Source organism: Pseudonocardia sp. D17, assembly GCF_036984265.1.
Lineage (GTDB): Bacteria > Actinomycetota > Actinomycetes > Mycobacteriales > Pseudonocardiaceae > Pseudonocardia > Pseudonocardia benzenivorans.
Map to the genome: position 1 here is coordinate 1 of NZ_BPRG01000004.1, position 48,087 is coordinate 48,087.

General features: G+C 74.4%; 46 protein-coding genes. 11 read left to right on the forward strand and 35 right to left on the reverse strand.

The features are described 5' to 3' along the window. Positions 1–58: 58 nt before the first annotated feature. From PSD17_RS00045 to thyX, 8 genes are all read right to left on the reverse strand, one after another. Entirely contained in the window at positions 59–1,090 is a 1,032-nt protein-coding gene (locus PSD17_RS00045; RefSeq protein ID WP_013676707.1) for an ABC transporter ATP-binding protein, read from the reverse strand. Beyond that, positions 1,087–1,980, reverse strand: a complete 894-nt coding sequence (locus PSD17_RS00050; protein WP_013676708.1) for an ABC transporter permease — start codon at positions 1,978–1,980, stop codon at positions 1,087–1,089. Before PSD17_RS00050 ends, PSD17_RS00045 begins: the two co-directional genes overlap by 4 nt. Positions 1,981–2,031: 51 nt before the next feature. Then, positions 2,032–2,976 (reverse strand): ABC transporter permease, encoded by a 945-nt coding sequence (locus tag PSD17_RS00055; RefSeq protein ID WP_013676709.1) that lies wholly within the window; start codon positions 2,974–2,976, stop codon positions 2,032–2,034. Further along, positions 2,976–3,782 carry a GntR family transcriptional regulator gene (locus PSD17_RS00060; RefSeq protein WP_143770588.1) on the reverse strand — a complete coding sequence of 269 codons (807 nt, stop codon included), beginning with the start codon at positions 3,780–3,782 and terminating at the stop codon, positions 2,976–2,978. The genes PSD17_RS00055 and PSD17_RS00060 overlap by 1 nt, the downstream gene beginning before the upstream one ends. A 178-nt stretch (positions 3,783–3,960) precedes the next feature. Beyond that, positions 3,961–5,628 (reverse strand): ribonuclease J, encoded by a 1,668-nt coding sequence (locus PSD17_RS00065; RefSeq protein WP_041759976.1) that lies wholly within the window; start codon positions 5,626–5,628, stop codon positions 3,961–3,963. Positions 5,629–5,741: 113 nt separating this feature from the next. Continuing rightward, complete coding sequence (gene dapA, locus PSD17_RS00070) at positions 5,742–6,746, reverse strand: 4-hydroxy-tetrahydrodipicolinate synthase (protein WP_083845264.1); 1,005 nt, start codon at positions 6,744–6,746, stop codon at positions 5,742–5,744. 167 nt (positions 6,747–6,913) lie between these two features. Beyond that, positions 6,914–7,540, reverse strand: a complete 627-nt coding sequence (locus PSD17_RS00075) for a TIGR03085 family metal-binding protein (RefSeq protein WP_103383518.1) — start codon at positions 7,538–7,540, stop codon at positions 6,914–6,916. A gap of 180 nt (positions 7,541–7,720) precedes the next feature. Then, a complete protein-coding gene (gene thyX / locus PSD17_RS00080) occupies positions 7,721–8,473 on the reverse strand; it encodes an FAD-dependent thymidylate synthase (protein WP_013676714.1) in 753 nt (250 codons plus the stop codon). 159 nt (positions 8,474–8,632) lie between these two features. Here thyX and PSD17_RS00085 point away from each other — a divergent pair, with 159 nt between their 5' ends. Both PSD17_RS00085 and PSD17_RS00090 read left to right on the forward strand, forming a co-directional pair. Next, positions 8,633–9,199, forward strand: a complete 567-nt coding sequence (locus PSD17_RS00085) for a toxin-antitoxin system HicB family antitoxin (protein ID WP_103383517.1) — start codon at positions 8,633–8,635, stop codon at positions 9,197–9,199. A 5-nt stretch (positions 9,200–9,204) separates the two neighbouring features. Next, positions 9,205–10,257: a DUF4097 family beta strand repeat-containing protein gene (locus PSD17_RS00090; RefSeq protein WP_013676716.1), complete on the forward strand. Its 1,053-nt coding sequence runs from the start codon at positions 9,205–9,207 to the stop codon at positions 10,255–10,257. Positions 10,258–10,495: 238 nt separating this feature from the next. On the opposite strand, the gene PSD17_RS00095 is transcribed toward PSD17_RS00090, so the two are convergent. Both PSD17_RS00095 and PSD17_RS00100 read right to left on the reverse strand, forming a co-directional pair. Next, complete coding sequence (locus tag PSD17_RS00095) at positions 10,496–11,722, reverse strand: winged helix-turn-helix domain-containing protein (protein ID WP_339120799.1); 1,227 nt, start codon at positions 11,720–11,722, stop codon at positions 10,496–10,498. Beyond that, complete coding sequence (locus PSD17_RS00100) at positions 11,719–12,732, reverse strand: EamA family transporter (protein ID WP_339120800.1); 1,014 nt, start codon at positions 12,730–12,732, stop codon at positions 11,719–11,721. Before PSD17_RS00100 ends, PSD17_RS00095 begins: the two co-directional genes overlap by 4 nt. Before the next feature lie 84 nt (positions 12,733–12,816). Between PSD17_RS00100 and PSD17_RS00105 the strand changes: the two genes are divergently transcribed. Beyond that, entirely contained in the window at positions 12,817–13,368 is a 552-nt protein-coding gene (locus tag PSD17_RS00105) for a GNAT family N-acetyltransferase (RefSeq protein WP_339120802.1), read from the forward strand. Positions 13,369–13,372: 4 nt separating this feature from the next. Here PSD17_RS00105 and dapB read toward each other — a convergent pair whose 3' ends face one another. The 17 genes from dapB to rimP all read right to left on the reverse strand — a co-directional run bounded on the left by dapB (position 13,373) and on the right by rimP (position 31,007). After that, complete coding sequence (dapB, locus tag PSD17_RS00110) at positions 13,373–14,146, reverse strand: 4-hydroxy-tetrahydrodipicolinate reductase (RefSeq protein WP_379653096.1); 774 nt, start codon at positions 14,144–14,146, stop codon at positions 13,373–13,375. Continuing rightward, a complete protein-coding gene (locus PSD17_RS00115; protein WP_339120805.1) occupies positions 14,143–14,616 on the reverse strand; it encodes a DUF456 domain-containing protein in 474 nt (157 codons plus the stop codon). Before PSD17_RS00115 ends, dapB begins: the two co-directional genes overlap by 4 nt. A gap of 35 nt (positions 14,617–14,651) precedes the next feature. Then, a complete protein-coding gene (locus PSD17_RS00120) occupies positions 14,652–15,992 on the reverse strand; it encodes a M16 family metallopeptidase (RefSeq protein WP_339120806.1) in 1,341 nt (446 codons plus the stop codon). Then, complete coding sequence (locus PSD17_RS00125) at positions 15,989–18,241, reverse strand: polyribonucleotide nucleotidyltransferase (RefSeq protein ID WP_339120807.1); 2,253 nt, start codon at positions 18,239–18,241, stop codon at positions 15,989–15,991. The genes PSD17_RS00120 and PSD17_RS00125 overlap by 4 nt, the downstream gene beginning before the upstream one ends. Positions 18,242–18,523: 282 nt before the next feature. Further along, a complete protein-coding gene (gene rpsO / locus PSD17_RS00130) occupies positions 18,524–18,793 on the reverse strand; it encodes a 30S ribosomal protein S15 (RefSeq protein WP_013676724.1) in 270 nt (89 codons plus the stop codon). Positions 18,794–18,992: 199 nt separating this feature from the next. Beyond that, positions 18,993–19,694 (reverse strand): helix-turn-helix transcriptional regulator, encoded by a 702-nt coding sequence (locus tag PSD17_RS00135; protein ID WP_339120810.1) that lies wholly within the window; start codon positions 19,692–19,694, stop codon positions 18,993–18,995. Positions 19,695–19,790: 96 nt separating this feature from the next. Next, the gene (locus tag PSD17_RS00140; RefSeq protein ID WP_013676726.1) at positions 19,791–20,717 is read right to left on the reverse strand and encodes a bifunctional riboflavin kinase/FAD synthetase; all 927 of its coding nucleotides are present in this window, start codon (positions 20,715–20,717) and stop codon (positions 19,791–19,793) included. Positions 20,718–20,727: 10 nt separating this feature from the next. Further along, positions 20,728–21,624 (reverse strand): tRNA pseudouridine(55) synthase TruB, encoded by an 897-nt coding sequence (gene truB / locus PSD17_RS00145; protein WP_339120811.1) that lies wholly within the window; start codon positions 21,622–21,624, stop codon positions 20,728–20,730. A 367-nt stretch (positions 21,625–21,991) separates the two neighbouring features. Further along, entirely contained in the window at positions 21,992–23,356 is a 1,365-nt protein-coding gene (locus PSD17_RS00150) for an MATE family efflux transporter (RefSeq protein WP_339120812.1), read from the reverse strand. After that, a complete protein-coding gene (locus tag PSD17_RS00155) occupies positions 23,353–24,012 on the reverse strand; it encodes a class I SAM-dependent methyltransferase (protein ID WP_339120813.1) in 660 nt (219 codons plus the stop codon). The genes PSD17_RS00150 and PSD17_RS00155 overlap by 4 nt, the downstream gene beginning before the upstream one ends. A gap of 35 nt (positions 24,013–24,047) precedes the next feature. Further along, the gene (locus tag PSD17_RS00160) at positions 24,048–25,040 is read right to left on the reverse strand and encodes a DHH family phosphoesterase (RefSeq protein ID WP_339120814.1); all 993 of its coding nucleotides are present in this window, start codon (positions 25,038–25,040) and stop codon (positions 24,048–24,050) included. Then, the gene (gene rbfA / locus PSD17_RS00165; RefSeq protein ID WP_103383506.1) at positions 25,040–25,489 is read right to left on the reverse strand and encodes a 30S ribosome-binding factor RbfA; all 450 of its coding nucleotides are present in this window, start codon (positions 25,487–25,489) and stop codon (positions 25,040–25,042) included. Before rbfA ends, PSD17_RS00160 begins: the two co-directional genes overlap by 1 nt. Before the next feature lie 58 nt (positions 25,490–25,547). Beyond that, on the reverse strand, positions 25,548–25,844 hold the full coding sequence (locus PSD17_RS00170; RefSeq protein WP_013676732.1) for a DUF503 domain-containing protein: 297 nt from the start codon (positions 25,842–25,844) through the stop codon (positions 25,548–25,550). A gap of 55 nt (positions 25,845–25,899) precedes the next feature. Further along, positions 25,900–28,950, reverse strand: coding sequence for a translation initiation factor IF-2 (gene infB, locus PSD17_RS00175; RefSeq protein ID WP_339120816.1), 3,051 nt, complete (start codon positions 28,948–28,950; stop codon positions 25,900–25,902). Between the two features lie 94 nt (positions 28,951–29,044). Continuing rightward, positions 29,045–29,533, reverse strand: coding sequence for a YlxR family protein (locus tag PSD17_RS00180; RefSeq protein WP_325051364.1), 489 nt, complete (start codon positions 29,531–29,533; stop codon positions 29,045–29,047). Continuing rightward, positions 29,434–30,480, reverse strand: a complete 1,047-nt coding sequence (gene nusA / locus PSD17_RS00185; RefSeq protein ID WP_013676734.1) for a transcription termination factor NusA — start codon at positions 30,478–30,480, stop codon at positions 29,434–29,436. Before nusA ends, PSD17_RS00180 begins: the two co-directional genes overlap by 100 nt. Continuing rightward, a complete protein-coding gene (rimP, locus tag PSD17_RS00190; RefSeq protein WP_013676735.1) occupies positions 30,477–31,007 on the reverse strand; it encodes a ribosome maturation factor RimP in 531 nt (176 codons plus the stop codon). Before rimP ends, nusA begins: the two co-directional genes overlap by 4 nt. A gap of 144 nt (positions 31,008–31,151) precedes the next feature. Between rimP and PSD17_RS00195 the strand changes: the two genes are divergently transcribed. Both PSD17_RS00195 and PSD17_RS00200 read left to right on the forward strand, forming a co-directional pair. After that, the gene (locus PSD17_RS00195) at positions 31,152–31,661 is read left to right on the forward strand and encodes a hypothetical protein (protein ID WP_339120819.1); all 510 of its coding nucleotides are present in this window, start codon (positions 31,152–31,154) and stop codon (positions 31,659–31,661) included. Beyond that, complete coding sequence (locus tag PSD17_RS00200; RefSeq protein ID WP_013676737.1) at positions 31,658–32,128, forward strand: ferritin-like domain-containing protein; 471 nt, start codon at positions 31,658–31,660, stop codon at positions 32,126–32,128. The genes PSD17_RS00195 and PSD17_RS00200 overlap by 4 nt, the downstream gene beginning before the upstream one ends. Positions 32,129–32,153: 25 nt before the next feature. Here the strand turns inward: PSD17_RS00200 and PSD17_RS00205 are convergent, their stop codons facing one another. Next, positions 32,154–33,185 (reverse strand): aminotransferase class V-fold PLP-dependent enzyme, encoded by a 1,032-nt coding sequence (locus PSD17_RS00205; RefSeq protein ID WP_103381109.1) that lies wholly within the window; start codon positions 33,183–33,185, stop codon positions 32,154–32,156. Positions 33,186–33,224: 39 nt separating this feature from the next. On the opposite strand from PSD17_RS00205, the gene PSD17_RS00210 reads away from it, so the two are divergent. Continuing rightward, a complete protein-coding gene (locus PSD17_RS00210) occupies positions 33,225–33,635 on the forward strand; it encodes a secondary thiamine-phosphate synthase enzyme YjbQ (protein ID WP_013676739.1) in 411 nt (136 codons plus the stop codon). Between the two features lie 2 nt (positions 33,636–33,637). On the opposite strand, the gene PSD17_RS00215 is transcribed toward PSD17_RS00210, so the two are convergent. Further along, on the reverse strand, positions 33,638–33,841 hold the full coding sequence (locus PSD17_RS00215; protein ID WP_339120824.1) for a hypothetical protein: 204 nt from the start codon (positions 33,839–33,841) through the stop codon (positions 33,638–33,640). A 708-nt stretch (positions 33,842–34,549) separates the two neighbouring features. Then, a complete protein-coding gene (locus tag PSD17_RS00220; RefSeq protein ID WP_041759978.1) occupies positions 34,550–36,295 on the reverse strand; it encodes a proline--tRNA ligase in 1,746 nt (581 codons plus the stop codon). Positions 36,296–36,533: 238 nt separating this feature from the next. On the opposite strand from PSD17_RS00220, the gene PSD17_RS00225 reads away from it, so the two are divergent. Beyond that, positions 36,534–37,481, forward strand: a complete 948-nt coding sequence (locus PSD17_RS00225) for a cold-shock protein (protein WP_339120828.1) — start codon at positions 36,534–36,536, stop codon at positions 37,479–37,481. 111 nt (positions 37,482–37,592) lie between these two features. Here the strand turns inward: PSD17_RS00225 and PSD17_RS00230 are convergent, their stop codons facing one another. From PSD17_RS00230 to PSD17_RS00240, 3 genes are read right to left on the reverse strand one after another with little or no spacing between them, the layout of a single operon-like run. Beyond that, positions 37,593–38,210, reverse strand: a complete 618-nt coding sequence (locus tag PSD17_RS00230) for an MSMEG_1061 family FMN-dependent PPOX-type flavoprotein (protein WP_013676743.1) — start codon at positions 38,208–38,210, stop codon at positions 37,593–37,595. A gap of 16 nt (positions 38,211–38,226) precedes the next feature. Then, positions 38,227–39,381: a homoserine O-acetyltransferase MetX gene (metX, locus tag PSD17_RS00235; RefSeq protein WP_013676744.1), complete on the reverse strand. Its 1,155-nt coding sequence runs from the start codon at positions 39,379–39,381 to the stop codon at positions 38,227–38,229. Further along, the gene (locus tag PSD17_RS00240) at positions 39,378–40,691 is read right to left on the reverse strand and encodes a bifunctional o-acetylhomoserine/o-acetylserine sulfhydrylase (protein ID WP_013676745.1); all 1,314 of its coding nucleotides are present in this window, start codon (positions 40,689–40,691) and stop codon (positions 39,378–39,380) included. Before PSD17_RS00240 ends, metX begins: the two co-directional genes overlap by 4 nt. A 307-nt stretch (positions 40,692–40,998) precedes the next feature. Here PSD17_RS00240 and yaaA point away from each other — a divergent pair, with 307 nt between their 5' ends. The 4 genes from yaaA (at position 40,999) to PSD17_RS00260 (ending at position 46,114) form a co-directional block, all read left to right on the forward strand. After that, positions 40,999–41,745 (forward strand): peroxide stress protein YaaA, encoded by a 747-nt coding sequence (yaaA, locus tag PSD17_RS00245; protein ID WP_339120831.1) that lies wholly within the window; start codon positions 40,999–41,001, stop codon positions 41,743–41,745. Between the two features lie 157 nt (positions 41,746–41,902). Then, a complete protein-coding gene (locus tag PSD17_RS00250; RefSeq protein ID WP_103381093.1) occupies positions 41,903–43,021 on the forward strand; it encodes a polysaccharide deacetylase in 1,119 nt (372 codons plus the stop codon). 410 nt (positions 43,022–43,431) lie between these two features. Beyond that, positions 43,432–44,388 (forward strand): serine protein kinase RIO, encoded by a 957-nt coding sequence (locus PSD17_RS00255; RefSeq protein WP_339120833.1) that lies wholly within the window; start codon positions 43,432–43,434, stop codon positions 44,386–44,388. Between the two features lie 352 nt (positions 44,389–44,740). Further along, positions 44,741–46,114, forward strand: coding sequence for a DEAD/DEAH box helicase (locus PSD17_RS00260; protein ID WP_339120835.1), 1,374 nt, complete (start codon positions 44,741–44,743; stop codon positions 46,112–46,114). Between the two features lie 175 nt (positions 46,115–46,289). Here the strand turns inward: PSD17_RS00260 and PSD17_RS00265 are convergent, their stop codons facing one another. Further along, the gene (locus tag PSD17_RS00265; RefSeq protein ID WP_013676750.1) at positions 46,290–47,387 is read right to left on the reverse strand and encodes a class I tRNA ligase family protein; all 1,098 of its coding nucleotides are present in this window, start codon (positions 47,385–47,387) and stop codon (positions 46,290–46,292) included. Position 47,388: 1 nt separating this feature from the next. Continuing rightward, the gene (locus tag PSD17_RS00270; protein WP_013676751.1) at positions 47,389–47,898 is read right to left on the reverse strand and encodes a lipopolysaccharide assembly protein LapA domain-containing protein; all 510 of its coding nucleotides are present in this window, start codon (positions 47,896–47,898) and stop codon (positions 47,389–47,391) included. Positions 47,899–48,087 lie beyond the last annotated feature (189 nt).

Consider the following 48,087-nt stretch of genomic DNA (forward strand, 5'->3'; position numbering starts at 1 on the left):
ACGCCCTTCAACGCGTCCTCAACCAAGATCAACCAGCGGCGGCTTGACACAGGGCAACTCACGCCGCACGCTCCTGGGCCGGGCCGGGGTTGGCGACCGGGCAGGCGGCCGCCCGGTCGGGGGCGACCGTCACCAGCGGCGGGTCCTGCTCGTGGCACGACGGGCGGGCCTGCGGGCAGCGCGGGGCGAACGCGCAGCCCGCCGGGAAGGCGCCGACGGGCGGTGGCGACCCGACGATCGAGCGCAGCGCTCCCCTGGCGACGCCCGGTGTCGGCAGGGCGGCCAGCAGACCCGACGTGTACGGGTGCCGCGGCTCGCCGAGCACCTGCGCGGCCGGACCCTCCTCGACGAGCCTGCCCGCGTACATGACCCCGATGCGGCCACCGAAGTCGCGGGCGACGCCGACGTCGTGCGTGACCATCAGGACGGCCGTGCCCGACCGCTGCTGCAGCTCGACGATCAGCTCCAGGATCTGGGCCTGCACCGTGACGTCCAGCGCGGTCGTCGGCTCGTCGGCGATGAGCACCTGCGGGTCGCAGCTGACGGCGATCGCGATGACCGCCCGCTGCCGCATGCCGCCCGAGAGCTGGTGCGGGTAGCTGTCGGCGACGCGCTTCGGGTCGGGGATGCCGACCATCGCCAGCAGCTCCTCCGCCCGCCTGCGCGCGGCCTGCTTCGTCGTGGCGACGCCGTGCACACCCAGGACCTCGACGAGCTGCGAGCCGATGCGCCGCAACGGGTCCAGCGCACCCGTCGGGTCCTGCGGGATGAGCGCGACCTGACCGCCGCGCAAGCTGCGCAGCTCCGGCGCGGGCAGGCCCAGCAGCTCGCGGCCGTTCATCGTCACGCTGCCGCCGATCTTCGCCGCCGACCCGTAGAGCTGCATGATCGACCGGGCGGTGACCGACTTGCCGCTGCCGCTCTCGCCCAGCAGCATCATCGTCTCGCCGCGGCGCAGGGTGAACGAGACGCCGCGCACGACGTCGACGCTGCGGTGCCGGGACACGAACGTCGTCGTGAGGTCGGTGACCTGCAGCGGGGCGACGGTGGTGTCGGTCGCCGCCGGGTCCTTCTCCAGCGAGGTGGTCACGCGCGGGCCTCCGATCGGACGTCGAGCAGGTCGCGCAGCCCGTCGCCGAGGACGTTGAACGCCACCGACGCGACGAGGATCGCGAGCGCGGGGATCGCCGCGAGGAACGGCGCCGTGTAGATGTACTGCGTGTGGTCGCTGACCATGAGCCCCCACTCGGCCGTGGGCGGTGACACCCCGAGTCCCAGGAAGCTCAGACCCGCGGCGTAGACGATCGAGAGCCCGATCAGTGCCGTGCAGTAGACGACGACGGGCGGGGCCACGTTGGGCAGTACCTGCCGCGTCGCGATGGCGAGCCGCGACGCCCCGCTCGCCCGGGCGGCGTCCATGTAGTCGAGGTCGGCCAGCCGGCGCGTCTCCGTCTCCGCGACCCGGGCGACGGGCGGCACCAGGATCACGGCGAGCGCGATGATCGAGTTGGAGATGCCCGAGCCGAGCGCGGCCGCGATGGCGATGGCCAGCAGCACCGCGGGGAAGGCGTAGAAGACGTCGAGGGTGCGCATGATCGCCCGGTGCCCCCACTTGCCCGAGAGCCCGGCCGTCACCCCCAACGTGGTGCCGACGACGGCGGCGAACAGCACCGGGACCAGTCCCGCGAGCAGCGAGAGCCGGGTACCGTCGATCAGCCGGGCGAAGACGTCGCGGCCCTGGCCGTCGGTGCCGAGGATGTGCCCGGCGCTGCCGGCGGGCAGCAGCCGGCGCGCCGCGTCGCCCGCGTTCGGGTCGCCGACGAGCAGCGGCCCGACGATCGCGACGAGCACGATCAGCGCGACGACGCCCGCCGCGATCCGGGCGGACACGGTCATGCGGCGCCTGCGGCGCGGGGCGGTGGTGGGGGCGGCGCCGCTGCCGGGAACGGCGTTCGGCGACGCTTCGATGGTGGCGGTCACGAGGCTCCTCGAACGGGATTCGGCGGGTCGGGCGCGAACTCGGGGTCGGGGTCAGGCGCGGATTCGGGGGTCGACGAGCCCGTGCAGGGCGTCGACGACGAGGTTCAGCACGACGAACGCGAGCGCGGAGACGAGCACCCCCGCCTGGATGACCGGCAGGTCCCGCTGGGTGATCGACTGGTAGACCAGCAGCCCGATCCCCGGCCAGGCGAACACCGCCTCGACGAAGATGACGCCACCGAGCAGGTAGCCGATCTGCAGGCCCGCGACCGTCAGCAACGACGGCACGGTGTTGTGGAACGCGTGCACCATCACCCGGCGGTGCGAGAGCCCGCGCGAGGTCAGGGCCTCGACGAAGTCCATGCTCATCACGTCGAGCACCGACGAGCGGAACATCCGGGCGATGATCCCGGCGGGGACGAGCGCGGCGGTGACCGCGGGCAGGATCAGGTGGTTGAACAGGTCGACGAACCCGCCGTCGCCGTTCGGGTTGTACATGCCGCTCACCGGGAACAACCCGGCTCCCGCCGCCAGGTAGATGATGAGCAGCAGACCGATCGAGTACTGCGGCACCGAGATCGAGAACAGCGCGAGCGCATTGCCCAGCCGGGCCAGGATGCCGGTGCGGCGCAGCGCCGTCAGCGCGCCGACCGCGACGCCGAGCACGATCGCGATGACCGCCGCGGCGGCGCTGAGGATCAGGGTGTTCATCAGCGCGTCCAGCACCATCGGCGCGACGTCGCTGCGCCGGGCGATGCTCGTCCCGAGGTCCCCGGTCAGGGTGTGCCCCAGCCAGGTCACGTACTGGACCGGCCACGGCTCGTTCAGGCCGAGCCGTTCGGTGAGCGCGGCGCGGGCCTCCGGCGACCCCGTCGGACCGAGCAGGGAGGCGACCGGATCACCCGGAATGATCTTGATGGTGATGAAGATGACGATCGAGACCCCGAACAGGATCGGGATCGCCATCAGCAGCCGGCGGCCGACGTACCCCAGCATCAGACCTCCCCGACCACGGGATCGACGGACACCGGAGCGGTCCGGTGCGCGGGACCGACCCGGCCGAACGCCCGCAGCATCCCGTGCCGGGGCAGCTGCGCCATCAGCGTCAACCGGTCGCCACGGACCCGGGAGATCGCGTACTCCAACGGCCGCCCGTAGCTGTCGCGCAGCAGGCGCTCGAACAACATCAGGGGGGCGCCGGGCGCGACGTCGAGCAGGTCGGCGACCAGCTCGTCGGCCAGGATCGCCTCGACGGCCTGGTCGGCGACCCCGAACTCGAACCCCGCCATCTCGTAGAGCGCGTACCACTCGTCGACGGCCCGGGCGCGCTCCACCACCGCGAGCAGCTCCGTCGGCACGTAGGCCGTCGCGCAGTAGTAGGGCTCGTCGCCCAGCACCGTCAGGTACTCGACGACACCGACCTGCCCGCCCCGCTCGATCCCGAGCCGCTCCGCGACCCGCGGCGCCGCGAGCTCGCGGCTCGCCGAGAGGATGCGGTGCGAGACCCGTTCGTGCTCGGGCTCCGGGCCGTGCAGGTGGGTGAAGCTGTGCCGGACCTTCGAGGCCACCGAGAACGTCCCGGTGCCCTGGACCCGCTTGACGAGCCCCTCGTCGCGCAGCATCGCGAGCGCGTCGCGGACGACCTGCCGGCTCGCGGAGAACGACAGCATGAGCTCGGTCTCGCCCGGCAACGCGCCCGCCGGGAACTCCTCGTGGACGATCGCCACGCGGAGCAGGTCCCGGACGCGACGCGCGGCACTCGAGCGGCGAACCGTTCGGGGGTGCATCCTGGCCTCGGTCATGCATACAACGGTGAGCAGTGTGCGTGTCACCCGACAGTGGGATCCGGTAACGCGGCGGTTAAGCCGGTTGCCCGCTTCGCGCATGCCGTCCGACCTGCGAGAACGGTGTACACAATGCCGGTTACGCGGGTTGCCTCCGCGAACCGCCGGTTCCCCCGGGCGGGTCCGGCGGCGCCCGTCACACTGCGATGACCGTCGGCACGATCATCGGGCGGCGGCGGTAGGTCTCCCCCACCCATTTGCCGACGACCCGGCGCACCGCCTGCGCGATCCGGTACGGGTCGGTGATGCCCTCGTTCTCGGTCCGCGACAGCTCGTCCTCGATCAACGGCAGCACGACGTCGAGCGCCTTGGGGTCGTCGGAGAACCCGCGCCCGGCCAGGGTCGGCGGCGCCACCGCCCGGCCCGTGCGGGCGTCGACCGCGACGGTGATCTGGATGAACCCGCCCTCGCCGAGCGTGAGCCGGTCGGACAGCGTCGTCTCGCCGATGTCGCCGACCGCCAGCCCGTCGACGTAGACGCGGCCGACCTCGACGCGGCCCGAGATCGCCGCGATGCCGTCGACGAGGTCGACGACGACCCCGTTCTCCGCCAGCACCACGCGGTCCTCCTGCACCCCGGTCTGCACGGCGAGCCGGCCGTTGGCACGCAGGTGCCGCCACTCCCCGTGTACCGGGACGACGTTCGACGGCCGGACCGCGTTGTAGAGGAACAGCAGCTCACCCGCAGGCGCATGCCCGGAGACGTGCACCTTGGCGTTGCCCTGGTGGATCACCGACGCGCCCAGCCGGGTCAGGCCGTTGATGACGCCGAAGACGGCCGTCTCGTTGCCCGGGATCAGCGAGCTGGCCAGGATGATCGTGTCCTCGGGCCGGATGCGCACCGAGCGGTGGTCGCCGCGGGCCATCCGCGACAGCGCCGACAGCGGCTCCCCCTGCGACCCCGTCGAGACCAGGACGAGCTGGTCGTCGGGCAGCGTCATCGCCTCGTCGAGGTCGACGAGCAGTCCGTCGGGGATCTGCAGCAGGCCCAGCTCGCCCGCGATACCCATGTTGCGCACCATCGACCGGCCCACCAGGCAGACCCGGCGGCCGTGCTTGGCCGCGGCGTCGAGGACCTGCTGGACGCGGTGCACGTGGCTGGCGAAGCACGCCACGATGATCCGCGACGACGCCCGGTGGAACACCCCCTCGATGACGGGGCCGATCTCGCGCTCGGGCGTCACGAAGCCGGGGATGTCGGCGTTCGTGGAGTCGACGAGGAAGAGGTCGACCCCCTCGTCGCCCAACCGGGAGAAGCCCGCCAGGTCGGTGAGCCGGTTGTCGAGCGGGAGCTGGTCGAGCTTGATGTCGCCGGTGTGCAGCACCAGCCCCGCGGGCGTGCGGACCGCGAGGGCCAGCGCGTCGGGGATCGAGTGGTTGACCGCGAAGTACTCGCAGTCCCAGGGCCCGTGCGTGAGCCGGGCACCCTCGGCGACCTCGAGCAGGTGCGGGGTGAGCCGGTGCTCCCTGCACTTGGCCGCGACCAGCGCGAGCGTGAACCGGGAGCCCACGACCAGCAGGTCCGGCTTCTGCCGCAGCAGGAACGGGACCGCGCCGATGTGGTCCTCGTGGCCGTGGGTGAGCACGAGCGCGTCGACGTCGTCGAGGCGGTCCTCGATCGCCCGGAAGTCGGGCAGGATCAGGTCCACGCCCGGCGAGTCCTCGGACGGGAACAGCACCCCGCAGTCGACGACGAGCAGCCGCCCGTCGTACTCGAAGACCGTCATGTTGCGGCCGACCTCGCCGATGCCGCCCAGCGCGAAGACGCGCAGGCCGCCCGGGGCGAGCGCCGGTGGCGGGTGCATGGGCAGCTCGGCGGCGTTCTCCGCGTCCGGCGGCGGCGGGGGCGCCGGGCGGTCGCGACGGGGCCCACGGGAACGGCGGTCGGGCCTGCGGTCCGACCGTGCGGGAGGGCGGGTCACCGGTACGCGACCTCCGCCCCGATGTCGAGGGTCGCCCGGGCACCGAGCGCTCCGTAGCCGCGGTCGCGCCGGACGCCCACCGCCTCGGGGTCGAGCGCGATCCCCGCCGCCGCGAGGTCGCCGACGATCGCCGCGACCTGCTCGTCGGTCGCCGGGGGCAGCGGGAGCCGCGGGTCGCCCACGTCGATGCCCCGCAGCCGCAGCGCCGTCTTCGCGAACACCACCCCGCCGACGCGGCCCATGGCCCGGATGACCGGCAGCGTCGCGTAGTGCAGCGCGCGGGCCCGGTCGTGCTCGCCCGCCTCGTACGCGTCGATCAGCGCGCGCAGCCGGTCGGCCACGACGTGCCCGATGACGCTCACGAAGCCCACTGCGCCCACCGCGAGCCACGGCAGGTTCACGGGGTCGTCGCCGGAGTAGTAGGTCAGCGTCGTCGTCGCCAGGACCTCGGTGCCGACGCGCAGGTCGTTGCGCGCGTCCTTCACCGCGACGATGCGCGGGTGCTCGGCCAGCTTCTGCAGCGTCTCCAGCTCGATCGGGATGACGCTGCGCGGCGGGATGTCGTAGAGCATCATCGGCAGCTCGGTGGCGTCCGCGACCGCCGTGAAGTGCGCGACCAGCCCCGACTGCGGCGGCCGTGAGTAGTACGGCGTGACCACCAGCAGCCCGTGCGCACCCGCCTTCTCCGCCTCGCGGGCCAGCCGGATGCTGTGGGCCGTGTCGTAGGTGCCCGCACCCGCGACGACGACGGCCCGGTCGCCCACCGCGCTCACGACCGCCCGGACCAGCTCCGCCTTCTCGGCGTCCGACGTCGTCGGGCCCTCACCCGTCGTCCCGTTGACGACCAGCCCGTCGTTGCCCAGCTCGACGAGGTGGGCCGCCAGCTCCTCGGCTTTCCCCAGGTCGAGGCCGCCGTCGGAGTCGAAGGGGGTGACCATTGCGGTCAGCACCTGGCCGAACGGGCGGCCAGGCGGCCGGGATGGAGCAGGGGTCGGGCTCATGGGTGATGACCGTACCGCCGCATCTCCCGATCCGGCGTTCCGACCGGCGCGCGTGCGCCGTGCCTCACAGCGGCTCGCGCGCGGTCCCCGGCCCGCCGGCCCGTCCGGCGGGACGAGCTCGGCGGCGCCCGGCCGGATTCGAGGCCGCGGGACGCCCGGCCGGGCGGTCACAGGCCGCGGGACGCCCGGCCGTAGGTCTCGAGGTCGGCGGCGGCGCCCTCCAGCGACACCCGCGCCGCGTCGCGCCCGAACGCGTGCAGCACGATCTCGGCAGGCTCGCCGACGATCGTCACCAGCCCCGGGCCGGTCCGCACCACCTGCACGGCTCCCTCGGGGCGGCGCACCACCACGCCCACGGGGCTGCGCCGCCACAGCACCCGGCCCATCCGGCCGAGCAACGCCCAGAGCGCACCGTCGCGCTCCGTGTCCGGTGGGCGGGGCTCCCAGCCCGGCTCGCCGCGGCGCACGTCCTCGTGGTGGACGAAGAACTCGGCGCCGTTCGCGAACTCGTCGACCTTGCCGACGCGGTAGGGCGACCACGCCGGAGGACCGTCACGCAGCTCGGCGATCATCTCCGACCACGGCGTGTCGGCGTACCCCGACATCGCCCGCTCGGTGATCGGGGCCAGGGCCGGCACGACGATCCCCGACGCCGCCCACGGCTGGCGCTCGCGCACCAGCAGATGGGCCAGCAGGTCGCGGCTCGTCCAGCCCGCGCACAACGTCGGGCGGTCCGGCCCGGACCGCTCCATCTCGTCGCACAGGGCCGCTCGTTCGGTCGTCGCGAGGCTCACGATCGCGAACCTAGCCGTCCGCGCCGTCCCGCACCGCCCGGGTCGCCCCCGAGGGAGCCGCGCCTGTCCGGTCTGCGCTGGTCGGGCGATATGCCACCGTTCGCGGCGTCCCGTCGTGCCGCCCTCGTGCTGACGCTCGGGCGCTCCGCTACCCCTCGGTACCGATGCTCGGGCGCTCCGCTACCCCTCGGTGACGTACGGGCTCGACGCGATCTCCGTGCCGTCCTCGAGCTTCTGGATGTCGAAGTCGTTGAACACGTTCGGCACCTCGCGCTGCAGCTGGCGCAGGCACTCGACGGCCAACTCGCGGATCTCGACGTCGGCGTGTTCGGAGGCGCGCATGGCGATGAAGTGCCGCCAGGCCCGGTAGTTGCCCGTGACGACGATCCGCGTCTCGGTGGCGTTGGGCAGGATCGCGCGCGCGGCCTGCCGGGCCTGCTTGCGGCGCAGGGTGGCGTTGGGCACGTCGGCGAAGCGCTTCTCCAGGCCTGCGAGCAGGTCGGTGTAGGCCTTGACCGACGCCTCCGCCGCCTCCTCGAACAGGGCGTGCAGCTCGGGGTCCTCGGCGATCGCGGCGGGCTCGACCATCGCGGCGTCGCGCTCGGGGACGTAGCGCTGCGAGAGCTGCGAGTACGAGAAGTGGCGGTGCCGGATCAGCTCGTGGGTGAGCGAGCGGGAGACGCCGGTGAGGTAGAAGCTGACCGTCCCGTGCTCCAGCACCGAGAGGTGCCCGACCTCGAGGATGTGCCGCAGGTAGCCCGCGTTGGTGGCCGTCGCCGGGTTCGGCTTGGCCCACGACTGGTAGCACGCCCGGCCGGCGAACTCCGCGAGTGCCTGGCCGCCGTCGGCATCCGTGCTCCACGGAACGTCGGACGGCGGGAAGAACTCGGTCTTCGCGACGAGCTGGACGCCCAGCGGCACGATCTCCGGCATACCGGCAGCGTAACCGGGCACTCCGACAACGCCCGGACCGGTACCGGGGCCCGGGAGCGATCCGCGGCCACCGCACGTTCCTCCGGAAGGAGCCGCACGCACCACGAGTGCCGTCACGATTTTCTTGCGATGACGTCAGCATGACGCCATAGTGGTGTCATGGATGTCAGCCAGTACGTAGCCCAGCTGCGGGAGGATCTCTCCTCCGCCGCGGCCGCAGGCGACGAGCAGACCCGGCGCACGGCCGCGTTGCTCGGCGCGGCGATCGAGCCGGCCGCGAGGCTGGCCGTCATGAACGCCCTGTCGGACCTGGCCGCCGAGGTCACGGCCGCCCTGGGCGACCGGGTCGTCGAGGTGCGCCTCGACGGCCGCGACGTGCGGGTCGTCGTCACCGGCGACGAGCCCGCCCACGAGCCCGAGCCGGAGCCCGCGCCCACGATGCCGCCGCCCGGCGCCGACGCGGGCGACATCAGCCGCATCACGCTGCGGCTCGTCGAGCAGATCAAGAACCAGGCCGAACAGGCCGCGGCGGCGCAGGGTGTGTCGCTGAACTCGTGGGTCGCGCAGGCCGTGCAGGGCGCCCTGTCCGGCCGCGGCGGGCCCAACTGGGACCGCGGCGGCTGGGACCGCGGCAGCTGGGACCGCGGCGACCGGGGTGGCCGCGGAGGACGGGGCCGCAGCCGCGGCGACGACGGACGCCGCGTCCGCGGCTGGGTTCAGGGGTGAGGACGATGACCGACGACACGCGTGACGACGACCGACACCCGGACGACCGGCCCGGCGAGAGCCGGACGGGAGCCGCGGACGAGACCGGCCACGAGCTCACCCGGCAGGAGCGCTGGGACGCCTCGGGGCCGGCCGAGCTGGAGCTGAACATCGACGTCGGCTCGGTCCGCGTCGAGCTCTCCGACACCCGCGAGGTGTGGGTCGAGGTCCGTCACGAGGCGCAGGGCGGCAACGTCTGGACCAACGGCATCGCGGGCCTGTTCAACTGGCTCGGGTCCGCGGCGGGCCGCGGCGGGTTCGGGAACGTGCAGGGCCTCGGTGACGTGCAGGGCTTCCCGAGCGCGGGGTTCGGCGGGTTCGACCCGGGTCAGATCACCGAGGAGCTCGCCGCACGCGCCGTCGAGGCGGCCGAGATCCGCTGGTCGGAAGCGTCCCGGCGGCTCGTCGTGCGCTCGTCGCAGGAGATGCCGCTGCGCATGGTGCCGCTCGCGGTGACGGTGCGCGCGCCGGTGTCGTCACGGCACGCGGTGCGCACCGGAGCGGGTGAGGTCACCGTGACCGGGCGCGCCGGCTGGGGCGCGGTGCGCACCGGATCGGGCGAGGTCCGGCTGGAGGAGACGACGGGCGATGTCGACGTCACGACGGGCTCCGGCGACGTCGACCTCGGCGTCGTCGGTGGCCGCGGGAAAATCCGGACCGGCTCGGGCCGCATCGCCGTCGCCGCGCTGAGCGGGCCGAGCGAGGTGAAGTCCGGCAGCGGCGACGTCGAGCTCGGCGAGGTCACCGGCGACCTCGGGGTACGCACGGGGTCCGGCGAGGTCCGGATCGCGGACGCGGTGTCCGGCACGTTCGAGCTCACGACGGGTTCCGGGGGCATCCGGATCGGCGTGCACTCCGGCGTGGCCGCGGAGCTGGACCTCTCGTCGGGCACCGGTCGGGCGCGCAGCGAGCTGGAGGTCACCGGGGTGGCCCCGCAGTCGGCTCCGGCGTTGCGCATCCGCGGCCGGGCGGGGACGGGCGACGTCGTGGTGTCCCGGGCGGCCGCCGCAACCGTCTGACGACACCGTCCGCCGTCGCACCGCTGCGGCGGACGCACCGAGGAGACACGCGCCGGGTGGGGGTCCGGCGCACTGGTGGGGGCCCGGTCGCGAGGGGGAGCCGCGACCGGGCCCTCGCACGTCGGGTTCCCCGGGCCGGCGAGTTCGCACATACCCACCCGGGTGAAACCCGGACGCGCCGGGAGGCGCATCCGGACCGGGGCCACCGGATGGCGGCGGGCCGGCCGCGACCCCCGGTTCAGGCCGCGCGCACCTCGCGCGCCAGCCTCGTCGCCAGCCCACCCCGGTCCCCGACCTCGACCGCGTCGAGGCCCAGCCACTCGGCCATGACCCGCAGCTCGGCGGCCAGCTCGGCGGCGACCCGCACCTCGTCGACGCCCTCCTCGACGAACGCGCCCTTCACCCGCAGGGTGCCCGTCGCCCGCTCGGACTTGAGGTCGACGCGGGCGACCAGCCGGCCGTCGAGCAGGAACGGGAAGACGTAGTACCCGAACTCGCGCTTGGGCTCGGGCACGTAGATCTCGATGCGGTACCTGAACCCGAAGAGCCGTTCGGCACGCGCCCGCTCCCAGATCAGCGGATCGAAGGGGCACAGCAGCGCGCGACCGGTGACCCGGCGCGGCACCCGCGCCCCCGGCACCCGGAACGCGGGGCGCCGCCACCCGCGGACGGTGATGCGCTCGACCTCTCCGGCCTCGACGAGCTCGGCCAGTGCCCGGCTGTTGCGCTCGGGCCCGAGCCGGTAGTAGTCGCGCACCTCGGGTTCGGTGGCCACACCCAGCGCGGCGACGGCCTTGCACACCAGCCGGCGGGCCGCCTCGTCGTCGGGGACCGGCGGCGCGGCCAGCACCGCGGCGGGCAGGACCCGCTCGGGGAGGTCGTAGCGGCGCTGGAAGTGGACACGGGTGCCGGTGGTGAGCTCACCGACGCCGAAGAGGTACTCGCAGATGCGCTTGACCTCCGACCGCTCCCACCACGTCGCACCCGGCGGCCGGGGCGTGGACCGGCCACCCAGCGCGTCCTCCAGCGCCCCGGCCCCGACGGGCCCCAGCTCCTTCACCGCGGCCAGCACGTCGGAGACCAGGCCCGGCTCGCGCTCGACGAGCGGCCCGTAGTGCTTCCACCAGCCACGACGCTTGGCCCCCGACAGCAGCAGCGGCCAGTCGGCGACGGGCAGCAGGCACGCCTCGTGCGCCCAGTACTCGGCGAGCAGCCGCGGGCGCCGAGCGGAGTGGCTCCAGGCCGCGCCGTCGACGAGGTCGCGCGGGTAGGCGCCCAGGCGGGAGAACAGTGGCATGTAGTGCGCCCGGACCGCGACGTTGACCGAGTCGAGCTGCAGCAGGTGCAGCCGCCCGAGGACGCGCTGCAGGTGCGCGCGGGTGACGGTGCCGGACGGGCGCGCATCGGCGAAGCCCTGCGCCGCCAGCACCGCCCGACGGGCGCCGTCCGCACCGATCTCGGTCACGCGCGCATGGTGCCATCACGCCCCGACAGTTCCGGGTCGGCGCCACCAGGATCGGGCGCAGGCTCCGGGGCCGGTGGACGTCGTTCCGCGGCCACGACGAGCACCACCGCCACGACGACGATCAGCCCGCCGACGATCTGCACCGGCGAGAACCGCTCCCCCGCGACCAGCACGCCGAGCAGCACGGCGATCACGGGGTTGACGTAGGCGTAGGTGGCGACGGTCGAGACCGGCAGCCGGTCGAGGGTGTAGGCGAAGGCGCTGAACCCGCAGCACGACGCGACGAGCGCCATGTAGACCCACGCCCACCAGGAGACGGCCGGCACCGAGCCGAAGTCGACGCGGTCGCCCTTGCCGAAGCCGACGGCCAGCAGGATCACCCCGCCGACCGTCATCTGGACGGCGACGAGCGTGAGCGGGTTGGCGGGCGTCGGCAGCTTCGTCGACGAGAACGTCCCGACGGCCCAGCCCAGCCCCGCGAGCAGCACGATCCACGGGCCCCACCAGGCGTTGCCCGACACCCCGCCGGACCCGCCGGACGTGCCGCCGAGCAGCAGGACCGCGAGCCCGGCGATGCCGATCGCGACTCCGATGAAGGTCGCGGGCCGCGGCCGGTCGCCGGTCAGCGCCCGCAGCAGGACGATCCACAGCGGCACCGAGGCGATGAGCAGCGCCGCGACGCCGGACGACACGTTCTCCTGCCCGAGCGTCACCAGCCCGTTGCCCCAGGCCGGAAGCAGCAGACCGGTGAGGGCGCACGTCGCGAACTGCCTGCGCGACATCCGGAAGACCGACGGCCCGCGGACCGCGAGGAGCAGCAGGCTCATCGCGACCCCGCCGACCACGAACCGGAAGCCGCCCGTGAGCAGCGGCGGGACCGCGACGATGACGAGCTTGTTGCCCAGGTAGGTCGAGCCCCAGAGGACGTACACGACCGCGAGGGCGGCCCACGCCGCCCCGGGTCGCCCGGTCCGGGCGGCCGCGGCCGGGTCGACGCCGAGGGCACTCACCCGTCGGACGTTGCCATAGCGAAGAACCGCACGCGAGGTGACCCCGCCCTCACCCCGGGCGCCGCGCCCGGGTATCCATGCGCCATGGCCATCGCCGCGGTCCGTTCCGCCCAGCTCGCCGACGTCGACGACATCGTCAGGATCCAGTCGGTGACGTGGCGGGCGGCGTACGCGGGCCTGGTGCCCGACGACGCGATCGCGCAGCTCGACGGCCCGCAGGCCCGGCAGGCGTGGACCGACGCCGTCGCCGCGGCCGGGTCGGCCGGCACGCCGGGCGGCAACGCCTTCCACGTGCTCGTCGCGACGGAGGGCGAGTGGACGGTCGGGTTCTGCGCCGCGGCCGGGTACCGCGGCGAGGGCGGGACGATCGCCGAGGTGAGCACGTTGCTCGTCGAACCGCGGTGGGGGCGCCGCGGGCACGGTGGCCGGCTGCTGGCACACGCGGCCGCGGCGCTGCGGGCCGGCGGCGCCGAGCGCGGGCGGGCGTGGGTTCCGGAGCCGGACGCGGCGTCGCTGCGCTTCTACGGCACCGCCGGCTGGGAGCCCGACGGCGCCGCCCGCACCCTCGACACCGGCGACGGCGCGCTGCGCGAGCTCCGCGTGTCCGGGCCGCTCGACCTCGCGCTCAAGGAGTAGGCGGTCAGAGCCCCAGCAGGGGCTCGAGTCCGATCGTCAGCCCCGGCCGCGACCTGACCTCCCGCACCGCGAGCAGCACCCCCGGCATGAACGACGTGCGGTTCATGGAGTCGTGCCGGATCGTCAGGACCTCGCCGTCGGTGCCGAGCACGACCTCCTGGTGCGCGACGAGCCCCGGCATCCGCACCGAGTGCACGTGGATGCCGTCGACGTCGGCGCCGCGGGCACCGTCGAGCGCGGTGGTCGTCGCGTCCGGGACCGGCCCCGCACCAGCCTCCGCGCGGGCCTGCGCCACCAGCGACGCGGTGCGCGCGGCGGTGCCCGACGGCGCGTCGACCTTGCCGGCGTGGTGCAGCTCGATGATCTCGACGGAGTCGAAGAAGCGCGCGGCCTGCCGGGCGAACTGCATCGACAGCACGGCGCCGACGCCGAAGTTCGGCGCCACGAGCACCGCCGCACCGGGCGCGTCGGCGAGCCAGCCGCGGACGGTCTCGAAGCGGGACTCGTCGAAGCCGGAGGTGCCGACGACCGCGGCGATCCCGTTGCGCACGCAGAACTCGACGTTGCCGAGCACGGCGCCGGGGTGGGTGAAGTCGACCGCGACCTGGGCGCCGGCGTCGACCAGCGCCGACAGCGCGTCGCCGTCGTCGAGCGCGACGACCAGTTCCGTGTCGTGTGCGCCCTCGACCGCGCGGCACACCTCGGACCCCATGCGGCCCTTCGCGCCCAGTACCCCGACCCTGATCCGCTCGTTCGTCACCGGAGCAGGGTAGGTCACCCCACCACGAGCCCGACGATCCACGCCGTCGTCGCCAGCAGCCCGGCGGCGAGCTCGATGAGCATGCTGTAGCCCACCGCGCGCAGCGCGTGCCTGGCCGACGTCCACGCCTGCCGGCGGTCGGGCAGCCGCACGAGCTCGGCGAGCCACACCCCGAGCACGAACCCGAGGAAGAGCCCGATCACCGGGATCACGAAGAAGCCGACGACGCCGAGCCCCGCGCCCAGCATCAGTGTCCGACCGGGGACGCCTGCCTCCTTGAGCGCGCGGCCGGGCAGCAGGTACTTCGCGACGGTCCCGGCGACGACCAGCAGGCCGGCGATCCCGAGCACCCACCAGCCGAGGGCGTCGCCGCGCGGGACCGCCCACACCGCCACGCCGGCGAGCACGACGACGAGCCCCGGCAGGACCAGGGACACGATGCCGAGCAACCCGACGGCGATGATCACACCGGCCAGAACTGCGGTCATGGAACCCCCTGGGGCGACGGTCACTCGCGGGGGCCTCAGTCGGCGAGTTCCCGCAGCGCGGCGGGGAGGTCGCCGACCTCGTCGAACGGGCCGACGACCGCCGCGGTCAGCGGCCGGGCGAGCAGCTCGCGCGCGACGGCGGCGACCTCGTCGGCGGTGACGCCCGCGATGCGGTCGAGGCTCTCGGAGAGGCTGCGCTGGCGGCCGTGGTCGAGCTCGGAGCGCCCGATGCGGTTCATCCGCGACGCGGTGTCCTCGCTGCCCAGCACCAGCCCCCCGCGCAGCGAGCCCTGCGCGCGGACCAGCTCGGCCGTCGTCAGGCCGTTCGCGGCGACGTCGGAGAGCACGTCGCGCACGACGCCCACGACCTCGCCGAGGCGCTCGGGCGCGCACCCCGCATAGACGGAGAGGCTGCCGGCGTCGGCGTAGGAGGCCGCTGCCGAGTAGACCGAGTAGGCCAGCCCGCGCTGCTCGCGCACCTGCTGGAACAGCCGCGACGACAGCCCGCCGCCCAGTGCGGTGTTGAGCACCGCGAGGGCCTGCCTGCGCGGGTCGTGCCGGTCGACGCCGGGCACGCCGAGGAGCAGGTGCGCCTGCTCGGTGTCGTCACTGTGCAGGACCAGCCGGTCCCCGCCGCCGGCCGGGTGCGCGCCGCCGCGCCGTGGCGGCACCGGCACGACGCCGGGCTCGGTGCGCTCGGCCGCCGCGGCGAGGGCGGCACCGGCCAGCTCGGCCAGGTGCGCGTGGTCGAGGTTGCCCGCCGCGGCGACGACCATCCGGGGGGTCGTGTACTCGCTGCGCCAGAACGCGTGCAGCGTCTCGCGGCTCATCGCCCGGATCGACTCCTCGGAGCCGACGATCGGCAGCCCCAACGGGTGGTCGCCGAACAGGGCCGCGTCGAACAGCTCGCCGAGCAGGTCCTCGGGGTCGTCGTCGCGCATCGCGATCTCCTCGAGCACGACGCCGCGCTCGAGCTCGGTGTCGGCGTGCGCGAGCCGGGCGTCGGTGACGACGTCGGCGAGGAGATCGACCGCGAGGGCGACGTCGGTGTCGAGGACCTGCGCGTAGTAGCAGGTGTGCTCCTTGGCGGTGAACGCGTTGAGCTCGCCGCCGACGGCGTCGATCTCCTCCGCGATCCCCGAGGCGCTGCGCCGCTGCGTGCCCTTGAACAGCAGGTGCTCGAGGAAGTGCGCGGCGCCGGCCTGCTCCGGTGTCTCGTCGCGCGAGCCGATGCCGATCCAGATGCCCAGCGACACCGACCGCACCCCGGGCACCGTCTCGGTGACCAGCCGGATGCCGCCGGGAAGCTCCGACCGCAAGACGCCGGGGGCGGGTGCCGAAGCACCCGCCCCCGGCGTGGAGACCGTTGCGGTCACTCGGCCTCGGCGGCCGCGGCGACGGGCTCGCCCTCGGCGGGTGCGGTGTCGTCGCCACCCACGGCGGCCGACTCCTCCTGCACCGGGACGAGGCTGATCTTGCCGCGGTTGTCGATGTCGGTGACCTCGACGCGCAGCTTGTCGCCGACCTTGACGACGTCCTCGACCTTGCCGATGCGCTTGCCGTTGCCCAGCTTCGAGATGTGGACGAGGCCGTCCTTGCCGGGGACCAGCGAGACGAAGGCGCCGAAGGCCGCGGTCTTGACGACCGTGCCCAGGAACCGCTCGCCGATCTTCGGCAGCTGCGGGTTGGCGATGGCGTTGATCATGCCGATCGCCGCCTCCGCGGACGGGCCGTCGGCCGCACCGACGTAGATGGTGCCGTCGTCCTCGATCGAGATGTCCGCGCCGGTCTGCTCGGTGATCGAGTTGATCATCTTGCCCTTCGGGCCGATGACCTCGCCGATCTTGTCGACCGGGACCTTGATCGCGGTGACGCGAGGCGCGTAGGTGCTCATCTCGTCGGGGCCGTCGATGGCCTCGCCGAGGACCTCGAGGATCGTCAGCCGCGCGTCCTTCGCCTGGTTCAGCGCGGCCGCGAGCACCTCGGACGGGATGCCGTCGAGCTTGGTGTCGAGCTGCAGCGCGGTGACGAAGTCCGACGTGCCCGCGACCTTGAAGTCCATGTCGCCGAACGCGTCCTCGGCGCCGAGGATGTCGGTCAGCGCCACGTAGGTGGCCTTGCCGTCGACCTCGTCGGACACCAGGCCCATCGCGATGCCCGCGACCGGCGCCTTCAGCGGCACACCGGCGTTGAGCAGCGACATCGTCGATGCGCAGACCGAGCCCATCGACGTGGACCCGTTGGAGCCCAGCGCCTCCGACACCTGCCGGATGGCGTAGGGGAACTCCTCGCGCGTCGGCAGCACCGGCAGCAGGGCACGCTCGGCGAGCGCGCCGTGGCCGATCTCGCGACGCTTGGGCGAGCCGACGCGGCCGGTCTCACCGGTCGAGTACGGCGGGAAGTTGTAGTGGTGCAGGTAGCGCTTGTGCGTCTCCGGCCCCAGCGAGTCGATCTGCTGCTCCATGCGCAGCATGTTCAGCGTGGTGACACCCATGATCTGGGTCTCGCCGCGCTCGAACAGCGCCGAGCCGTGCGCCCGCGGGACGACCTCGACCTCGGCCGAGAGCGGCCGGATGTCGGTGAGGCCGCGGCCGTCGATGCGCACCTGGTCGGTGAGGATGCGACGGCGCACGAGCTTCTTGTTCAGCGACCGGAACGCGGCGCCGAGCTCCTTCTCGCGGCCCTCGAACTTCTCACCGAGGGAGGCCAGCACGCCCGCCTTGACCTCGTCGATCCGCGCCTCGCGCTCCTGCTTGCCCGCGATGGTCAGCGCGGCGGCCAGGTCGTCGCTCGCGGCGGCCTCGACCGCCTCGAACGCGTCGGGCTGGTAGGCCGGGTAGGTCGGGAACGAGCCCGTCGGCTTGGCGGCGACGTCGGCCAGCTGCTGCTGCGCGACGCACAGGCTGCGGATGAACGGCTTGGCCGCCTCCAGGCCCTGCGCGACGACCTGCTCGGTGGGCGCCTGCGCGCCGCCGGCGACGAGCTCGACCGTCTCGGTCGTGGCCTCGGCCTCGACCATCATGATCGCGACGTCGTCACCCACGATGCGCCCGGCGACGACCATGTCGAACACGGCCCGCTGCAGGTCCTCGTACTGCGGGAAGGCGACCCACTGGCCGTCGATCAGCGCGACGCGGACGCCGCCGATCGGGCCCGAGAAGGGCAGCCCGGCGAGCTGGGTCGACGCCGAGGCGGCGTTGATGGCCAGCGCGTCGTAGGGGTCGCGCGGGTCGAGCGAGAGGACCGTGACGACGATCTGGATCTCGTTGCGCAGGCCGTCGACGAACGACGGGCGCAGCGGCCGGTCGATGAGCCGGCAGGTGAGGATCGCGTCGGTGCCCGGGCGGCCCTCGCGGCGGAAGAACGAGCCCGGGATCTTGCCGATCGCGTACATGCGCTCTTCGACGTCGACCGTCAGCGGGAAGAAGTCGAACTGCTCCTTGGGCTGCTTCGAGGCCGTGGTGGCCGACAGCAGCATGGTCTCGTCATCCAGGTAGGCGACGACGGAGCCGGCGGCCTGCCGGGCGAGCCGGCCGGTCTCGAACCGGATGGTGCGGGTCCCGAAGGACCCGTTGTCGATGACGGCCGTGGTCTCGTGGACGTCATCGGTGATGGGATCGGTCATGAAGTGAGGTGTCTCCTCGTGGAGGGCACCTGGCCACCACGACGCGGGCGATCCTCGGCGGAGCCGGTCTTCGATCGAAGCCCTCGGGCGTGCCGCTCCCCGACGGGGACGGCGGCGGGCCCGGGAGCCACTACCGAGGACCGGCGGATTCGTCCTGGGCGCGATGACGCGGTGCGTGGCTGCTGCGCGGGTGCGCAGGGTGTTGAGTTGTCGGAGTGGCTCACCGAGTCGCTCGGTGGTGCCGCGCCGCCCGGGACCGTTCGGGCCCCGGGCGGCGGTGGGTCAGCGGCGCAGGCCCAGGCGCTCGATGAGCGACCGGTACCGCGACACGTCGACCGACGCCAGGTACTTCAGCAGCCGGCGGCGGCGGCCGACCATGAGCAGCAGCCCCCGCCGCGAGTGGTGGTCGTGCTTGTGCTGCTTGAGGTGCTCGGTCAGGTCGCTGATCCGCTTGGTCAGCAGCGCGACCTGCGCCTCGGGCGAGCCGGTGTCGCCCTCGTGGACGCCGTAGGCGTCCAGGATGGTCTTCTTCTGTGCGGCGTCGAGAGCCACGGGTGGTACTCCTCGGTGTTCTGTGCCGTGCGGGTGCTCGCTCGGCCGGTGCGGCCGGCGGCGGAAGCTCCGGGTCGGCCGCCACGGACCGCAGCCGTACCCGACGTGTCAGGCTACCAGTGCGTACCGTGCGGCCGCGTTCGGCCCGGTGCCGCCCGCCAGGCCGCGCCCGCGCCGCGGTCTCCGGCGACGGGCCTGGTCAGCGGCCGTGCACGGCGGCGCAGCGCAGCACGTCGGCCACCTCGGGGAAGGCACCGTCGAGCACCGCGGCGGCCGCGACGAGGCGCGCCGGGCCACTGACCGCCCGCAGCGCGGCGGCGGCCGCGTGCCGGGCCCCCGCGGGCTCGGCCGCGGCACCGGGGACCGGCGCGACGGGTGCGCCCGGGGCGGTCGCGCCGGACACGTCGGCCGGACCGGCGGGCCCGGGCCGCGGGTCGAACGCGGCCACCGGCCGGCGACCGGGGTGCAGCCGGTGCACCGTCGCACCCCGCCCCGCCGACGCCGGGACCTGGTGCGGCACCGCCGCCGCGGCGTCGTCCGGCGACCGGACCGGCAGCAGGTCCGGGCCCGGCGTCCAGCCCGGGCGAGCGGCGCGGACCCGTCCGAGCAGGGCCTCGACCTCCTCGGCCGGCGGCGGCGTGCCGGGACCGGCGGGGACGGCGGCGTCGAGCGCCATCAGCCGGGCGAGGACGGCGGGGTCGCCGATCTTGACCCGGCGACCGCTGACGAGCTGGCTGAGCATCGCCGGGCTCAGCCCGAGCGTGCGGGCCAGCCTGCCCTGCGTGATGTCCAGGCCTGCGGTGATCCGGCGGACCCGCTCGCCCACCGGCGCGCCGTAGAGCTCACGCTGGCGGTCGCGGGCGGCGCCGATGCGTTCGGCGTCGGCTCGATCGTCGGTCATGGCCGAATGCTGACAGTGCGGGCCGCGGCGCGTGGGCCGTTCGGAGCAATTCACCGCCGAGCCGTTCACTCCCGTGCCGTCCACCCCCGGGCCACGTCAGCGCGAGAGCAGCTCCCGGGTCTGCTCGACGTCGCGGCCCATCTGCTCGACCAGTGCCTCGATGCTGTCGAACTTCTCCATGCCGCGCAGCCGGTGCACGAACTCGACGGAGACCTCGTGGCCGTAGAAGTCCTCCTCGACGTCGAGGACGTACGCCTCGACGGTCCGCTCCCGGCCGGAGAACGTCGGGTTGGTGCCGACGGAGATCGCGGCGGGCAGCGCGCGTCCCGCGTGCAGGAACCGGCCCGCGTACACGCCGTCGGCCGGCAGCGCGGTGTAGGGCGGCGCCGCGACGTTCGCGGTCGGGTAGCCCAGGTCGCGTCCCCGCTGGTCGCCGTGCACGACGACGCCGTCGATCCGGTGCGGCCTGCCGAGCACGGCGGCCGCGGTCTCGACGTCGCCCGCGTCGATGCATGCGCGCACGAACGTCGACGACAGGGTGACGTCGGCCTCGCTGACCAGGCCGTAGCCCTCGACGGAGAAGCCGAAGCGGCGGCCGAGCTCGGCCAGCATCGTCACGTCGCCCTCGGCCCTGTAACCGAAGGTGAAGTTGTCCCCGACGACGACGACCGCGGCGTGCAGGCGGTCGACCAGGATGTCGTGGACGAACTCCGCCGGCGTGCGCCGCGACAGCTCCGCGGTGAAGGGCAGCACGCAGAACGCGTCGACACCGAGGTCGGCGACCAGCTCGGAGCGGCGCGCGAGGCTGGTGAGCCGCGCGGGATGGCTGCCGGGCCGCACGAGCTCGGCCGGGTGCGGGTCGAAGGTGACCAGCACCGTCGGCAGCCCGAGGCCGCGGCCCAGGTCGACGGCACGGCCGATCAACTTCTGGTGGCCCCGGTGGACGCCGTCGAAGATGCCGATCGTCACGACACTGCGGCCCCAGCCCGTCGGCACCGCCTCCAGTCCCCGCCAGCGCTGCACGGGCCGAAGCCTACGGACCCGCCGTCGCGGCCCCGCTCCCGGCCGGGGCGAGCACCACGACGGGACGTGCCGAACCGTCCCGGTCGGCGACCAGGCCGACCGCGTGACCGTCGGGCGCGAAGACCCCGTACGTGCCGGTCAGCCCGGCCGGCGGCAGCGGGCGGCCGTGCGAGAGGTCGGCCGCGGCGGCCTCGTCGACGTCGCGACGCGGGAACGCGACGGCGACGGCGTCGTCGAGCCCCAGTGACAGCCCCGGATCGGCCTCGAGGTCCTCGAGGGTCCTGGCGTGTTCGAGCGTGAACGGCCCGACCCTGGTGCGGCGCAACGCCGTCAGGTGCCCGCCGACCCCGAGCCCGGCGCCGAGGTCGCGGGCCAGCGCCCGGACGTAGGTCCCTGACGAGCACGACACCGTGACGTCCAGGTCCGTGACGCCGGGGCCGCGGCGCAAGGCGTCGAGGGTGAACTCCGAGACGGTGACCGGGCGGGCGGGCAGCACGACGTCCTCGCCCGCACGGACCCGGGCGTAGGCGCGCCTGCCGTCGACCTTGATGGCGCTCACCGAGCTGGGGCGCTGCTCGATCGCGCCGGTCAGCGCGGCCATCCCGGCCCGCACGACGGCCTCGTCGACGGCCGCGGCGTCGGCACCCCCCGTGGGCTCGCCCTCGGCGTCGTCGGTGGTGGTCGCGACCCCCAGGCGGATGGTGGCCGTGTAGGCCTTGGTGTCGAGCGCCAGGTGACCGAGCAGCTTGGTGCCCCGGTCGACGCCGCACACCAGGACGCCGGTGGCCATCGGGTCGAGCGTGCCGGCGTGGCCGACCTTGCGGGTGCGCAGGATGCGGCGCAGCCGGGCCACCACGTCGTGGGAGGTGAACCCCGCGGGCTTGTCGACGATCACGAGTCCGGGCACGGGACGCGATCCTCCCCTGTCGGGCTCGACGGCTCGACCGGTACCCCACCCCGCGGACCGTGCGGACGGCCCGCGGACGGCCCGGCTCGCGCGCGACGACCCCACGTGCGCATCCAGGGTCCGCTCCGCACGCCCGGGCCCGGGGCGCCGCAGACCTCGTCGAGCAGCGCGCCCCGGTCGACGACGGCACCCGCCCGCCGGGCCGGTGCCGCGAGCCGGCCCGCCCAGCAGCAGAGACGTTGCGCACCAGACGTCGAGCGCAACCCCACGGTCCTCCCGGGCGCGGATTCGAGCAGTGAGGTTGCGCCCGGCGGATCCCGGGGCAGCGCGGCGGCTGCTCGGATGGCTGCCGCCGGGAGCGCTGCGCTCAGGGGCGGACCGCCCCCGCGACGGCCCAGCGTCCCGAGCGCGTCCGGAGCGTCACGGCGGCGAGGCGGCCGAGCATGAACAGGCTCAGTCCCGTCCAGATTCCCGCGAGCCCCCACCCGAACGCCAGCGACAGCCAGATCATCGGCAGGAAGCCGACGGCGGCCGACAGCAGTGTCGTCGTCCGCAGGTAGGCCGCGTCGCCCGCGCCGAGCAGCACCCCGTCGAGCGCGAAGACCAGGCCGCCGACGGGTTGCAGCGCCGCGAAGAACCACCAGGCCACCGGCACGACGGCGAGCACCGCGGCGTCCTGGGTGAACACGCCGGGCAGCACGAAGTACAGGGCCGCGAAGGCGATCCCGCACAGCAGGCCGATCACCGTGCCGTAGCGCGCGATCTGTCCGGCGACGGCGCGTGCCCGGCCCACTCCCCCGGCCCCGAGCGCGGACCCGACGAGCGCCTGCGCGGCGATCGCCACGGCGTCGAGCGTGAGCGACTGGAACGTCCACAGCTGCAGCACGATCTGGTGCGCGGCGACCGACGGCGCACCGAACCGAGCCGCGACGGCCGTCGCCGACAGGAAGCACGCCTGGAACGACAGGCTGCGCAGCACGAGGTCGCGCCCGAGGCCGAGCTGGGCGCGGATGAGCCGCAGGTGGGGCCGCAGCGACACCGGGTCGTCGCCGGGCGCGGCGGACCGTTCGCGCAGCAGTGCGACCAGGAACAGGACCGCGACGACGACCTGCGCCCCGACGTTGGCGGCGGCCGAGCCCTCGAGCCCCCAGCCGTCCCAGCCGCCGATGCCGTGCACCAGCACCGGGCAGGCCAGGGCCGAGAGACCGTTCCCGGCCAGCACGTAGCGCATCGGTCGAACGGTGTCGTGCACGCCGCGCATCCAGCCGTTGCCGGCGAGCGTCACCAGCACCAGCGGCGCCCCGAACAGCGCGATCCGCAGCCACGACACCGCGGCGTCGGCGATCTCGCCGGACCCGCCGAGCGCGCCGGCGACCCACGGCGCCACGACCTGCCCGACGGCGAGCACCACGAGCCCGACGGCCAGCGCAAGCCACGTCGCCTGCACGCCCTCGCCGACCGCCGCCGAGCGCCTGCCGGCACCGTGCAACCGGGCGGCCCGCGCCGTCGTGCCGTAGGACAGGAACGTGAGCTGGCTCGTGACCTGCGCGAACATCACACCGGCGACGGCCAGCCCGGCCAGCGGTAGCGCGCCCAGCCTGCCCACGACGGCCGTGTCGACGAGCACGTACAGCGGCTCGGCGGCCAGCACCGGCAACGCCGGCAGCGCGAGCCGGGCCACCTCGCGTGCCGGGACCGGCCCCTCGGCGGGGTTCGTCCTGGAGCTCGTCATACCGCCGCGGGCCTGCGACACACGTACGCGAACGCGGGCGGCAGGTTGCGCCAGACCGTCCGAGTCGCCATCACCTCGTCGAACATCTCCCGCAGCGTGTCACGGAACCGCCGGGCGGCCGGCATCGGGAGGGCGTGCACGTAGCCGAACGAGGCGAACACGCCGTGGGGGCCGAGGGCCGCCCCGACCTGGGTCAGCACGGACTGCTGCGTCTGCACGTCGAACAGCGCCCACGGCAGACCGCTGACGATCGCGTCGACGTGCGCCACGCCACGCTCGACGAGCAGCGCGGCCAGGTCGGCGACGTCGGCCTCGACCACCTCGAGCCCGGGACGGGTGCGGCGCAGGTAGCGCGCCATCACCGGGTCGAGCTCCACGGCGAGGTGCCGCGCCCCCGCCGGGAGCCGGGCGTCGATCGCGGCGGACACCGACCCGGTGCCCGGCCCCAGCTCGACGACGACGGGCGCACCCGCCCTCGGCACGACCGCGGCGAGGAGCGCCGCGAGCTGCGCGGAGCTCGGCGTGACGGCCCCGATCTGCCCCGGGTTGCGCAGCGCCGCGGACAGGAACTGCCAGCGCGCCGTGTCGGTCGCGCGCGCGACGTCGAACGGCCGCGCCGGGCGCGCCACGGGAGCGTCTACGGGATCGGGTTCCACCCAGCCTCCTCGTCGTCGCCGCTCCCGCTCGCCGGTCAGCGGCCGAGCACGGCTTTCAGCCGGTCGAGCACCTCGGCGGGCTCGCCGTCGAGCGTGACCCCGGCGGCGCGTGGGTGCCCGCCCCCGCCGAGCGCGACGGCCGCGGCGGCGACGTCGACGGTGCGCGAGCGCATCGACAGCGACCAGCGCCGTGGTCCGACCTGCTTGGCGACGACGGCGACGTCGGCCTCCGAGGCGGTGCGCAGCAGATCGACGACGCCGTCGACCTCCTCGACGCGGAACCGCTCCATCAGCGCGACCGGCACGACGGCCGAGACGAGCCCGTGCCCGCCCGCCGCGTCCGGGTCGAGACGGGCGTCGTGGAGCACGTCGGCGAGCGCACCCAGCCAGGAGAACGGGTGGTCGTCGCTGATCGGCCGCAGCACGGCCTCCACGTCGACCCCGGCCTCCAGCAGCTGGGCAGCCATCCGGTGCGCCGCCGGTCCGGCCCGGCGGAACCCGCTGGTGTCGGTGACCAGCCCGGCGTACAGGCAGGCGCCGACGGTCGCGTCGATCGCTGCGCCCATCGCGGTGAGCACGCGGTGCACGAGCACGGCGGTCGCCTCCGCCGACGGGTCGAGCACCTGCACGTCGCCGAACCCGGGGTTCGACGCGTGGTGGTCGATCAGCAGCGACGCCCGCGCTGCGGCCAGCCTGTCGGCGAGCGACCCCAGCCGTTCGACGGCCGCCGTGTCGCACATGACGAGCAGGTCGGGGGCGGCGGGCACCTCGTCGGGTGGGACGAGCAGGCCGAGGGCGTCGAGCGGGCGCAGCGACTCGGGGGCGCCGGCGGGCGACCCGAACGACACCCGCACCTGCGCCCCGCGGCGCGCCAGCACCGTGCCGAGCGCGAGCGCGCTGCCCAGTGCATCGGCGTCGGGCTGGACGTGGGCGAGCAGTGTGACGTCGCGTGCGCTGCCGAGCAGTTCGGCCGCGGCTGCCACCGCGGTGGCGACATCGGTTTCCGGACTATCGGTCGCCGCCGACATCAGGCCTCGTCGTCGTCGGCGCGCGGAGCCCGGTACGGGTCCGCGTCGCCGGCGGGTTTCGCGCCGGCCGCGAGCCGCGCCACCTCGGCGTCGGACGCCCGGGTCCGGGCGAGCAGCTCCTCCATCCGACGGGCCTCGCCGGGCACCTCGTCGGGGACGAAGGCCAGGCTCGGCGTGTGCCGGATGCCGGTCTGCTGGCCGACCATCGTGCGCAGCACGCCCGTGGCGCTGGCCAGCGCGGCGGCGGCACCCGCGGTGTCGGGTTCCTCGTCGACGGTGCGCCCCAGGACGGTGTAGTAGACCGTGGCCTCGCGCAGGTCGCCCGTCACGCGGGCGTCGGTGATCGTCACCATGGCCAGGCGCGGGTCCTTGACCTCGTGCTCCAGTGCGTCGGCGACGATCTGGGAGATGCGCTTGGCGAGCCGCCGCGCGCGGGCCTGGTCGACCATCTCCGGTCTCCTCATGTCGTGCCGCGCGCGGCAAGCGCGCGACCTACTGCATTGATGCTCAGTCGTCCTCGGGCCCGATGATGCGTGTCCGGGCCGAGAGCAGTTCGATCTCCGGTCGGGAGGCGACGTGCCGCTCGCAACGGTCGAGCACCTCGACGACGTGGCTGTGGTCGGCGCCGACGCACGCGACACCGACCAGCGCCCGCCGGTGCAGGTCCTGGTCCCCGGCCTCGGCGACGGCGACCTCGAACCTGCGGCGCAGCTCGGCGATGATCGGCCGCACGACCGACCTCTTCTGCTTGAGGGAGTGGACGTCCCCGAGCAGGACGTCGAGCTCCAGTGCTCCGACGTACATCGGTGCGACCCGCACCGGCGGCGCCCCACTCGGAGCCGCCGCCGGTGCACCCGGGTCAGTCCCTCGGCTTCTCGCGCATCTCGAAGGTCTCGACGATGTCGCCGACCTTGATGTCGCTGTAGTTGCCGAGCGTGAAGCCGCACTCGAAGCCCTCGCGGACCTCGACCACGTCGTCCTTGAACCGCCGCAGCGAGCTGATCGGCAGGTTCTCGGCGATGACGACGTTGTCGCGCAGCAGGCGGCCGCGAGCGTTGCGCCGGATCTCGCCGGACAGGACGAGCGAACCGGCGATGGTGCCGAACCGGGAGGACTTGAAGACCTCGCGGACCTCGGCGCGGCCCAGCTCGACCTCCTCGAACTCCGGCTTGAGCATGCCCTTGAGCGCGGCCTCGATCTCCTCGATGGCCTGGTAGATCACGGTGTAGTACCGGATCTCCACGCCCTCGCGGTTGGCCAGCTCGGTCGCCTTGCCCTCGGCCCGGACGTTGAAGCCCAGGACGATGACGTTGTCGGCGATGGCGAGGTTGATGTCGCCCTCGGTGATGCCACCGACGCCGCGGTGGATGACGCGGAGCTCGACCTCGTCGCCCACCTCGATCTTCATGAGCGCGTCCTCGAGGGCCTCGACGGTACCCGAGTTGTCGCCCTTGATGATCAGGTTGAGCTGGCTGGTCTCCTTCAGCGCGGCGTCGAGGTCCTCGAGGCTGACGCGCTTGCGGCGGCTGGCGAGCTCGGCGTTGCGCTCGCGGGCGCGACGCCGGTCGGCGATCTGGCGTGCCACCCGGTCCTCGTCGACGACGAGGAACGTGTCGCCCGCACCCGGCACCGACGTCAGGCCGATGACCTGCACCGGACGCGAGGGGTAGGCCTCCTCGACGTCCTCGCCGTACTCGTCGACCATCCGCCGGACGCGCCCGGAGGCGTCGCCCGCGACGATCGAGTCGCCGACCCGCAGCGTGCCGCGCTGGACCAGCACCGTCGCGACGGGACCACGGCCACGGTCGAGGTGACCCTCGATCGTGACGCCCTGCGCGTCCATGTTCGGGTTGGCGCGCAGGTCCAGTGCGGCGTCCGCCGTGAGCAGGATCGCCTCGAGCAGCTGATCGATGTTGATGTTCTGCCGCGCCGAGATGTCGACGAACATCGTGTCGCCGCCGTACTCCTCGGCGACCAGGCCGTACTCGGTGAGCTGCTGGCGGATCTTGGCGGGGTTGGCCCCCTCCTTGTCGATCTTGTTCACCGCGACCACGATCGGCACGTCGGCCGCCTGGGCGTGGTTGATCGCCTCCACCGTCTGCGGCATCACGCCGTCGTCGGCCGCGACCACGATGACCGCGATGTCCGTCGACTTCGCACCACGGGCACGCATGGCGGTGAACGCCTCGTGACCCGGGGTGTCGATGAAGGTGATGAGCCGCTCGTTGCCGTCGAGCTCCGTGGCCACCTGGTAGGCACCGATGTGCTGGGTGATGCCGCCGGCCTCGGTCTCGATGACGTTGGTCTTGCGGATCGTGTCCAGCAGTCGGGTCTTACCGTGGTCGACGTGGCCCATGACGGTCACGACCGGCGGGCGGACCTCCAGGTCGTCCTCGCCGCCCTCGTCCTCGCCGTAGGAGATCGAGAAGCTGTCGAGCAGCTCGCGGTCCTCCTCCTCCGGGCTGACGACCTGCACCACGTAGTTCATCTCGGTGCCGAGCAGCTCGAGCACCTCGTCGGACACCGACTGGGTCGCGGTGACCATCTCGCCCAGGTGGAACAGCACCTGGACCAGCGACGCCGGGTTGGCGTTGATCTTGTCGGCGAAGTCGGTCAGCGACGCGCCGCGCGGCAGCCGGATCGTCTCGCCCGAGCCCTTGGGCAGGCGGACGCCGCCCACCGTCGGGGCCTGCATCGAGTCGAACTCCTGGCGCTTCTGCCGCTTCGACTTGCGGCCCTTGCGGGCCGGGCCGCCGGGACGACCGAACGCACCCGCGGCACCGCCGCGGCCACGCGCACCGCCGCCACCGCCACCGGGACGACCGCGGAAGCCACCACCGGCCGGGGCGCCACCGCCACCGCCGCCGGGACCGCCGCCACCGGGACGGAAGCCGCCGCCACCGGGACGACCGCCGCCGCCACCGCCGGGACGACCACCCGGGCCACCCGGACGACCGCCGGGGCCGCCACGACCACCCGCACCGGGACGCGGCGCGGCGGGACGGGCGGGCATCATGCCCGGGTTCGGACGCGGCGGCATGTTGCCGGGCGACGGCGGGCGGGGCCCACCACGACCGGCCTCACCACCGGGCCGCGGGCCGGGCCGGGGACCACCCTGGCCGGGACCGCCCGGACGGCCGCCGCCGCCCTGGCCGGGAGCCGAACCGCCACCCTGCTGCGGGGGCGGGCCGGGACGCGGCGCGGCAGGGCGCGGCGGGGCGCCGGAGCCGACGCCGAACGGGTTGTTGCCGACGCGCGGGGTACGCGGACCGGGCTTGGGCGCCTGGGGGCGCGGCGGGACCGTCGCACCCTCGGCCGCCGCGGCAGCGGGCTGCTGCGGGGCGGGTGCCTCCTGACGGCGCGGGCCGGGACGCGGCCCGCCCGACTGTCCGGCACCGGGCTGCGCCGGAGCGGGCTGCGCCGGAGCGGGCTGCGCCGGACGCGAGGGGGCCTCGGCCGGCGCGGACTCGGCCGCCGGCTGCTGGCGCTGCGGCGGACCCGGGCGCGGACCCGGGCGCGGGCCGGGCGCGGAAGGACGCGAGGGGGCCTCGGCCGGGGTGGCCGGGGCCGACGCCGCGGGGGCGGCCGGCTCGGTGGCCGGGCGCGGGCCGGGCGGACCGGGGCGCGGACCGGGGCCACCGGGACGCGGACCGGGGGTGGGCGCGCCGCCGGACTGGGCCGGGGACGAGCCGGGACGGGGACGTCCGCCACCGCCGGGGCCGCCGCGGCGGCCGCCGTTGCCGTTGGCGCCGCCCGCGACGGACTCGCGCAGCTTGCGCGCCACCGGGGCTTCGACCGTCGACGACGGGGACTTCACGTACTCGCCCAGGTCCTGCAACTTGCTGAGGACCTGTTTGCTGCTGAGTCCGAGCTCCTTGGCGAGCTCGTGCACGCGGGCCTTGCCTGCCACTGCACTCCTCTAATTCCGGAGGCCGGGCGGCAGGACCCGCTCGACCTCGAACCTAGTGTCGAAGCACGTTCATGGTGCGATCTTCACGACTGGCTCATGACGGGTCGACCTTGCTTCCTGGTGTGTCGGGCGCAGGTGTCTCCCGCGCCCCTCGGGACTGAAGGTGGGACCGCACCGCGCTGACGTCCAGCGGCCCCGGCACACGCAGTGCGCGCGGGAACGCCGAGCGACGCTCGGCACGGTCGAGGCACTCCGGGTCGAGGTGCAGCCAGGCCCCTCGGCCCGGAAGCCGCCGCCGGGGGTCAGGGGTGAGAACCCCGTCGACCACGGCGACACGCAACAGACCGCAGGCCGCCACCCTGGTCCGGCACCCGACGCAGGTCCGCACCGGCCCGGACGCGGTGCGAGCACCGGTTCCGGCGGACGGACGATCGGGAGACGGCCCGTGGCAGCGAGCCGGATCCGAGTGTAGCGCGTCGCCGATCAGCCGACCGACTCCGTACCCGTCGCCCCGGCGATCTCCGCGGCGGGCTCGGCGGCCGCGTTGCGCGGGTCGGAGTCGCTGCGGATGTCGATGCGCCACCCGGTCAGACGGGCCGCGAGCCGCGCGTTCTGGCCTTCCTTGCCGATGGCCAGCGACAGCTGGAAGTCCGGTACGACGACCCGCGCCGTGCGGGTCTTGGCGTCGATCACCGTGACGGACACCACCTTCGACGGCGACAACGCGTTGCCCACGAACGTGGCCGGATCGTCGGACCAGTCGATGATGTCGATCTTCTCGCCGGCCAGCTCGCTCATGACGCCGCGCACGCGCGCGCCCATCGGGCCGATGCACGCGCCCTTGGGGTTGACGCCCGGGACCGTGGACCGGACGGCGATCTTCGTCCGGTGCCCCGCCTCGCGGGCGACGGCGACGATCTCCACCGACCCGTCGACTAGCTCGGGCACCTCCAGCGCGAACAGCTTGCGCACGAGGTTGGGGTGCGTTCGGCTCAACGTGATCTGGGTGCCGCGCGGCCCGCGGCTGACCCCCAGGACGTAGCAGCGCAGCCGGTCGCCGTGCTGGTAGCGCTCACCGGGCACCTGCTCGGTCTGCGGCAGCACGCCCTCGGCCTGCGACCCCGACAGCGAGACCACGACCACGCCACGGGCGTTCGCCCGCGAGTCGGCCTGCACCTCGCCGGTGATGATCTCGCCCTCCTTGGCGGAGAACTCGCCGAATGTGCGCTCGTGCTCGGCGTCGCGCAGCCGCTGGACGATGACCTGGCGGGCCGTCGTGGCCGCGACCCGGCCGAAGCCCTCGGGGGTGTCGTCCCACTCGCGCGCGACCTGGCCGTCGTCGCCCAGCTCCTGGGCCAGCACGCGGACCAGCCCGGTCTTGCGGTCGATGTCGATGCGCGCGTGCGGCTCGTGGCCGTCGGTGTGCTTGTAGGCCGTGAGCAGCGCCGTCTCGATGGCCTCGAGGACCATGTCGAAGGGGATGTCCTTGTCGCGCTCGATCGCGCGCAGGGCGGCGATGTCGACGTTCATACCTCGTCCTCCGTCCGCTCCACACGCCCGCCGAGCTTCTCGATCTCGGCCTCCGGGGCCTGTTTGAACTCCACCTGCACCAGCGCCTTCGCCACGTCGGCATAGGCCACCGACCGGACCGACCCGTCGACGAGGACGTCGACCGCGTCCTCGCCCGCACGTCCGATGCGACCGGCCAGCTTGCCACCCTCGACCAGGGTGACCTCGACCAGCCGCAGGTACGCCCGCCGCCAGTGCCGCGGCTGGGTGAGCGGCCGGTCGATGCCCGGAGACGTCACCTCGAGCGTGTAGGACCCGCCGATGAGGTGCTCGTGCTGGTCGAGCTCGGCGGACGCGGCCCGGCTGAGCCGGGCGATGTCGTCGAGGTTGACCCCCGCCGCCTCGTCGGCCGAGTCGACGACGACCTTCACCGTGTGCCGACGGCCGGTCGCCCGCACGTCGAGCTCGTCGAGCTCGAACCCGGCGCCGGCGACGATCGGTTCCAGCACGTCCTGCAACTGCCGGCCGAGCTGGTCGGGGGTGGGCATTGGGGACAACTCCTGACGTACGCGGGACAGAGGCCGGCGGGTCGCACACGGCCGTCGCGGGCCGGCGCCCGGTCGCCGTGCCGCCGGGTGGCCGCCAAGGGTATCGCGAGGGGTGCCGGGGGCGGCCTGGCAGGATGGCCCGCCGTGAGACCCCGCGGCCTGGTATCCCAGCCCCTCCCGGCCGGACCGCAGCGGCTGTCGCGGCGGCGCGTGCTCGCCCTGGCCGCGCTCGTGCCCGCCGCGGGTGCCGGGCTCGCGGCCTGCACCCCGGGCAGCGGCTCCGACGGCCCGGACCCGCTGATCGCGCTGGCCCGGCAGGCCCGCGACGACGTCGACCTGATCACCGCGACCGTCACGGCGGCGCCCGCGCTGGGCGACCGGCTGACCCCGGCGAGGACCGCCCGCGCCGACCACGCCGCGGCGCTGGAGGCCGAGGTCGCCCGCGTCGCGGGCGGCACCCCGGCGTCGGCGGCACCGGCGACGTCGGCACCCGCGAACCCCGCCACGCCGGCGACGACCAAGGCCGTCACCGACGCGCTGCGGGCGTCGGCCGAAGCCGCGGCGAAGCTCGTCCCGACGATGGAGGCCGCGCGCGTCGGGCTGGTCGCCGGTGTCGTCGCGTGCTGCGCCACGTACGCGGAGGTCCTCTCGTGAGCGGCGACGACTCCGGCACCCGCAAGACCATCGACCAGTCCTCGATCGACGCCCTGCAGGACGTGCTCGCCACCGAGCACGCGGCGCTGTGGGTGTACTCGCTGGTCGTCGCCTTCCTGCCGACGGACCTCGCCGCCCGGGCCCGCGCCGACTCCGAGGCGCACCGCAAGCTGCGCGGGCTGATCGAGCAGACCCTCAGCGACGTCGGCGCCCGGCCGGTGTCGGCGCTGCCGTCCTACTCCCCGCCGACCCCGGTGACCGACTCGAGGTCGGCGTCCGCACTTGCCGTCGTGGCCGAGACCGACGCGTCGGCGCGGTGGCGCTCGCTGCTGGAGCGCACCGTCGACCTGCCGTTGCGCGGGGCCGCGCTCGCCGCGCTGCTGGAGTGCACCGGGCGCTGCGCGCAGTGGCGCTCGTCCGCCGGCATGACCCCGGTCGTCCCGACGTTCCCGGGCCGCACCCCGTAGCGTCCGCGTCCGGCCGCCGCGCCGCTCAGGTGAGGGCGTCGATCGCCCGATCGAGGTCGTCCGCGGTGTTGTAGAGGTGGAACGCGAGCCGCGCACCCCCCGCGCGAGCGGCCGCGCGCACCCCGGCCGCGGTGAGCCGGTCGATCGCGTCCGGCGCCGCGACACTGACGATCGCCGAGCCGGCGGGCGGCATCCCCAGCGCCGCGCGCAGCGCGTCGGCCAGCCCGGCGCAGTGGGCGTGCACGGCGGCGACGTCGAGGCCCGCGAGCCACGGCAACACCTCGGCCGCGCCGACCTGGCACGTCCACGCCGGGGAGGTGTCGAACCGGCGGGCGTCGGCCGCGAGCACGGGCGGCAGCCCGTAGATGCCGCCCCATGGCTGCTCGCTCGCGTACCAGCCCGCGAGGTGCGGCACCGCCTCCGCCGCGTCGCTGCCGGGCCGCACGGCCATCCATGCGGTGCCGCGCGGGCTCAGCAGCCACTTGTACCCGCCGCCGACCACGACGTCCGCCCAGCCCAGGGACAGCGGAAGCCAGCCCGCGGCCTGCGTGACGTCGAGGACGACCCGGGTGCCGTGCCGCTCCCGGACCGCCCGCAGTCCGTCGAGGTCGGCGATCCGGCCGTCGCCGGACTGCACGACGCTGACGGCCACGACGTCCGCGTCGGCCGCCCGCTCGACGAGCCGGTCCGGTTCCACCTCGGTCACACGCACCCCGCGGCCCTGCTGGACCGCGAACGGGAACGAGACGCTGGTGAACTCCCCGCGCGCCACGACGACCGACGCCCCGTCGGGCACGGCGGCCGCGATCGGGCCGAGCAGGACCGAGACCGCCGGCCCGATCGCGACCTGCGCGGGCGCCACCCCGACGAGCGCGGCGAACGCGGCCCGGGCCGTCGCCACGGGGGCGTCGAACTCCGGTGGCGAGTAGCCACCGCTCCCCCAGCGCCGCACCGACTCCAGCACCGCCTCGGTGACCCGCACCGGCGGGACGCCGACGCTCGCGGTGTTGAGGTACCCGTCCGGGACGTCGAAGGTCTCGCCGAAGGCCGTGCGCACGGGGCCGACGCTACCGGCGCGGGCCGTAGGGTCGGCCGCGTGCACAGCGAACTGATCGAGATCCGCACCGGAACGTCGGAGACCGTGCGTGACCTGACCTCCGAGATCGACGCGTTCCTGCGCGCGAGCGGCGCCGACGCGGGACTGCTCAACGTGTGGGTGCCGCACGCGACCGCGGGGGTGGCCGTCATCGAGACCGGCGCGGGGAGCGACGACGACCTGCTCACCGCGCTGCGCGAGCTGCTGCCGGCCGACGACCGCTGGCGGCACCGGCACGGCTCCCACGGGCACGGGCGCGACCACGTGCTGCCGGCCATCGTCGCCCCGTCGATGTCCGTGCCGGTCCTCGCGGGCCGCCCGGCGCTCGGGACCTGGCAGTCCGTGTGCCTCGTCGACACCAACGTCGACAACCCGGTCCGGACGGTGCGGCTGTCCTTCCTGCCCGGCTGATCTCAGACGACGACCGGGAGGCTCGCGGTGAAGCCGGACGTGACGTCGCCGGTCACCGTGGCGAGCTGGCGGTCCCAGCCGTCGCGGAAGACCATGTCCGAGGCCAGGGAGACCTGCGCGAGCGTGCGGACGCTCGCCGCGTACCCATCGGTCGCGTAGACGGCCTCGCACGTCTCCTTCGGCAAGGCGAGCTGGGTGGTGCGCACGGCGTTGCCCGACGACGTCGCGTCGGCGAGCGAGCGGTAGACCTCGAAGTGGACGTGCGGCCAACGGCCCTGGTAGCAGGCCGGGAAGATGCTGGTGAACGAGACCTGCCGGCAGGGTCGGCGGCCTGGACGCCGCGCAGGTAGTTCTCACCGGTCGCCCCGCGGGAGTAGAGGGAGTAGCGGCCCTCCCGGTCGCAGTGCCACACGTAGACGGCCGCACCGGGCAGCGCCGCGCCCGCGGTGTCGGTCAGCGTCAGCTCGATCCGCAGCGGCACGCCGTGCGCCGTCGTGGTCGAGGAGCCGAAGCTCGACCGGATGTCGCTGCGGACGATGCCGGCGTCGTCGAGGACGTTCGGGCCGTTGGATCCGTCGGCCGGGTAGGGGCCGCCGGTCTCGGCCGGGATCGCGCCGGCCCCGGACGCCGCCGACGCACCGCTCGACGACCCGGTGCTCGACGACCCGGTGCTCGACGACCCGGCCGGGCCGGACGTGCACGCCGCCGCCAGGGTCGCGGCGGCACCGCCCGCGAGCAGCCCCAGCAGCCGGCGACGGCCGAGGAGCCGGGGCAGGTCGCGGGAGATACCGCCGAAGTCGTCGTGGTCGGACATGGAAGTGCTCCTCGCGGACGTGGTGGGCGGTGCGTCACCACTGTCCCGAATGCACCCCGGTGCCGGCTGGGAACGACCTGTGAGCCGGCTGTGCTCACGGTCAGCTGCGGACGACTCCCACCAGGTGCGCGACCGCGCCGTCGAGGGCGATCTCCTCGCGCTCGCCGCTGCGCCGGTCCTTGACCTCGATCTTGCCGTCGGCCAGACCCCGACCGACGACGACGATCGTCGGCACCCCGACGAGCTCGGCGTCGGCGAACTTCACCCCGGGCGAGGCCTTGCGGTCGTCGAGGAGCACCGAGAGACCGGCGGCCTCGAGCTCCGCCGCGAGCTTCTCGCCGCCCGCGGTGATCTCCTCGTTCTTGCCGGCGACGACGACGTGCACGTCGTAGGGCGAGACGGCCCGCGGCCACACGAGCCCGGACTCGTCGTGGCTCTGCTCGGCGATGACGGCCACCAGCCGGGAGACGCCGATCCCGTACGAGCCCATCGTGATGCGGACGGGCTTGGAGTCGGGGCCGAGCGCGTCGAGCCCGAACGCGTTCGTGTACTTGCGGCCGAGCTGGAAGATGTGGCCGATCTCGATGCCGCGCGCGGACTCGAGCGTGCCCCTGCCGTCGGGCGAGGGGTCGCCGTCGCGGACCTCGGCGGCCTCGATCGTGCCGTCGGGGGTGAAGTCGCGGCCCACGACCAGGTCGACGACGTGGTGGTCGTGCTTGTCGGCGCCCGTGACCCACGCCGTGCCCGTGACGATGCGGGGGTCGACGAGGTAGCGCACCCCGTTGGCCGCCAGCGCGCCCGGCCCGATGTAGCCCTTGACGAGGAACGAGCTGGCGGCGAAGTCCTTGTCCTCCAGCAGCGCCACCTCGGCGGGCGCGAGCGAGGCCTCCAGACGCTTCATGTCGACCTCGCGGTCGCCCGGAACGCCGACGCCGAGCAGCTCCCACTCGTCGGACCCCGGCTGCCGCAGCTTGACCATCACGTTCTTGAGGGTGTCGGCCGCGGTGAACTCACGGCCGAGCCCCGCGCCGTTGAGGAACGCGACGAGCGACTCGATCGTCGGGGTGTCCGGGGTGTGGTGCACCTGCGCGGCGGGCTTGTCGTCGACAGGCTGTGCCGGCGGTGCGGGGGTCACGACGGCCTCGACGTTGGCCGCGTATCCCGACTCCGACCGCACGTAGGTGTCCTCGCCGGTCTCGGCCTCGGCGAGGAACTCCTCCGACGCCGAGCCCCCCATCGCACCCGACGTCGCCGAGACGATGACGTAGCGCAGCGACAACCGGTCGAACACCTTGACGTAGGCCTTGCGGTGCAGGGCGTAGGACTCGGAGAGCCCCTCGTCGGACAGGTCGAACGAGTAGGAGTCCTTCATGAGGAACTCCCGGCCGCGCAGGATGCCCGCCCGCGGCCGCTCCTCGTCGCGGTACTTGTTCTGGATCTGGTACAGGATGACCGGATAGTCCTTGTACGACGAGTACTCGCCCTTCACCGCGAGCGTGAAGAGCTCCTCGTGCGTGGGGCCCAGCAGATAGTCGTTTCCCTTGCGGTCCTTGAGCCGGAACAGGTTCGGGCCGTACTCGGTCCACCTGTTCGTCGACTCGTAGGGGTCGCGCGGGAGCAGCGCGGGGAACTGGATCTCCTGGGCGCCGATGGCGTCCATCTCCTCGCGCACGATCTCCTCGATCCTGCGCAGCACGCGCAGGCCGAGCGGCAGCCAGGAGTAGACGCCCGGCGCGACGCGGCGGACGTAGCCGGCGCGGACGAGCAGCTTGTGGCTCGGCACCTCCGCGTCGGCCGGGTCCTCGCGGAGGGTGCGGAGGAACAGCGACGACATCCTGGTCAACACGCGCGCAAGGGTAGCGACGCCCCCGCGACGACGTCGCCCCGGTTCCGGGTCGCCGACCGGCCGGGCGCCGCCGCGGCCATTCGGCTCGGACCCGGTCTCGTAACTCGGTGTGTCGCTGGGTGGACCAACGGCCCGCCCCTTGCTCCGTACCGCCCGCGTGTGGGCCCGTCTCGACGGACCGCGAGGTCCGTCGGAGAGACTGGGGGCCAGTGCCCGCCCTCTCGATCTGGAGCCGTTGATGCCGCAGGGGACCGTCCGTTGGTTCGACGCCGACCGGGGTTTCGGCTTCCTCGCGCCCGAGGACGGCTCGCCGGACGTGTTCGTGCACGCCTCCGAGATCGTCGGGGGCGGCGGCGCGAAAGCGCTCCGCGAGGGTCAGGCCGTCGTGTTCGAGATCGGCGAGAACGACCGCGGGCCCCAGGCCCTGCGCGTTCGCGTCACCGCCGACGCGACCACCGGCAGCGCCGTGGGCCTGCTCGGCACCGTCAGCTGGTACGAGCCGGGCAAGGGGTACGGCTTCGCGTCGCCGGACGGCGGCGGCGCCGACATCTTCGTGCACAGCTCCGCCATCGTGACCGGCGGCGTGGTCACCGAGGGGCAGCGGGTGGCCTTCCTGATCGTCGAAGGCGAGCGCGGCCCGCAGGCCGGGCACGTGATCCCGCTGGGAGCGGGGGCCGGCTCACCCGCTGCGGCCGGCAGCGCGGACGGTGCCGACGGCACGGTGGCCTGGTACGACGAGGACAAGGGCTTCGGCTTCATCGACCCCGACTCCGGTGCCGGGGACGTCTTCGTTCACGCCCGGGCCCTGGCCGAGGGGCTGACGTGGCTCGCGGAGGGCGACCGCGTCGCCTACGAGGTGGCCAGTGGAGAGAAGGGCCCGCAGGCCCGCGACGTGCACCTGGTCCGGGGCGCCGGGCCCCGGACGGCGCCGCAGCGGTCGGCACCTGCCGCGGCCGCAGGGCCGGCGGCGCGGGACGCGCCCGTACGAGGCGGCGAGGGCGTCGTCGCGCGCTACGACGAAGAGCGCGGCTTCGGCTTCATCACCCCGGACGCAGGCGGCGACGATCTCTTCGCCCACGTGTCCGTGATCATGGGGTCGGAGCCGCTGCAGAAGGGTGACCGGGTCCGGTACGCGGTGCGTCAGAGCGACCGGGGCCCGCAGGCCGACCGCGTCGAACGCCTCTGACGAGACGGCCCCACCGATGGCCGATCACGTCCCGACGAGAGTGCTCGTCTCCCGGTGCAGGCCGGCGTGAGTAGGGCCGGCGTGGTGCGTTCTGAGTCTTGGGACCAGGTCTCAGTACCGGTTGAGCTCGGCGTCGGACGCGAGGGCGGCGTCGATGACCTTCGCCGGGACATTCACCGTCGGGTGCTGGCTGCGCACGATCGTGCCCGCCGACGGCACTGCCGTGCGCGCCGGCCACGTCGCGGTGTCCCACACCGCCGAGCGGGCCACGGCTTTGCTGCAGTGCAGGAACAGCTCCTCGACCGTGACCTCCACCGCGAGCGCCGGCGTCGAGCCCTGCACCGTCAGCCGCGGCAGCCAGTCGGCCTCGGCGACGATGCGGGCCCGGCCGTTGACCCGGATGACGTCACCGATGCCCGGGATCAGGAACAGCATCCCGACCTGCGGGTTGGTCAGGATGTTGCGCATGCTGTCGAGCCGGTGGTTGCCCTTGCGGTCGCCGAAGACGAGGGTCCGCTCGTCGAGCACGACGACGCTGCCGGGCGGGTCCCCGCGGGGAGAGACGTCGACGGTGCCGTCGGCCGCCGAGGTCGCCAGCAGGAAGAGCGGGCTGGCGGCGATGAACCGGCCCGACTCCTCGTCGACGTGGTCGATCGCCTTGTCGGCGATGGCGGCGGGCGGCTCGGAGACCACCTCGCGCAGTTCGGCCTCGGTCCCGATCACCCTCATGCGGGTGAGGATAGCCTTACTCGGCGAGCAGCTCCCGCAGCAGCGAGCCGACGATCTCGTCCTCGATGAGGAAGCCGTCGTGACCGTAGGGGGTGTCGATCACTTGCAGCCGCGCCCCCGGGATGCCCTCGGCCAGCTCGATCTGCTGTTCCAGCGGGTAGAGCCGGTCGGAGTTCACCCCGGCGACGTACGTCGTCGCCCGCACCCGGCGCAGCGCCGCCGCGACGCCCCCACGGTCGCGCCCGACGTCGTGGGCGTTCATCAGCTCGGTGAGCCGGACGTAGGACGCCGCGTCGAAGCGCGCCACCAGCTTGTCGGCGTGGTGGTCCAGGTAGGACTCGACGGAGTAGCGGCCGCCGCGCCAGGGGTCCTCGCCGGGCTGCGCCTCGCGGCCGAACCGGCTGGCGAGCTCGAAGCCGCTGCGGTAGCTCAGGTGCGCGATCCGGCGCGCGACGCCGAGCCCCGCGTGCGGGCCCTTGCCCGGCGGGAGGTCGTGGTAGTCGCCGCCGTTCCAGCCCGGGTCGGCCCGGATCGCGGCCAGCTGCGGCGCGGCCCACCCGATCTGGTCGGCCGAGGTGGCGGCGGGTGCGGCCAGGACGAACAGCCTGCGCACCCGGTCGGGCTCGCACGCCGCCCACTCCAGCGCCCGCATGCCGCCCATCGAACCGCCGATGACGCAGGCCCAGGCGTCGATCCCGAGCGCGTCGGCCAGCACGACCTCCGCGGCGACGGTGTCGCGCGCGGTCACCAGCGGGAACCGGCTGCCCCACGGCACCCCGTCGGACGCGGTCGACGACGGCCCGGTCGTCCCCTGGCAGCCGCCGATCACGTTGGGCGCCACCACGAACCACTCGGCCGGGTCGAGCGCGCGGCCCGGCCCGACGAGCGCCTCCCACCAGCCTGCGGTGGGGTGCCCGGGCTCGGCCGGGCCGGCGACGTGGCTGTCGCCGGTGAGGGCGTGCAGCACGAGCACCGCGTTGGACCGCGTCGGGTTCAGCGTCCCCCAGGTCTCGTAGGCGAGGCGGACGCCGGGCAGCTCGCCACCCGCCTCCAGGCGGAGCGCACCGGGCAGCTCCACCCACTGACGACGGCCGGGGGCGTCCCCCTCCCGCCAGGCACCGCTGGCGGGAGGGAGGACGTCGGGATTCGCGGTGATCGTGACCTCGCTCAGGCGCCCTTGGCCGCGCGGAAGCCCGCGTCGAGGTCGGCCTTGATGTCCTCGATGCCCTCGAGGCCGACGGACAGCCGGATCAGGCCGGGGCCGACACCCGTCGACAGCTGCTCCTCGCCGGAGAGCTGGCTGTGGGTGGTGCTGGCCGGGTGGATGACCAGGCTGCGCACGTCGCCGATGTTGGCGAGGTGGCTGTGCAGCTCCAGCGCGTCGACGAACCGCTTGCCCGCCTCGACGCCGCCCCGGATGTCGAACGCGACGACCGCGCCCGCACCCTTGGGCAGGTACTTCTGCTGCGCCGCGTGCCAGGGGCTCGACGGCAGACCGGCGTAGTAGACGGTCTCGACCTCGTCGCGCGCCTCGAGCCACTCCGCGACGGCCTGCGCGTTCTGCACGTGCCGCTCCAGGCGCAGCGACAGCGTCTCGATGCCCTGGATGATCAGGAAGCTGTTGAGCGGGGCGATGGCCGGGCCGACGTCGCGCAGCAGCTGGACCCGCAGCTTGATCAGGAACGACAGCGGGCCGAGCGCCTCCCAGTAGTTGAGGCCGTGGTAGCTCGGGTCGGCCGTCGTCAGACCCGGGTACTTGTCGGCGTGCGCGCCCCAGTCGAAGTTGCCGGAGTCGACGACGATGCCGCCGATCGACGTGCCGTGGCCGCCGAGGAACTTCGTCAGCGAGTGGACGACGATGTCGGCGCCGTGCTCGATCGGGCGCGACAGGTACGGCGTCGGGACCGTGTTGTCGACGATCAGCGGGACGCCCGCCTCGTGGGCGAGGTCGGCCACCAGCCGGATGTCGAGCACGTTGCTGCGCGGGTTGCCGATCGTCTCGGCGTAGAACGCCTTGGTGTTCGGCCGGACCGCGCGGCGCCACTCGTCGGCGTCGTCGGGGTCGTCGACGAACGTGACCTCGATGCCGAGCTTGGGCAGCGTGTAGTGGAACAGGTTGTAGGTGCCGCCGTAGAGCGAGGCGCTGGAGACGAAGTGGTCGCCGGCCTCGGCGACGTTGAGGATCGCGAGGGTCTGCGCGGCCTGGCCCGACGCCAGCGCGACCGCGCCGATGCCGCCCTCGAGCGCGGCGACGCGCTGCTCGAGCACGTCCTGCGTCGGGTTCATGATCCGGGTGTAGATGTTGCCCAGCTCGGTGAGGCCGAACAGCGCGGCGGCGTGGTCGCTGTCGCGGAAGGTGTACGAGGTCGTCTGGTAGATCGGGGTCGCCCGGGCGCCGGTGGTGGGGTCCGCGGTGGCACCCGCGTGCACCTGCTTGGTCTCGAAGGACCAGGCGGCGGTCGGGTCGGTGGGCTCGGTCACGATGACTCTCCTGCGTGAGGGCGGAAACGGATGGGGTCCGGCGGCTGCGCGCCCGGCGGCACGGGTGCGGGTCGGCGATCCGTCCGGTGACCTCCTCGGAGCCCGGCGGAGCCGACCCCGGCACCGCGCCCCGGCCCGAGGGCGCACGGGTCGTCGGCGGGCCGGGTCAACGGCCGCAACAGGCCGCGCTCGTCACCCGCATGGTGTCGACATGCAGGCGCGCCACGAGGCAGATCACCGACCGAACGTATCGGGTGCCGCCGCGGGCGCACAACCGGGCTCACCCACGTTGGTAGCGTCTCGCGTCGTGCTCGTGCTGCTGCCCCCCTCGGAGACCAAGCGCGACGGCGGGGACGGTCCCCCGCTGCGGTTGGACGCGCTGTCGTTCCCCGAGCTGGGCGGCACGCGCAAGGAGCTGGCCGACGAGCTCGTCGAGCTGGCGGCCGACCCCGCCGCGGCCCGGACCGCGCTCGGGCTCTCGCCCCGGCAGGACGACGAGATCGCCCGCAACGCCGCCCTGTGGTCCGCACCGACGATGCCGGCACTGCACCGCTACACCGGCGTCCTCTACGACGCCCTCGACGTGACGACCCTGCGGGGCGCCGCGGCCGCCCGCGCGCGGGCCCGGCTCGCCGTCGGGTCGGCGTTGTTCGGACTGGTCCGGGCCGACGACCCCATCCCCGCGTACCGCCTGTCCGCGGGCTCCGCGCTGCCCGCGGGCGGCACGCTCGCCGCGCGCTGGCGGCCCGCGCTCGACCCCGTGCTCGCGGGGCTCGCCGGCGATGACCTGGTGGTCGACCTGCGCTCGGGCTCCTACGCGGCACTCGGCCGCGTCCCCGGCGCGGTCACGGTGACCGTGCTGGCCGAGAAGCCCGACGGCAGCCGCGGCGTCGTCAGCCATTTCAACAAGGCGCACAAGGGCGCGCTGGCCCGGGTGCTGGCCGGGAGTCGCGCCGAGCCCGCCGACGCCGCGGGGGTCGCGGCGATCGCGCGGCGGGCCGGGATGCGCGTCGAACGCCGGGGCAGCGCGCTCGAGGTGATCGTCCCGGGGTGATCGTCCGGGGGTGATCGTCCTGACTTGATCGTTCCGGGTCGGTCGTCGCGCGTGTGGTCGACGACACGCGGGCCCGATGTGTCCGATCCGCGTGATCATCCGGCTAGCGTCGAGCGAGGGCGGCGCCCGTTCCGCGGGCAGGTGAGGGGGGAGCTCGATGCGCAGGTCGCGCGCGACGAGCAACGTCGCGATCGGGCTCGCGCTCGGCGCGGCCGCACTGTTCCTGACGATGGCGCTGAGCGCGCCGAAGGTCGAGGAGGCGGGGAGCGCGTCGGCGGCCGCACCGACGTCGGAGGATCCGCAGCCGCCCCCCGGACCGCCGGCGTGGATGCGTCCGCTCGACCCGGGTGAACGCCCCCCGCAGTTCGTGCTCTTCTCCTTCGACGGCGCCGGCTCCGACAGCCACTGGAAGCGCATCCTGCCGCTGGCCAAGAAGTCGAACGCGCACGTCACCGGGTTCCTGACCGGGCTGTACCTCGTGCCGAGCGCCGAGCGCTCCCGCTACACCGGACCCGGCCACCACCCGGGCGCCTCGTCGGTCGGGTTCGGCGGCAGCGCCGCCGACATCGAGACGCGGATCGCGAACCTGCACACCGCGCTCGCCGACGGCCACGAGATCGGCACCCATTACAACGGGCACTTCTGCGCCGGCTCGGAACCGAGCGTCGGGAAGTGGACGACGGCGCAGTGGAACTCCGAGCTCGACCAGTTCTTCCGGTTCGTCCGCGAGGCCCCCGGACTCGACCTGCCCGACGGGACGGTGCGCGGCGGCCGTACCCCCTGCCTGGAGGGCAAGCGGGACGCGCTGCTCCCCGCGATGCGCAGCCACGGGCTGGTCTACGACTCCAGCACGACCTCGGGCGCGCTGACCTGGCCGTCCCAGGTCGACGGCGTGTGGGAGTTCCCGATGCCCGCCGTGACCGTCACCGCCCTGGGCAAGCGGGTGATCATGATGGACTACAACCTCTGGTACTCGATGAACGGCGCGAAGGAGGAGCCCGAGAAGGCCGGGCAGTTCACCGAGTGGACCGTCGGGGCCTACTTCCGCGCCTACGACGCCGCGCTCGCCGGGAACCGGGCGCCGCTCGTCGTCGGCAACCACTTCAACGACTGGAACGGCGGCGCCTTCAGCACCGCCGTCGAGACGTTCATGGGCGAGGTGTGCACCCGGCCGGAGACGGTGTGCGCCACGTACTCCGAGGTCATCGAGTGGATGGGGTTGCAGGACCCGGCGACGCTCGCGGCGCTGGCCGAGCAGCCGACGCCCCGCCCCTGACCCTCCGTCCGCCGCCACCCCACCCGACCCGGAGCACGGCCGGTCCGACGACCTCCGGCCGCAACCTCACTGCTGCCCCGCCGCTCGGGTTCAGCGCTGACGTTGCGCCGCAATCGTCGGCCGCAACCTCACTGCTGGCCGCGTGCCCGTGAGCAGCGCTCGGGTTGCGCACGGATCCTCGGCCGCAACCGTGCCTTCGTCGGGGCCCGCGAGACGAAATCGCGTTGCGGGCCGGGGCGGGGACCCGCCAGGATCGCTCCCGGCCGGATGAGACGAGACCCCAGGAGGTGCCCGATGTCGACCGCCGCCCGGGACCTGGCGCGTCCTCGTCCCTTCCGCGCCCCACCGCTGGTCCACGCGCCGTCGTAGCGCGCCGTCAGGTGGGGCCCTTCCGGTCAGGAGACCCACCGGTGCCTTCGCACGACGGTTCCCACACCCGCGGCCGGCGCCCCCGCCGCCGCTTCGACGACGAGTACGACGACGTCGAGCACGACCTCACCCGGCGCCGCCGCCGCGACGACCCGCCCCCCGTCGAGCTCGACGGGCGCGCCGGTGCGGAGATCGACGGTCCGCCCGAGGGTGACCGCTGGTCGACATGGGACGGTGCCGACAAGGGCCCCGAGCCCCGCCCCGGCTGGGTGGTGACCGCGACCGGCGCCGTCGACACCGAGCTCGGTGTGCTCAAGACGGGCAAGGAGGCCGACGTCCACCTGCTGCGCCGGGCGGTGCCCGGCACGGACGGGATGCTGGTGGCCGCCAAGCGGTACCGCTCGCCCGAGCACCGCATGTTCCATCGCGACGCCGGATACCTGCAGGGCCGGCGCGTCCGACGGTCCCGCGAGACCCGGGCGATGGCCGGGCGCACCGGCTTCGGCCGCGACCTGCTCGCCGGCCAGTGGGCGCGGGCCGAGTTCGCCGCGCTCGCGACGCTGTGGACGGCCGGCGTGCCCGTCCCCTACCCGGTGTCGGTCGAGGATACCGAGGTGCTGCTGGAGTTCGTCGGGTCGGGGACCGCCGCCGCGCCCCGGCTCGCGCAGCTGCGACCCGACGCCGACGAGCTCGCCGACCTGTGGGCGCAGCTCGGCGAGGCGCTGCGCGGCCTGGCACGCCAGGGCCTCACGCACGGCGACCTGTCGGCGTTCAACGTGCTGGTCGACCGCGGCCGGCTCGTCCTGATCGATCTCCCGCAGGTCGTCGACGTCGTCGGCAACCCGTTCGGACCGTCCTACCTTGGGCGCGACGTCGACCGCATCACGGAGTGGTTCGCCGCGCGCGGGCTGCCGGACGCCGTTGCGGCCCGCGACGCGCTGTTCGACGACCTGCTCGCCGAGCTGGGTATCGCCCAGCCGGGCTCGTCACACCGGTGAGGCCGGGGCCGGACGCTCGGGTAGGGTGGATCAGAGCGTCCGGCCCGGCCGAACCCGGCCCGGTGACACCTTCGTCGAACCCGCAGCGGACGCGTCCGAAGCTTCACCATCGTGGGCGCTGCGTCGCGCCCGGGCTCGTCGCCGCGATCGCCCGTCCGTCGTCCCGACGGTCGTCGGCTGCTCCGTGACGTGCCACGTCCCGGAGGTTCTCTTGGCTCCCCAGCCCGCCCGCTCGTCGGGCTCCACCACCCGTGCCCGCAGCGGCCAGGGCCGGCCCCGGCGCCCGTCCGGCGGCCGCTCCCGCGCGCACGGCTCGTCGCGCACCGCCGCCGCGGTCCGTCCGTCCACCGCAATGCCGGTCGAGGAGCTGTGGGCGGCTCCCGCGTCCGGCCTCCCGACCTTCGCGGAGCTCGGGCTCCCCGAGGCCGTCCTGCGCACCCTCGACGCCGAGGGCTTCACCGCGCCGTTCCCGATCCAGGCCGCGACGCTGCCCGTCACCCTCGCCGGCCGCGACCTGCTGGGCCGCGGTCAGACCGGCTCCGGCAAGACGCTCGCGTTCGGCCTCGCCCTGCTGTCCCGGCTGGCCGGGGGTCGCGCCGTCGCCCGGCGCCCCCGCGGTCTCGTCCTGGTGCCGACTCGTGAGCTCGCCCAGCAGGTCGTCGACGCGCTCGACCCGTTCGCCCGCGCGCTGGGGCTGCGCGCCGCCGCCGTCGTCGGGGGGCTGTCGTTCAACCGCCAGGCCGACGCGCTGGCCCGCGGCGTCGACCTCCTCGTCGCGACGCCCGGACGGCTCACCGACCACACCAACCAGCGCACCGCCGACCTGTCCGGCATCGAGGTCACCGCGATCGACGAGGCGGACCGCATGGCGGACATGGGGTTCCTGCCCCAGGTCCGGGCCATTCTCGACCTCACCCCCGCCGACGGGCAGCGGCTGCTGTTCTCCGCGACGCTCGACGGCGACGTCGCCGCGCTCGTGTCGCGCTACCTGCACGACCCGGTGACGCGTGCCGTCGCGTCGGCCACGGCCGCCGTCGACACGATGGACCATCACCTGCTGCTGGTCGACTCCGTGACGAAGGCCAGGGTCGTCGCCGAGATCGCCGCGCGCGACGGGCGGACGATCCTGTTCGCGCGCACCAAGCACGGCGTCGACCGGTGGGTCCGCAATCTACGCCGCGACGGGGTGTCCGCCGCGGGGCTGCACGGCGGCAAGTCGCAGAACCAGCGCAACCGCGCGATCGCCGACTTCAAGGAGGGGCGCACGCCCGTCCTCGTCGCGACGGACGTCGCCGCCCGCGGCATCCACGTCGACGACGTGAGCCTCGTCGTGCACATCGACCCGCCGGGCGACCCGAAGGACTACCTCCACCGCGCCGGCCGCACCGCGCGCGGCGGCGAGTCGGGCACCGTCGTCACGCTGGTGACGCCGGAGGAGCGTCGCGACGTCGACACGCTGACCCGCCAGGCGGGCGTCCGGCCGACGGTCCACGACGCGGCGCCGGGGTCGGCGACGCTGCAGCGGGTCACGGGCGCGCGCGAGCCCAGCGGAATCGCCGTCGTCGAGCCGCGGCCCGCGCCGCAGCAGCCGCGCGGCCAGGGCCGACGGTCGCGGCCCCGCCAGGGTGCCGGTGCTCCGGGCGGCACGCAGGGCGGCCGGTCCGGAGCGCGCGGACGCAGCGGCGGCGCCCGGCGGTCCGGCGGGAACCGCTCCAGCGCCGCGTAACGCCACCCGGCCGGACCGGCCGCAACCTGGCTGCTCCCCCCGGCCGGGTCCGACGACGGTCAGGTTGCGCCCGGTCCGCCGGCCGCGACCAGGCTGCTCCCCCCGACGGACTCGACGACCGTCAGGTTGCGCCCGGCCCGGCGCCCGGGCCCGGCGCACACAACGCGGGCGGCGATCAGCCGCCGAGGCCCAGGACGGACAGCACCTGCCGGGCGGCGGTCCCGCCCGCCTCCTGCGCGACGGCAAGGGCGCGGGGGACGTCGAGGTCGTCGAGCAGAGCGGCGGTGACCTCTGCGGAGGCCACGGGGTTCTCGGTGACCCCGTGCGACGCGGCCGCGTAGAGCGCCTCCAGCCGGGTCTCGGCCGCGCGGAGGTCCTCGTCGCGGTAGTCCCAGGTCTGCGCCCAGGGGCGGTCGACGAGCAGCAGCCGCAGCGCCGCCGCGGGCCGGTCGGCCAGGACGTCGGAGACCAGCACGAGGTTCCCCGCGGACTTGGCCATCTTCCGGCCGTCGATCCGGACCGTGCCGACGTGCAGCCACGCCCGCGCGAACGGGGTGACGCCCGTGACGGCCTCGGCCATCGCGGCCTCGTAGGCGTGGTGCGGGTACCGCAGATCGGCGCCCCCGACGTGCAGGTCGAGCGCGGGGCCCAGCGTCGTCAGCGACATCGCCGCGCACTCGGCGTGCCAGCCGGGCCTGCCCTCCCCCCACGGACTCGGCCACGCCGGTTCACCATGCCCGGCCACCCGCCAGATGACGACGTCGGCGGGGTCGTCGCGACCGTCGTCGCGGCGGTCGCCGAACTCGTCGGCGAGCGCGGCCGCCTCGTCGGCGGCCAGTCCGGCGCGCTCGCGCACCCCCGCGCCGCGGAACCAGACCGTGCCGTCGCGGTGGTAGGCCGCGCCGCGCTCCAGCAGCGCCTCGGCGAGCTCGACGACCTGCGCGACGTGGACGTGCGCGCGCGGCTCGTACGTCGGGCGGCGGACGCCCAACGCGGCCATGTCGCGTTCGAAGCGGAACTGCTGGACGGCCGCGAAGCTGTCGTAGCGGGCGCCCGCGCGGGCCGCGGCGGCGTCGAGCACGTCGTCGACGTCGGTGACGTTGCGGCAGACGTCGACGTCGACACCGACGTGGCGCAGCACCCGCGCGGCGACGTCGGCCCAGACGAACGTGGCGGCGTGCCCGAGGTGGGTCGTGTCGTACGGGGTGATCCCGCACACGTACATGCGGGCCCGGCCGACGACGGGCAGCGGGGTGCCGGCGATGTTCAGCACGTCAGCGGGCCTTTCCGGGACGGGCGCGACGGGCCGCCCGGCGCAGCTGCAGGATGCGCAGCGAACCGGGGATCGCGACGAGCAGGATGCCGGCGATCGCCGCGAACAGCAGCGCCACGCCCGTGGGGAGCCGGCCCGCGGCACCCAGGAAGTGGACGTCGACGGTCTGCAGGTTCTGCAGGATGAAGATCAGCAGCAGGAGCAGCACCAGGGCCGAGAAGATCAGCCCGACCCACAGTCCGGACAGCCGCGACCGCGGCGCCGCGGGGCGCTGCGCCTGCCGCGACGGACGCTCCGCCTCCGACGACGGTTCCTGGTCGGGAATCCGCACCGGGACGGTCGGCCCGCCGGACGGGTCGGACGGGACCGGCAGCGTGGGCCCGCCCGAGGGGTCGCTCGTCTCCACCGGACGCAGCGACGGGTCGGTCGCGGGATCGGCGTGCGGGTCGGCCCGCCCGACGTTCCCGGGCCGAAGCGCGCCGCCGCCCTGGCGACCCCGGTCGTCGCTCATCCTGCGAGCCTCCTGTCACGTTCTCCCCGGCCGCGCGGAACCACGCCCGGTGCCCGGGAGTATCCCGTACGTCGCGGTCGGGGCGACGCGTCGGGCCCTGCGCGGCGAACGTGTCGCGAGGGCCCCTCAGCCTGAATCCACCGTCGTCCGCACTTGTTGATCTTTGGGGTGGGTTGGCTCGTGGTGATA

Excerpts from the sequence above, each read along its gene's own strand:
- PSD17_RS00055 (WP_013676709.1), bottom strand. The coding sequence starts at position 2,976 with ATGCTGGGGTACGTCGGCCGCCGGCTGCTGATGGCGATCCCGATCCTG.
- PSD17_RS00060 (WP_143770588.1), bottom strand. The coding sequence starts at position 3,782 with ATGACCGAGGCCAGGATGCACCCCCGAACGGTTCGCCGCTCGAGTGCC.
- PSD17_RS00065 (WP_041759976.1), bottom strand. The coding sequence starts at position 5,628 with ATGCACCCGCCACCGGCGCTCGCCCCGGGCGGCCTGCGCGTCTTCGCG.
- dapA (WP_083845264.1), bottom strand. The coding sequence starts at position 6,746 with ATGAGCCCGACCCCTGCTCCATCCCGGCCGCCTGGCCGCCCGTTCGGC.
- thyX (WP_013676714.1), bottom strand. The coding sequence starts at position 8,473 with ATGCCGGAGATCGTGCCGCTGGGCGTCCAGCTCGTCGCGAAGACCGAG.
- PSD17_RS00085 (WP_103383517.1), top strand. The coding sequence starts at position 8,633 with ATGGATGTCAGCCAGTACGTAGCCCAGCTGCGGGAGGATCTCTCCTCC.
- PSD17_RS00090 (WP_013676716.1), top strand. The coding sequence starts at position 9,205 with ATGACCGACGACACGCGTGACGACGACCGACACCCGGACGACCGGCCC.
- PSD17_RS00105 (WP_339120802.1), top strand. The coding sequence starts at position 12,817 with ATGGCCATCGCCGCGGTCCGTTCCGCCCAGCTCGCCGACGTCGACGAC.
- PSD17_RS00115 (WP_339120805.1), bottom strand. The coding sequence starts at position 14,616 with ATGACCGCAGTTCTGGCCGGTGTGATCATCGCCGTCGGGTTGCTCGGC.
- PSD17_RS00125 (WP_339120807.1), bottom strand. The coding sequence starts at position 18,241 with ATGACCGATCCCATCACCGATGACGTCCACGAGACCACGGCCGTCATC.
- PSD17_RS00135 (WP_339120810.1), bottom strand. The coding sequence starts at position 19,694 with ATGACCGACGATCGAGCCGACGCCGAACGCATCGGCGCCGCCCGCGAC.
- PSD17_RS00150 (WP_339120812.1), bottom strand. The coding sequence starts at position 23,356 with ATGACGAGCTCCAGGACGAACCCCGCCGAGGGGCCGGTCCCGGCACGC.
- PSD17_RS00160 (WP_339120814.1), bottom strand. The coding sequence starts at position 25,040 with ATGTCGGCGGCGACCGATAGTCCGGAAACCGATGTCGCCACCGCGGTG.
- rbfA (WP_103383506.1), bottom strand. The coding sequence starts at position 25,489 with ATGGTCGACCAGGCCCGCGCGCGGCGGCTCGCCAAGCGCATCTCCCAG.
- PSD17_RS00170 (WP_013676732.1), bottom strand. The coding sequence starts at position 25,844 with ATGTACGTCGGAGCACTGGAGCTCGACGTCCTGCTCGGGGACGTCCAC.
- nusA (WP_013676734.1), bottom strand. The coding sequence starts at position 30,480 with ATGAACGTCGACATCGCCGCCCTGCGCGCGATCGAGCGCGACAAGGAC.
- rimP (WP_013676735.1), bottom strand. The coding sequence starts at position 31,007 with ATGCCCACCCCCGACCAGCTCGGCCGGCAGTTGCAGGACGTGCTGGAA.
- PSD17_RS00225 (WP_339120828.1), top strand. The coding sequence starts at position 36,534 with ATGCCGCAGGGGACCGTCCGTTGGTTCGACGCCGACCGGGGTTTCGGC.
- PSD17_RS00230 (WP_013676743.1), bottom strand. The coding sequence starts at position 38,210 with ATGAGGGTGATCGGGACCGAGGCCGAACTGCGCGAGGTGGTCTCCGAG.
- PSD17_RS00250 (WP_103381093.1), top strand. The coding sequence starts at position 41,903 with ATGCGCAGGTCGCGCGCGACGAGCAACGTCGCGATCGGGCTCGCGCTC.
- PSD17_RS00260 (WP_339120835.1), top strand. The coding sequence starts at position 44,741 with ATGCCGGTCGAGGAGCTGTGGGCGGCTCCCGCGTCCGGCCTCCCGACC.
- PSD17_RS00270 (WP_013676751.1), bottom strand. The coding sequence starts at position 47,898 with ATGAGCGACGACCGGGGTCGCCAGGGCGGCGGCGCGCTTCGGCCCGGG.